Source organism: Aeromonas eucrenophila, from assembly GCF_000819865.1.
GTDB classification, from domain to species: domain Bacteria; phylum Pseudomonadota; class Gammaproteobacteria; order Enterobacterales; family Aeromonadaceae; genus Aeromonas; species Aeromonas eucrenophila.
Genome location: NZ_CDDF01000011.1, coordinates 279,846 through 337,000, shown reverse-complemented (window position 1 = coordinate 337,000; position 57,155 = coordinate 279,846). Strand labels below are relative to the sequence as shown.

Genomic DNA, 57,155 nt, shown 5'->3' with positions numbered 1-57,155 from the left:
CGCGCATCTTCTGGCTTTACCCGGGAGTGACCGCAGATGTGAAGGTCGATCTGGTATTGAGCGTGCTGCCTACGCCGGTGAAAGTTGCCCAGGTTGAGGCCGGCGATCTCCTGCAGGTGGATGACACCTATTTCACCCCCTGCATGGACTGGATCATCTATCGCGCCTATCTGCGTGACTCCGATGAGACGGCCAACTCCGCCCGCGGCCAGCTTCACCTCCAGGCGTTCGCGCAATATCTCGGTATCAAGATCGAGACTGACAGCACGCTGGTTTCCATTCGCGACAAGAAGTTTCAGACCAACCAGGGGTAATCCATGATCCAGATCCACGGTGTGATCACCGACCCTGCTGGCAAGCCAGTCCCAAGGGCTCTTATTGAGCTGCGAGCTCTCAGTACCACTGGTGAGGTGCTGATGGGGTCGGTAATGACCTTCAAATGTGACCAGGCTGGAGGGTACCGATTCCAGCTGGCGGCTGGCACCTATGATGTCTATGCCCAGAACGACCTGTGTGGGGACATGGATTACATGGGGTCCGGGGTGGTGACGGCTCAAAGTACCGATGGCCCCCTGAACAGTATCCTGGTCGATAGCGGTATCAACCTGACGCCCCCTCTGCTTGATCGGGCGGTAGAGGCTATGCAGCGGTCAGAGGCTGCGGCAGAAGCCACTGCCGAAGATCGGCTGCAGACCGGCAGTGATGTGGTGACTGTGGAGCAGGCAAAGCAGGTCGCGGCTGAACAGGCTGCAGCGGCATCCGCATCAGCCACGACGGCAAGCAGCAAAGCGGGTGACGCGGCAACCAGCGCGGGTGCAGCAGCAGGGTCTGCGAACAGTGCCCAGAAGTGGGCGGAGAACCCGGTGGATGTGGCGGTGGTCCCTGGCAAGCATTCCGCTTTGCATCACGCGACCAAGGCGAATGCCTCCGCATCGGAATCTGCGACAAGCGCAACGGCGGCCGCGGCCAGTGCCAGTACCGCATCGGCCAAGGCGAACAACGCCAATACCAGCGCCACCACGGCGACGACCAAGGCCGGTGAGGCGGCCACCAGTGCGAGCACGGCTGCCACCCATGCGAGCGCTGCTAACAGTTCCAAAGTCGCGGCGGCTACCTCCGCCACCAATGCCGGTACCCACGCCACTAATGCCGAGAAGGCGGCCCAGGCGGCAGAGGGGGCGAAGGTGGTGACGCTGGATAACGCGGCCAAAGTCGGCACGCTGGCGGAGCAAGTCACGGCTGATCGAGCCCAAGTACAGGATAAAGCCACCCAGGTTGCGGCAAATGCGGCGACAGTCGCCGGGCAGACCAAGGAAGTCAGCACCAACACCGACACCGTCTCACAGGCCAAAACCGCCATTCAGGGCATGCGGGATGTGGTGGTGGCGAAGACGACCCAGGCACAGGCTGCAGCAGACACGGCGAGCACCAAGGCGAGCCAGGCGGCGCAAGATCAGGCCTCGGCCAATGCCAGCTCCCAGCGCGCCAGTGTGTCAGAGGGCATGGCGGAGGCCTGGGCGCAGAATCCGGAAGGGAGCGACATCAACGGGCGCCCCGGGGAGTTTTCGGCTTTGCATTGGGCGCTGCAGGCTCAGAAGTGGGCGCAGGCGATCACCTCGCAGTTGGTCTGGGCTGGCCCCTGGAATGCCGCCGCGGGGGCGCCAGCTGTGCCGGCGGCGAATCAAGGCGTGCCGTTTTATCGGATCTCTCACCCTGGGGTGATCGCCAGCGTTTCCTATGTGGCGGGTGATTACCTGCACTGGGATCCGGCCACACGTACTTGGTTCAAGATTGATGGTTCGGACGCGGTGATCTCGGTCAATGGCATGACCGGGGCCGTGGTGCTGAGTGCAGCCGATGTGGGGGCCAGGTCAGCCAGTTGGGTACCGGGATGGACTGATATCACGAACAAGCCAGTGACCATGCCGCCTTCTGAGCACAACCACCCTTGGTCGCAGCTATCCAACGTCCCGGTATACGCATCGCGCTGGCCCACGCTTGCAGAGGTGGGGGCCGCCTCAGTGAGCCACACCCATACCTGGTCGCAGCTGACGGGGATCCCTACCTATGCGACTCGCTGGCCAGCTTGGGGAGAAGTAACAGACAAGCCTGACTTGGCCGCCGCATCCCACCGGCACCCCTGGAACCAGATTGATCAGATCCCGGTCACGGCCTCACGGTGGCCAACTTGGAGCGAGGTCACCGGCAAACCCAGTATCGCTGCCGCGGTTCACCGCCATCCCTGGAGTGAGTTGGATGAAGTACCCACCACCGCTAGTCGCTGGCCGAGCTATGACGAGGTAACTGACAAACCCGACTTTGCCCCGGTTGTCCATCGGCATCCGTGGAGCCAACTCGATCAGGTTCCTGTTCAGGCGACCCGCTGGCCAGCTTGGGGTGAGGTTACGGGGAAGCCGGGCACAATGCCGCCATCCGCGCATAACCACCCATGGTCCGAACTGACAGGTGTCCCAACGCAAGCGACCCGCTGGCCGAGTTGGACGGAGGTAACCGACAAACCGGATCTGGTCGCTGCGGATCACACTCACCCTGGCAGCTTACTCAACCCGATCAGCTTGGCGAAGGAGGACCTGGATACCATCAAGACGCCGGGCCACTACGCCCAGCACGCAAACGCAAATACCTCTGCAGCTCAGCATTATCCAGAGAACTCTGCTGGCAGCCTGATTGTGACCTCTGGTGCTGGCCCCCAGCAGCGTTACCACGTCTATAACTCCAGCCGGGTGTGGACCCGAGCGCAATACAGCACTGGCGCCTGGACTGCTTGGGCAAGGGATTACAACACCTTAAACAAGCCCTCTGCCGCTGACGTAGGAGTGGGCACGGTGATCTTTACCGGCCCAGTTCCTTCGTTTCCCGGGGCCACCATACCGAAAGTCGCGGGCTTGTACGCAATGGCTTATCACAACAACTCAACGCCATATCAACGGGACACTGTGATGATCTGGTGGGACGGCGGAGCCTCTGGCGCTGACTGCTGAGGGGCAAGTCGTGTGTCTGCACTTGCTGTCTACATCAGCAAGGACGGACAGGTGAATAACACCGCTAATGGCAGTGGCTTCACACTGCTCTCCATCACGAAAGTGTACTAACTAGCCACACCAACAAGGACATGACATGAGCAATCGAGTTACCCGGTACCTCTTTCGCGTGCTGGTCTCCATTGACCAGCTTGGCAACACCCTCCTGGGTGGCCGGCCTGATGAAACCATCTCTGGCAATGTGGGCTACAACGCCAAGCAGGGAAAGCCATGGGCATTGAAGGCTGAGAAAGCCATCAACTTCATCATGCGCAGCCCGACGCATTGCCGGGATAGCATCGAGTATGACGAGCGCAAGATCCCGCTTCGCAATGCTTGGTGAGCTTGCTCATCGCCCGGTGCAGCGTTAGCATAGCCCCATCATGGCCCTGCTCTAACGAGTGGGGCTTTTTCGTTTCTAGCCTTCGAGAAACCCCATGCCATTGATCGACATCGTGACTATGCGAGGCATGGTGCCGCGCGTGGCAGACCACCTATTGCCGGACGAAGCGGCCACCTTGGCGCAAGATTGTCATTTTGACCGCGGGGTGGTGGCGCCACTGATGACAGATAAGGCGGCTGGCGTCTCCCTGCCGATCACCCCCAAGACGCTGTTCCACTACTACGGCGCGCACTGGTTTGCCTGGAACAAGCAGGTGGAGGTCATGCGATCGCCCATCGCCCAGGATCAGTACAACCGCGTCTACTTCACCGATGGGGAGTTTCCCAAGCTGACTTACGACGCGATCGCCACCGGTGGCAGCAATAAGCCCACGGCCTGGTATCGGCTGGGGGTGCCGGTGCCGGCCACGCCGCCGAACGTGCAATCCGTCACGCCACCCTCTGGCAGTAAGGATGATGACCCGACGGATGATGAGACCCGTTTCTACGTGGAGACCTACGTGACCGGGCTGGGGGAGGAGGGTGCCCCGGGACCGGCCAGCGGCAAGACGACGATCACGATCCCGGGCTCGACGGTGGTTGTGGGCCTGTCTGCCGTCCCGACCAACAACAGCAACATTACCCGGCGGCGTCTCTATCGCTCGGTGTCGGGTGGTGGCCTTGCTGACTATCTGCTGGTCGCCGATCTGCCCATTGCGACGGCCAGCTACAGCGATGCCAAGAAAGATGGAGAGCTGGGACCGGTGCTTGAGACCTATGGCTACAGCATGCCCCCCGACAAGATGCGAGGGATCTGCCAGATGGCCAATGGCATCTGTGCCGGGTTTGTCGGCAATGCAGTCCTGTTTTCCGAGCCCTTCCTGCCCTATGCCTGGCCGGATCAATACAAGCTGACCACTGAGCACGACATTGTGGCGATCGCGGCCATCGACACGGCGCTGGTTGTAGGCACCAAGGGCTATCCCTATATCTTCCAGGGGGCGTCCCCGTCCTCCATCACGGGTCAGAAGCTCACGCCCACCCCACAGGCTTGTGTCAGCGCTCGATCCATGGTGGCACTGGATGGGATGGTCTTGTACGCCGCGCCGGATGGACTGGTCGGTGTCGGGGCCGACGGTGGTGCGCTGGTGACCGAGGGGATCATCACACGGGAGCAGTGGCAGGCTCTGAAACCCGACACATTGCGAGCCTGGTACAGCGAGGGGCGTTATGTGGCCCAGACCGATAGCCATGGCTTTGTGTTTGACCCCAGATCTGGTGATCTGCGCTGGCTCTCTGGGCGCTGGGATGCGGCGGTCGCAGACATGCAGCTCGATGCCCTGATGATTGCTAAAGGTACCCAACTGCATCAATGGCGTGGCGGTACTGCTGCCCTGCCAATGTGCTGGCGGTCCAAGGAGTTTGTGCTGCCCCCCGGTGTGCGCCTCAGCTGTGCGCGGGTGATGAGTGAGGCCGTCGCGCAAGTTGGCTTTGTGCTGATTGTCGATGGGGTCAGGGTGTTCGAGCTGATGGCGGGTCAGGTCCCACCTTCCGGATTCCGGTTGCCGCCACTGCGGGGCCGGCGCTGGCAAGTCGAGGTGAGAGGAGTCGCCGAGGTTGAGCGGATTACCCTGGGCGGCAGTATGGCGGAGGTCTGTCTGCAATGAGCAAGAACACCTTCCGAGCCAGCAGCACCCAGCAGGGGCTGACCGAGAACATGCAGATCCTGACCGGCCAGAAAGGGGACCGGCTGGATAAGGCGCTGACTCTGCGCGAGGCCGCCAGCCTGGGGATGCTGAATCTGCGGCGTACTGCCGGCGGCGCCGTGGTGCCGGAGCTCCCCCCAGCCAACAACATCGATCCGGAGTGGAGTGGCGTTCAGCCGCCCCATGCCCCGGTCAACGTCTCGGTCAGTGGAGCATTTCATACCATCGTGTTGACCTGGGACGCCCCGACATACTGGGGGCATGCCTTTGCCGAGGTGTGGCGCGCCGGGGACGACAACCTGAGTCATGCGGTCAGGGTCGGGACGACACTGGCCAACGTCTATGCCGATGCGGTGGGCAAGGAGTTTTCCGCCTTCTACTGGGTGCGGTTCGTCAACAAGAATGCCATGGAGGGCCCCTATCAAGGCACCGAGGGGCTGCATGCCGTAACCAGTCGGGATGTGCAGGACATCCTGGATGAGCTGCAGGGGAAGATTGAGGCGAGTCACCTGGTTCAGTCATTGCTGGAGCCCATACAGCAGGTGCCGCAGCTTTCCAACAACCTCAACCAGCTCGGAGCCAGCCTGGATGAGGAGGTGCTGGCGCGCACCAATGCACAGGAGGCGCTGACCCAGAAGATCACGCAAGTCACCGCCGGATTCAAAGAAGGGGATACCCAGCTGGCTGGCCAGATCACCACCGAGACGGAGGCCAGGGCTTCAGCCGATGGTGCGTTGGGCAAGCGGATCGACACGGTAACAGCCAAGGCAGGTGAGTTAGGGGCGGCTGTTCAGCAGCAAAGCCAGGCCATCGCAGATCTCGAGGGTGGGGCTCAAGCAATGTGGAGCACTAAGGCGAGCGCCGGCGAGATAACGGCAGGGATCGGCCTCATCGCCAAGTCGGATGGCACCAGCCAGGTGGCCATCTCAGCGTCCCAAGTCTTTGTGTTTGACCCAAACAGCAGCAAGCCGATGGCGCCGCTTTTTGCCATCGACAATGGCCAGGTCGTGATGGCGGAGGCCATTATCCGCAAGGCCACCATCCAGATCCTGAACTCCGAGAAAATCACGGCGGACTATATCAAGGCCGGGGTCAGTATCTCGGCGCCCTCTATCTCGGGCGGTTCCTTCGATATGGGCAATGCCTTTATGTCGGGTGGATCCGCCGGCTTTGGCCTGGGCGGGCCTTATAGCGGGTGGGGGAAAGGCTGGTTCACCATCATCTACAGCGACGGCAACCTCTACACCAACCGGCTGACTGCCCAGGGCGGGCGCATCGACAACATGACGATGCGAAATTGCACCATTGAGCAGGACTGTGTGGTTAAAGGAACGGTTTATGCCGATCGCATTGTGGGAGATGTATATGTTGCCCGGGACTATGCCTGCGTGACACATGCAAAACAGGCCGGTCCGATTGATGTTTGCAGTATTAAAGTCAACCAATCCGTTGGTTTCGCTCGAACACTTACTATCCCTGGGTTGGCGGGACTGGTTGGTTGCTCTGTAACTGCATCGGGTGGTGGTTCTTCACCTATATCGAACTCCAATTCGACGACGATGCAAATTACCGTGTTTATGGATGGCTCTGTGGCGAAAACGCTGACTGCGGTAGCCTCGGCATATGCGACATCTAATCCATCACAAGGACCAGTGACCAGCGTAGATGAAGTCGGCTCTTATATTGGTGACGTTACTATCCCAGCGAATCGTGAACCGCTCATTACCATCAGGATCCAGCGGATCAAAGGGGACGGGTGGGTGCGTAGTGATCCATCTCAAAGTGGGCGTGTTGTGCTATTTAAACAAGGCAGCTCTCTATCATGAAGGCAAGCATTGATCGCATCGCCAGCGATACTAGAAACCCTAATATTTCCGCCGAACTGCAAAGCGCCATCCGTAACCGGGTGGCGTTTTTGTTTGTGCGTGATGCAGATGGGTTTGTCCTGAAACCGGTGGTGGAGAAGAAGGTGACAGGAGTGCTGGTTTGGGCTGGCTGGGGGGACGACGGCGCCCCGGCACGGCACCTGCCGGAGGTTAAGCACTTGGCCAGGATGATTGGTGCTCGCTGGCTGCGGTTCCACTCGACCAGGCGCGGTTGGCTCAAGGTGGCGCCAAAGATGGGATGGGTACGCCAACCGGATGACGACGACGGCATGCTGGTGTTTCAGATCAACCTGTGAGGTGGAGTGATGGGTAAGGGCGGTTCTAACGAGATCAAAGAGACCTCGGCGCAGAAGGCCATGGCGGACATTGCGATGAAGCAATGGGGGATCTACCAGTCGGATCTCAAGCAGTACGAAGACATTTTCATGGACAAGGTGGACAAGTTGAACGGGGAGGAGGCCTTTGACGATGCCGCGGGTACCGCAGCCCTGGGCACGGCCCACAGCTTCGGTGAGGCGCGGGAGGGGCTATCTGATGCAATGGCTGCGTCTGGAGTAGACCCGACGAGCGGCAAATATCAGGACACCATGCACGAGTTGGAAACAGACCAGGCGCTAAGCCAAACCGATACCACCAACCGCACGCAGTCCAGTCAGCAGGACAAGTATGTGGCCGGGCTCAAGGATGTGGTCTCGATGGGACAGGGGCAGAAGGCTGAGGCCCTTGAGGGATATAGCAGCCTGGCCAGCTCCAGCCTCAACAAGGCTGCGAGCGATGCCCAAACGAAGTTCAACAACAAGCAGGCTGTGCTGGGGTTGGTCGGTACTGTTGGCGGTGCTGCAACGGCCTATGGCATGAACAGCGCAGCTGGGGGGACCGCGGCGGGCAAGAAGATCGGCCCGACCGCCAGCGTCCTGCAAAACAAGGGCTACTAAGGGGGGTAACCGATGGGATGGGCTTCGGACCAATTTGCCAGCATCACTCGGCAGCAATACGACGACTGGTTGACTCGCTTCTACCCGAAGCAGAAAGAGCTGATGGAGCAGGCCACGAGTGGACAATTGCTGCGTGACCAACTCGGCCGCGTCGAGCAGAACAACACCAATGCGCTGGTATCCGCACAGCAGGCCACTGCTAATCGCAATGGTCGCATGGGGGTCGCAGCACCGGCTAATCCACAAGACAACAGCCAGGGGCTGCGCATGGCGTTGATGACGGCCGGTACCGAGAATGGCCTGCGCGAGCAGGAGAAAGAACGTCAGATGGGGATCCTCACCGGAGCCGATGCCGGCTTGCGAGAGGCGATTAAAGCAGGCGGGGGGATGTGATGGGATATGGACTGATTGATATTGGCGCGCAGACGCGGCGCCAGGCCATGCAGGGGATGAACGAGTCGGCAAAGTTGGACGAGGCGCGTGAGACTGCCAACAAGAACCTCAAGGCACAGCAGAAGCAGCAGACGATGACCAACGTGGGGACCGGTGCGGCCGTCGGCGCCATGGCGGGGGCCCAGGCAGGCTCTGTGGGTGGGCCGTGGGGCGCTGTGATCGGTGCCGGTGTCGGCCTCTTGGCCAGTTTGTTTTAAGGAGGAGTGATGGGAGTTTCAGGATTGGCCGAGGGGTTCCTCGCCGGGTTTGGCACCATGAACCACTATCAGCGCGGCCAGAAGGCCGACGAGCGTGCGGAGAAAGAGCAGGGGCTGCGGGATGCGATGTGGCAGAACAATCTGGACCGTCAACGGCAGTCTGATGAACGGTATGCCGATGAGACGACCTATGCCCGGCAGCGAGACAACAAGCAAGACGAGCGCGAGGCGCGGCGTGATGATCTCAATGAGGAGCAAGTGCGCTCATCCATTGCCAGCACCAAGGCGGCAAACGCCCGGGCGGCGCGCGCCGATTCTCGGGCAGAGGTCGAATACCAGTGGCTCAAAGACCGACGGGAGAAAGAGGCCTATCAGCAGGAACACCTGCCGGTGATCCAGCAGGGGTGGATGGATATCGAGGCCGGCAAGGATCCGGGGGATGTCTTTCGAAAGGTGGTGAGCGACCCGAAAGCTGCGCAGTACAGCCCGGAGCGCTATATGGAGAGCGAGTTTACTGGCGCCGGCAAGACTTTTGTGAATTACACGAAGGGCCTGATGAGTGATGCCGAAAGCGGCAAACTGGACTGGAATAGTGAGGAAGGCGTAAACCGCATCAATAACTCAGAGTTTCTCAAGGCTGCCGGTACCCTCTACCAGGAGGAGATCAAGACCGGTATTGGCGATGTGGATCCTGCCACCGGCAAGACCATCAAGAACAAAGAGCTGGGCCGCATCATGGTGACACCTGATGGGGCAGGCGTGGTGCTGGGGTTAAAGGTCACCTATGACGACGGCTCTACCGCCGATCGCCCGGTGACGGATAACCGCACAGCCAGGGGCGATGATAAACCCAAGGTGATCCCCATTTCTGATTTCGTCGGCACTGGTTACAAGCGTGCGGCGCTCTCCCATGACTTGGTGGCCAAGGCCAATAACATCCGGACCAGCCTGGGATTGACGCCCGGGGCTGATGTGAAGGGCTACCGCCAGGCTGTTGTGAAGCTGCAGGCCGACACCGATAAGGCTATCGGTCAGATCCGCCGTGACACCATGTTGAGCCAGGAAGAGAGAGAGACAGCTATCGCAGCAGAGCGAGATGCTGCCCAGCAGCAGGCACAGGGACTGCGTGATGTATTCGGTCTGGAGGCCCAGGCCCAGGTACCGGCCACAGCGGCCGGTGCTGGGTCTGAACCTGCCCCCTCAGGGCTGACGCAATGGGTAGGCAATGATGCCCTTCGCCGAGAGTTTGTGCAGGAGGCGGGAGCAAATGGGAAGTCGATTACCGAGCATGCGGACCCGGCCATGCTAGACCAGATTTACAGTCGCTGGGTTCAGCTGCGGCGGGATGGGCAGACGGCCAATGCCATGCGCGGGGAACCCACTCCAGCGGCGGTTGCCCAGCAGGATCCCAGAGCTGCCGAGAAGGCAGCACTCAACGCACTCGCGGATCCCTTTAATACGACCCCACACCTCAACAAGGCCCCCGATGGCCTGGCTGCCTATCAGGCGATGGTCAAATAAGGCCAAGATTACCGATCTTTGCTGATTGGGAGTAAGCGTGAACGAGTGTCATTTACCGCATCGACAAATCTTTCGAACTGCTCCCAATCATTGAAGGTTGCCCTGTGACCTGCCCAAGCATCGCCTTCTGGGCCTATACGAATTTCTGGTATGCCATGGTTATCCAAGACCTCAACTTGGCATGAAGAGCAATCGACACTCTTATTGTTATCTAGTGATACAGTCTCATCGAAAAAGAATAATGCGCCCATATTGAAACCTCAGATACAAAGGGCTCTCATCATCTCCCAGGCATGTTTTAGTTTCTACCCTTGCTTGGATAATTATCCAGCGTTAGCATCTCCCCATCATCGGTCAGTGTGCCTGTTGCCCTGACCGCCATCTCCAAGCCCTGACTGGTTCGCCGGTCGGGGCTTTTCTTTTTCCATTCTCGAGGACGCCATGGATAAGACCGCAACCACGCTGCCGACGGCGCAGCAAAGTGATACCCGCATGGATGAATTCTGGAACAGCCTAGATGCCGGTTTGGCTACCCCCGCCCCGGCGTCGCGCAATCTGGATGTTGGCCTCAGTGACGTTGCGCGTGCTGTCGGTGCTGGCGGACTCGAGCTCGTGGGCGGCATCGGTGAGCTGGCGCGCCAGGCTGGCAACTATGGCCGGCAGAATGGCGACAAGGACCAGGGGGACTACCTGGAGAATGCCCGCGCAAACCTGGCCAAGAAGTTGGCGCCGACGCTGGATGTGGTGGCCGGTGCTGGGGAGCTGGCTCAATCTGGAGCGGACAGCCTCAAAGAGGGGATGAGTGTCGATGCGCGAGAGGCGATGACTCGCAGCCTTGTCAGTGAGTCACCCGCGGGCGCTATCACTCTGGGGGATGGTGCTGGGGATATTGATGTCTGGGCGATGAAAATGGCGCAAGGGGTGGGGTCGCTTCTCCCTACGCTGGCGAGTGGTGGGATCACCGGGCTGGCTGCCAAGGCGACGATCGGTCGGATGGTGACCACCACCATGATCAAGCGGGGGGCCGCGCAAGAGGTGGCGGAAGCTGTTGCGGCCAAGACGGTATCTCGGTTGGCCACTGGCGCAGCGACGACCACGGGGGTCACCGGTTCGGTTGGCGCAGCGGGCGTGAATGCCAGGGATTCTGTGCTGGGTATGAGCTTTGATGAGTTGCGAAACAGCACGACTTTCCGGGATACCTTCTTACGCATCGATGCCGATCAGCAGACCGCACATCTCTCTGATAGCGAGAAGCTGCAACTGGCCCGCGAAGAAACTGCCAATGTTGCGAGCCAGGCCACCATGGGGGATGCCAAGACTTGGGGAGCGGCTGCCGTGGGTACCCTGATGGGCGACACCATGCTGTTCAAGATGCTGGCCGGTAAAGGCGCCGGTGGTGGCGTGCTCAAGGGAATGGGGAAAGGGGCTGCTGGCGAGGGGATCAGTGAAGCGCTCGAAGAGGGGACCCAACAGTACAGCGTGAACGAAGCACTCAATGAGGTCGCAGGAGCCAACATCGACCCCATGAAAGGGGTTGTTTCCTCTGCCATTGAGGGCGGCCTTATCGGCATGGGGGTTGGTGGCGCCACGGGTGGCGCCAGCGGCCTACGCGGCGAGCGTGGCGAAGTGGAGACCGAAGACCACCCGGCTCGAGACGCTGAGCCTACTGCACCGGAGCCCGCGCCAGATGAGCAAGTTGAGCCGCAGGTTACTCCCGAGCCCGAAGTACCTACAGCAACAGACCGATCCCCGCTAGGCCCAAGCGCCGGCCAGTATGACGAGCTGCGCGACGTGCCAGCTTATCTACGCCAGGATGATACGGCCGATCGCTTCAAGGGGCTTGCCCAGGATAGCGAGGTACAGCGCGCTCTGGCCGGCGAGTTTGGCTTTTCGGTGCAGGAGCTGGTGTCAGCCCAAATGCAGGGGGGCAACCTGGGAAAAAGCCTCTATGAGCGAGTTCAAGCTGGGGAACTGGGAAAGGATCCCTTTGCCGGTGGCAAGGGTGCCTTACAGGTGGCAATGGAGGGGCAGCGTCCGGCTCTGCCGCTCAAGGATGTGATTTTTGCTGGTGACGCGAATGCCAAGCCCAAAGGGAAGGAAGTGGCCGCACCGGGGGATCACGATGACCACCAGGCTGGCCCCGGCCCTCAGTTTCGTGGCAGTAAGCGCACCCGGTGGCAAAGCGGGCAGGAGGGGGACTTATTGCCTGCAGATCGTGGTCAGATGCAAAATGCTGATGCGCTGCCCGGCGCTACCATCGAGGGAGAGGGGCGCGAGATTGGCACCGAGCTTCCGTATCGAGATGTGATCTATGGTGGCGATCAGCGTCAGCCGGATGCTGCACCCATGAGGGGTAGTGTGTCGGTTGGTGTGGAGACTGACCCCACCATCGGTCCGCTCAAGAGCCTGCGTGTTACCCGGAAGGGCAAGCCATTCGCCAGTGAGAAGGAAGCCCGGTTAGCTAGTCGCAAGGGGATTGAGACGCCGGTCCAACTCAATGGTGGTGGGTTTGGTGTTGCCGAAATAACCGAGGTTGAACGGGCCAAAGCGGGGCAGTCCAACAACCGTCAGCCCCAGCAACTCACACCTGCAGTCGATACTGGCTATCGCGATGCCATCCCTTCCAGTGAACAACCCGAGGTGACCCATGACCAGCCTGCCCGGATACCTGCAAGTAGCAGTGAAGGACAAGGTGATCAGCCTGGCGCAGGCAATCAAGCTGCAGCTGACGCTAAGCCTTCCACTACCGAGCTCGCCAGCCGAGCTGGAGCAAGAGATCGGGGAGATCGGGGAGATCTCGCTTCTCCTGTACCTGCATCAACTGGACAGCAACAAGATGACAAGACACTGACAACCCCGGCTCCTGCCGGGGTTGTTGTTTCTGAGCCGGTCGCACAGGTGGAGGCCGCCAGGGCAGAGGTAAACACTGAGCCAACCCAGGCCCAGAAGGAGGCAGGTAACTACAAGAAGGGGCACCTCAAGTTACACGGCTTCGACATTGCTCTGGAAAACCCCAAAGGATCCACCCGCTCCGGTACTGCGCCTGATGGCAAAGCTTGGCAATCGACCATGGCCCATGACTACGGCTACATCAAACGTACCGAAGGGGCTGATGGTGATCACGTTGACGTCTATATCGGGGACCAGCCGGAGAGTGAGCAGGTCTATGTGGTGGACCAGGTAGACCCCAAGACGGGCAAGTTTGACGAGCACAAGGTGATGCTGGGGTTTGCTGACGAGGCCGCAGCTCGGGCAGGCTATCTGGCCAATTACGAGCCGGGGTGGAAGGGACTGGGGGCCATCAAGGCTATACCAGTGAAGGCGTTCAAGCGCTGGTTGAAAGAAGGGGATACCACACAGTCGATCAGCCGTGCAAAGCACGCCGCACAAGAATCGATTACTGACTTCGGCGAGAAGATTGGCGGGGCTCGCAAGGATGTCTGGGCCAGTTACCGGGACAGCATCCAGGGCAATACGGTCGATGAGATAAAGGAGCTGCCGCTTTCCAAGGCCTGGCCGACGCCAGATTACCAGAAGCTGCTCGACAGCGGCATCCAGCCGTGGTTCGTGGCCTACGCCCGCGCGGCCCGTGACAGCATCCCGACCAAGCCGCAGACCGGTTGGAAGCAGAATCGTTGGGCCGAAGCCGTCAAGGCGATGCGCGACACCGCGCTGGGGCTACTGGAAGGCGGCAGCGCCAGCGAGCAGCTGCGCCAGCAGATCGCCAAGTCGGGCCTGCATCTGGCGGAAGATATTAGCAACCGCGCCGCCCTGTACGAGGCAGTGGGTCATCAACGCAGTCTGGCCGACCTCAAGCTGCGGGGTGGTGAGTACAGTCTGTATAACGGGGTGAAGTACGACCCGCCCAAGCAGATGTGGACCCTCGAACGCGGGACCAAGTCTAGCACCCTGGGCAACTGGCCACGTATCATCGCCACCGGTGATACCAAGCAGGAGGCCATTGCCGCCTTCAAGGCTCGCTATGAGGAGCTGACCGCTGAGGCAAGTAAGCCCAAGGTGGTGACGTTTGACATCTACAGTCGGGACGATGGCAAGGGCTGGTTTGTTGGCAAGAAGTTGGGGCGTAACTATCTCGATCTCACGCCAGCGTTCAAAGATGTGAAGGAGGCCCGTGCCTACCGGGCCGAGCATCAGGACGAGCTGATCGTCAAGTTGGAGCAGCACAAGGCCATCCCCCGCGAGCGCCGCGACCTCAATCAGCCCCGAGTGGGCGAGGACATGCGCGCCGGGCAGGATGTCACCCCGGAGCAGTTTGCCAGCAGCTTCGGCTTCCGTGGGGTTGAATTCGGCAACTGGGTGGAGCAGGGACGCCGCCAGCGCAACCTCAATGATGCCTTCGACGCACTTATGGACATGGCCGCTATTCTGGGAATCCCGCCCAAGGCGATCTCTCTCAACGGAGAGTTGGGGCTAGCCTTCGGGGCGCGTGGTAGTGGCGGGGTATCGCCCGCTGCCGCCCACTACGAACCGGGCAAGATGGTGATCAACCTCACCAAGATGAACGGCGCCGGCTCACTTGGCCACGAGTGGTGGCACGCGCTGGACAACTACTTCTCCCGACTGCGCGGAAAGGTTGGCGACAACATGACTGAGGCGCTGGACGTGGATCTAGCGGCCCGTGGCAGCAACTTCGCCCACAAGGGAGAGGTACGCAAGGAGATGGTGGTGGCGTTTGGTGCGGTCATGCGTGCCATCAAGCAGACCGCACTCAGGGCGCGATCCAGCAAGCTCGATAGCAAGCGCACCAAGCAATATTGGACCACCAATACCGAGATGAGTGCGCGGGCGTTCGAGAGCTATCTCATCAGCAAGCTGCAGGATCAGGGGGCCAGCAACGACTATCTGGCCAATATCGTCGATGAGGTGACCTGGGAGGTATCCGCCCAGTTGGGTTGGGAACTGGATAACAGCTATCCCTATCCGACCGCCGGTGAGGTGCCGGGTATTCGAGCAGGTTTCGACCACCTCTTCAACACCCTCGAGACAAAGCAGGAGGGCGATCGCGTCATCCTCTTCTCGAAGCAGGCTATGGCCCAGGGTGACAAGCCAGCCAAGCACCTGACCCGGAAAGAAGCCGAGCTGGTCACCAAAATGTGGTTCAAGCAGTACCGGGGGGCGAGCGGTATCAATGTGCAGATCCACGCAACCCAAGCTGAATTGGAACAAGCGCTGGGATTGGATGCCAAAGATGGGTTGATCCGGCGCGCCGCGTTTGACGACGATGCGGGCACCCTGCATGTGGCCGCAGATACCATCGCCAACCCCAAGCGAATGCGCGAGATACTGCGTCATGAGGTGCTGGCCCACTACGGCCTGGCCAATGTGCTGGGCGATGGGGAATATACCAAGCTCATGAGCCGCCTCATCCAGTCCCAGAAAGACTCCAGCATGAAGGCGGTGTGGGACTGGGTGAACACCCATTACGCCGATGAGGACGTTGGTACCCAAGCAGAGGAGGTGGTGGCCCATCTGGCCGAGCTGGAGCAGGGTGCTTGGGGCCGCGGTTGGGATCGAGTGGTTGCGTGGGTTACCCGGGCGCTGCGCGCCGTTGGCTTTGTGCCGGATGGCATTACTGCGGCTGAGACTCGCTCCCTGATCGAGGGGCTGGGTAAGAAGCTGCAGCAAGCAGGTGCAGAGGTTGGAGCCTCAGAAGGGGAGCGCTTGTGGTTCAGCGCCGAGCGCTCTCCCTGGCGTAAGGGGTTCCCAGAGGTGATCTTGCATGGCCGCCTCGCTGATGCAACCAGCCACCCTGATTACGAGGCTGCCAAGGGGGGCGATGATGCTGCCGCTCGGCGACTGGTCCATGACGTGCTTTCTCCCGATGCTATCAAGCAACTCAAAGGACTGATCGGCGATCATTCGGCCATTGCCCTCGGAGTGCATGCCGAGGAAGCTGTGAGCCGCAACGCTATCCCCAGTGCGATGGCAGATACCTTGGGCAAGGTACTGGGCATCGAGGTAGATTTGGATATCATGCAGTCCGCTAAGGTCGGGCGCACGGCGCAGGACGGGTTTGGTCGGTTGGCAAACCAACCCGGCTTTGCTGGCCCAGTTCGAAAAGACAAACCCTATCTCATCATGGATGACACCCTGACTCAGGGAGGCACACTTGCCAATCTAAAGGGATACATAGAGAACCGAGGTGGGGAGGTACTGGCTGCAACAGCGTTGACCGGTAAGCAATATTCCGCCAAAATTGCGATTGATAGCTCAACCCTTGAGCAATTACGAGATCAGTATGACGGCACAGGCCTTGAAGCGTGGTGGCAAAACCGATTCGGCTACGACTTCGACTCCCTCACCGAGTCTGAAGGCCGATACCTCCTTCGTGCCAAGGATGCTGACAAAGTCCGAGATCGAGTCACTGCGGCAGGACCGCAAGCGCCGTCACGAAGTGAACATGAAAGCGCTCGAGACGATGGATCTCTCCCGCCTGATGGTCTGAAATTTAGCCAGACCAATGCAGCTACCGATGAGGCGCTGCAAAAGCTCAATCTGGGCCCTAAGCCCGACATCATCGACAAGACCAAAACCAACCTGAACAAGCTACGCCAGGTAGACCGCGGCGTGGTCAGTTCATGGGTTGATCGCGTCATCAAGAAGGCCAACACTGAGGTGCTAGACGCCCTGGCTCCCATCAAATATGCGGAAGAGGCCGCTGGCATTACCGAGGCGGCCGACTCCGGATATGTGGGCGCACGTATGGCCACTGGCGCAGCCTCCACCATGCAAGCGACGATGCTCTACGGCCTGCCAGAGTGGAAAGACGGTGTGATCCAGCGAAAGGCTGGTACTGGTGAAAAAGATGCCCTGTTGGGCATTTTTTCTGACCTCGGAAAAGACCTGCATAACTGGCTGGGCTGGATGGCCGGGCACCGGGCTGAAATCCTGATGGGGCAGGGGCGCGAGAACTTGCTGAGTGAGCAGGATATTGCTGCGCTTAAGGGGCTTGGCAACGGGAAGGAGGCCAAGTTCATGGAGGCAAAAGAGCGCTGGAACAGGCTCAACACAGCCACCCTGGATCTGGCGCAGGAGGCCGGCTTGTTCACCGCCGAGGCGCGGGCCGAGTTCGAAAGCGAATGGTACATTCCATTCTTCCGTGAGTCGGATGATGGTGACGTGATTGCACCTTTCAAGCCAAAGGGTATCGCCAACCAGAACGCCGGGATTAAGAAGCTCAAGGGCGGGGAGGCCAATACCAACGACCTGCTCGAGAATATCTTCACCTCAACTTCCAAACTGATTGATGCCTCCATGAAGAACATGGCGGCACAAAAGACCATCTGGAACCTGGCCGACACAGGCATCATCGAGGTCATTCCCAAGCCGAACAAGATGGACTATCAGGCGCTTGCTAATGGCAAGGACCGGATAATGCTCAAGCTGGAAGGAGAGGACTATATGATCCGGATTGAGGATCCCGACCTCTATCGCGCCATGACCTTCTTCGATCGCAAGCCTTTCGGCGCCATGGTCACTGTGGCCGCCAAGGCCAAGCGTTTACTGACCGCCGGGGTCACTGCTTCACCTGAGTTTATGCTTCGCAATTTCTTGCGCGATTCCCTCTCCAGCTGGGCGATAAGCAAGGACGGCTTCAAGCCGGTAATTGGCTCAATCAAAGGGGTGAAGAAGACCCTGGCAATGGAAGGCAGCACCATCGACGTGATGTTCAGTGGCGCCAGCTTCCTGGGTGGGTATGTCAACGGCAACGACCCGACGGCCATGGCCGACACTGTGCGCAAGTCACTGCGCCGCAAGGGGATGACGCCGGAACAAATCGCGAATTATGAGAAATCCATCATCCGCAATGCGGCACACGCCAAAGGCGTTATAGCTGACGTGTGGGAGAAATACAGCCGCTTTGGCGAAGCATTTGAGAATGGTAACCGTGAGGCGGTCTATGACGCCGCCATCAAGTCGGGTAAGAGCCATGCACAGGCTGCTTTTGAATCGAAGGATTTGATGGACTTCTCCATGCTGGGGGCCGCCCGAGCTATCCAAGGTGCTGCCATGGTGCTGCCATTCTTCAATGCCAGGATCCAGGGGCTGGGTAAGTTGACCCGTGAGCTGCGCGATAATCCGCGCGAAATTGCCAAACGGGCTGGGATGATCACCGCCATGTCACTCGGGCTGTTGGCCATCAACTGGGACGATGAACGCTATGAGGAACTGCCAGATTGGGACAAGGACAGCAACTGGCATTTCTTCGTTGGTGATCAGCATTGGCGTATCCCCAAGCCGTTCGAGATCGGGGTGATGTTCGGCACCATCCCTGAGCGTATGATGCGTGCCTTGGGCGATAAGGACACTGGCGCCCAGTTTGGCAAGGCCGTAGCCAGGGCGATCGGGGAAACCTTCGCTCTGAACCCGACGCCACAGATCGTCAAGCCTGTGGTGGAGGCTGTTTTTAACTACGACAGCTTCCGTGGCGGCCCCATCGACAGCCCGCAGGATCTGGCCGTGCGTGCTGAGGCTCGCTACAACGAGCAGACTAGCCTGCTGATGCGCGAGCTGGGAGAGCTTTCAGGGTTGTCACCTAAGCAACTGGAACACCTGCTGATCGGGTATACCGGCACTATGGGAAGCTATGTGATGGCTGCAGCTGACGGTCTGATCCGAGCCGCCAGGCCAGGAGAGTCAGCGGCCTGGCGTGCTGACGAAATCCCTCTAGTGAAGGCTGTGTATCGCGGCACCGGGCCGGCCAAGTCCACTCAGCACATGGAAGAGTTTTACCAGATGCTGAGCGAGGTGAATCAACTCAAGCGTACAGTGGACCAGTATCGTAGCGAGGGACTGACAGATAAGGCCAGTGAGTTGCTGGAAGAGCAGGGCGGGATCCTCAAGTCACGTCGCAACCTGAGTCGTACCCAGCAGCAGATTAGGGTGGTGCGCAACAGGATAGAGCTGATCCAGCGTGATAAAACCATGGGGGCTGAGCAAAAGCGCCAGCGCATTGATGAGTTGCTGACCCGTCGTAATGACCTTGTGTACCAGGTAGTCAATACCAACCAGCGAAACTGGGAATAGCGGCCCTGCCATGGCCATATTGATGGGAGTAAACTGAGGCCTTTACCTGTGGGGACTCAACCATGTGGCTGCTGCTTGCGATCGGAAGCATGGTGCTGGCGTTGAAAGCGTCCAGTGTCAGTTTCACATTGGCACTTATACCGTTCGCGATAGGGATCTGGTGTTTCAGTAAGTCTAACCGGGAGAGCCTGGAGACTTTCATGGCCTTCGCTTTCATCATTGTGCTGATTGGTTTTGCTGTGAATGTTCTCATTAGTATCTGGTGAAATTTGGCTCACAGTTTTGAAAGAGACATTGTTCATGAAGGGGCTTAGGCCCCTTTTTTAATATCCAATGCGGTCCAAAAATGATAGATTCATTGCATTACTGTATGCCCATACAGTATTTCACAGCCGAGAGGTTGAGAGAGAACGGGAGACATTGGATGGAATCATCACTGACCGAACTAGAAGAGCTTATCGAGACATTGGATTTGACGCCCCAGGAGGAAGATAGAATCGCGCGCATTCTACAAAAACTACGCGATGAAGCTGCTGCGTCGTAAAGATGTGGAAGGATTCGGATTGGCCCGCTACTGAGCGGGCTTTTCTATGTCTTGGAGGGGAGAAAAGAAAAAAGCCTGCATTTCTGCAGGCTTTCTACATCTTGGATCACCGGTGGATCATTTTGGTTCCTGTTTCAGGCCAGCCTCTGTCGCGATGATTTCGCTAAGTTGCTGTTTTAACTCGTGTTGTCCTGTCGGTGTCCTAGTTAAATTGGTGGAGCTGGGGGGATTTGAACCCCCGTCCAAAATTACTACATCCTCGGTACTACATGCTTAGTCACTCTTTACATTCGCCAACCCGCTGCGGAGAGACACGCCACGAATTGACTAGCTCGATTGGTTTTAATGCTTCCGCCCCGAGCAGGACTTCCACACGATCCTGTGAAGGATGACCTTCCGTTTCCCTAGGACACAGGCAAGCTAGGGGAGAAGGGCTCAGCGCAGGTTATTAAGCTGCGAGTGCGTAGTTTTCGTCGTTTGCGACTATTTTTTTGCGGTTTATTAACGAGGCCTACCGCACCTCGGCATGCACCTTGGGTTTCGTGAATCTTGTCGAATCCAGAATCAGCCCCAAGTTGTCAAAGCCGATTGTACGCAAAAATCCTGTCATGGCAAGGCGTTGATGGCAATCGACCGGCTGGTGCCGGTCGATTGCTGGTTTATTGGGCGCCACTCATCGGCTGGTGGCACGGCATCAACCGCGGTTCTTGTTCTTCATGATGCGGGATTTCTCCCGATCCCATTCGCGGGCCTTGGTGTCTTCCCTCTTGTCGTGTTCTTTCTTGCCCTTCACCAGGCCGATCTCGACCTTGACCCAGCACTCTTTCCAGTAGAGCGCCAGCGGCACTATGGTGTAGCCCTGACGTGCCACCAGGCTCTCGAGCTTGTCGATTTCACGGCGGCTCAGCAGCAGTTTGCGGGTACGAGTCGGGTCGCAGACCACGTGGCTGGAGGCGGCGTTCAGCGGCAGGAAGGTGGAGCCAAACAGGAAGGCTTCACCCTGCATGAAGATGACATAGGCTTCGCTGATGTTGGCTTTGCCCGCCCGCAGGGATTTCACTTCCCACCCTTGCAGGGACAGACCGGCTTCCACGCGCTCTTCGATGAAGTACTCGTGGCGGGCGGCTCTGTTGAGTGCAATGGTGCTGGACCCGGCTTTGTTTTTACTGTTCTTTTTGCTCATGACGGGGGCCTTCGGCAATGTTGATGAAGGCGCATTATACGTGGGTGGCGGCGGCTGTAAAACGCGCAACCGCTCGAGTGGTGGCTTTGTGAGCGATCCTGGGGGGATTTCGGCAGACGAGGTGTGTATGCGTGAACAACGCAGGCGAAAAAGTGAGCGATTGGTCGGGTGATGGCTTTCTGAACCGTTTCGGCGGTGATTTTGGCTGACAAGGTGGTAAAATCGGGCCGATTGGAAGAGGAAAGCCCATGCCCCGTATTACTCGCAGTGCCCTGGTGATGTTCAGCGCCGAACAGATGTTCCGGCTGGTCAACGACGTTCACGCCTATCCCGAATTCTTGCCCGGTTGCGTCGGCAGCCGTGTCCACGAGACGGGAGAAGACTACATGATGGCCTCGGTGGACGTGGCCAAGGCAGGCATCGCCAAGACCTTCACCACCCGCAACCAGCTCGACACCAACCGCACCATCAAGATGGAGCTGGTGGAAGGCCCCTTCAAGACGCTGGCGGGCTGGTGGACCTTCACGCCGCTGGATGTGGATGCCTGCAAGGTGGAGTTTGACCTCGATTTCGAATTTACCTCCAAGCTGATCGAGCTGGCCTTTGGCCAGATCTTCCGCGACCTGGTGGGCTCCATGGTGCTCGCCTTCTCCAACCGCGCCAAGGTGGTATACGGTGTCTGATCTGCTCAATATCGAAGTCGCCTATGCCCTGCCGGAGCGGCAGACCGTGCTGCGCATCCGGGTTGCCCCCGGCACCAGCGTGCTGGCCGCCATCGAGCAGTCCGGCATAGTGCAGAAGCACCCGGAGATCGATCTCGCGGTCAACAAGTTCGGCATCTACAGCCGACCGGTGAAGGGCGCCGAGCCGGTGCAGGAGGGGGATCGCATCGAGATCTACCGGCCGCTGATCGCCGATCCGAAAGAGATGCGCAAGAAGCGGGCCGAGAAGGCCAAGGAAGAGGGGCGCGCCGACGTGGTCACCGGTGGCCGGCCCGATGTGCACCGCAAGCGGGGCGATGCCGAGTCGACCTGACACAGGTTGCGGCGTTGGTATAAACAAGAGGCGCCGTGGCGCCTCTTGTTATTGGATGCTGTTTTTCATCCATGAAATGGGGTGATCCGCTGTCAAATCGAGGGATCACAGCATGAGCAGCCGCTCGTTTTCCACCGTCTCGATGCCTTTATCCTGTTCGGCGAGCACTTTCATGGCGTGGGCTACCTGGCTCGCCTCGATGGCGCGCCAGCGCCTGAATCGTCCCTGCAGCAGCGGCCTGACCAATGGATAGATCGCCTGAGTCAGCCGCTCCGAGGTGCGCGGCGGCTGGCGGTTGCCGAGCAGCATGGCGGGGCGCAGGATGGCGAGTCGCTGCCACTCCTGGGCCAGCAGGGCCTGCTCCACTTCCCCCTTGGTGCGCAGATAGAGGGCAGAGGCGCGGGCATTGGCGCCGAGGCTGGAGATGACCAGCAGGCGACGGCAACCGTGGCGACGGGCGAGGGCGGCGAAGGCCAGCACATAGTCGTGATCCACCCGGCGAAACGCGGCATCGGAGCCGGCGTCCTTGCGGGTGGTGCCGAGGCAACAGAAGGCAAGATCGACGGGGGCGGGCAGGGCGACCTCGTCCAGTTGGTCGAAGTCCACCAGCAGCCAGTGGCGGTTCGGGGCGGGCTCGCCCGGTTTGCGGCAGAGCAGGGTCAGCTCATGGTCGGTACCGAGCTGGCGGACGAGTTCCCGCCCGATCAGGCCGGTGGCGCCGGCTATCAATATCTGGCTCACTGTCATCTCCTCGGGGATGGACTCAGTTATCAGCCTATAAAACAAAACCGGCCTTGGCCGGTTTTGTTGGGTATCAGAGCGGGGTCGTGAAGGCCGCAGGGAGCGGGAAGTCTCCCGTGGCGGTGGCCAGTCGGTCACCCACGAAGTTCAGGGTCAGCTCCTTGCGTTCCTTGTCACCGCGCCCCGGCTGGAATTCATAGAGATAGTACCAGGTGTTGGGATCGAAGCCGTCCCGCAGCATGGGGGAACCCAGCACGAATTCGACCTGCTCGCGGGTCATGCCCTGGCGCAGCTTGTCGACCTGTTTTTGTTCCACATAGTTGCCCTGGGGAATATCGATGCGATAGACCAGGCTGCAACCGGACAGAGTGAGGGCGGTCAGGGCCGCGGCAATCAGGTGTTTCATCCGCATATCGGGTTCAGATCATCCATACAGTCTTTTTAGCTCGGCAAATCATACCCACTCCCCGTGCGGAAGTAAAAAGCCATTGATCCTCCAGCCAATAAAAAGGGCCGCGTGGCGGCCCCTGGCAAACAGGCGAAGGGTTACATGGCGGCGCGGAAGATGGCGACTATCTCGGCGTGGCTCGCCTGCTTGGGGTTGGTGAAGCCGCAGGCATCTTTCAGGGCGTTGCTGGCCAGCAGATCGAAGTCATCGCTCCTGACGCCAAGCTGCTCCAGACCGGCCGGGATCTTCACGTCCAGCGCAAGCTGCTTGATGGCGTCGATCGCGGCGGCGGCACCCTGCTCGTCGCTCATGGCGCTCACATCCACTCCCATGTGATGGGCCACATCCTTGAGACGAGCGGCGCTCACCTGAGCGTTGTAGGCCTGCACGTGGGGCAGCAGCACGGCATTGCAGACGCCGTGGGGCAGGTCGTAGAAGCCGCCGAGCTGGTGCGCCATGGCGTGCACGTAACCGAGGCTGGCGTTGTTGAACGCCATGCCCGCCAGGAACTGGGCATAGGCCATCTGCTCGCGGGCGTGCAGATCATCGCCCTGGTTGACCGCGGTGCGCAGGTGCTTGGCAATCAGCTGAATGGCCATGATGGCGCTGGCGTCGGTGACCGGGGTGGCGGCGATGGAAACATAGGCCTCGATGGCGTGAGTCAGGGCGTCCATGCCGGTGGCCGCGGTGAGGCCGACGGGCTTGGCCAGCATCAGCTCGGGATCGTTGACCGACATCAGGGGGGTGACGTGCTTGTCGACGATGGCCATCTTCACCTGGCGGGCCTCATCGGTGATGATGCAAAAACGCGTCATCTCGGAGGCGGTACCGGCGGTGGTGTTGATGGCGATGAGCGGCAACTGCGGCTTGGCGGAGCGATCCACCCCTTCGTAATCCGCGATGCTGCCGCCGTTGGTGGCCAGCAGGGCGATGCCCTTGGCGCAGTCGTGGGGGGAGCCGCCGCCGAGCGAAATCACGCAATCGCAGCCGTTGGCCTTGAGCATGGTGAGGCCTGCCTCGACGTTGGTCATGGTGGGGTTGGGTTTGGTCTCGTCGAACACTGCGCTCTCGATGCCATGCTCCGCCAGCAGCTTGGCGACCTTGGCCACTACGCCTATTTGATTGAGGACGCGGTCGGTGACGATCAGCGCCTTGCGAAAGCCATGGCCCTTGATATCGGCTGCCGCCTCTTGCAGACAGCCCGCTCCCATCAGGTTGACCGCGGGAATGTAGAATTTGAATGTCGCCATGATGGACTCCGTATGATTAGCCATTAAGTGGTATACGGGCGCCAACATAACAGCAGATGAGGCGATGAGAAGGGGTCAATAGCATCTGATTTACAACTTTGTGGACTCGATCGTGCTCTTGTTCGGGGAGAGCAGAGAGGGCTTGACAAGGGGCGCAAATGTTCGAACGGGTGAAAAACGTTTTTCAAGAAATTCATCAAGTTAGCAAACGTTTTGCGTAGAATTTGTGACTGTCAATGCGTGGAAGTGTGAGGAGCTTCAAGGAATTGGAAAGCGCTTTCGACCATAGTTGGCCCCTCCCCGAATGAGGGGAGAGCAGGCTTGAAAGTACCATAAAGAATCATCTTAATTTGCCCCCTGACCATGCTGGTGGGGAGCAACCAGGAGTCCACTATGTCTGATGTTTTCCACTTGGGTTTGAAGAAAGCTGATCTGCAAGGCGCCACCTTGGCGATCGTCCCCGGTGACCCCGAGCGTGTAAAGCGCATCGCAGAGCTGTTGGATAACCCGGTGCACCTGGCCAGCCATCGTGAATTCACTACCTGGCGCGGCGAGATGGACGGCAAGGCCGTGATCATCTGCTCTACCGGTATCGGTGGCCCGTCCACCTCCATCGCGGTAGAAGAGCTGGCCCAGCTGGGCATCCGCACCTTCCTGCGCATCGGCACCACAGGCGCCATCCAGCCGCACCTGAACGTGGGCGACGTGATCGTCACTACCGGCTCCGTGCGCCTCGACGGTGCCAGCCTGCACTTCGCACCGATGGAATTCCCGGCTGTTGCCGACTTCGACTGCACCACGGCGCTGGTCAACACTGCCAAAGAGATGGGCTCCAAGCTGCACATCGGTGTGACTGCCTCTTCCGATACCTTCTACCCGGGTCAGGAGCGTTACGACACCGTATCTGGCCGCGTAGTGAGCCGTTTCCAGGGTTCCATGAAAGAGTGGCAAGCCATGGGCGTGCTGAACTATGAGATGGAATCTGCCACCCTGCTGACCATGTGCTCCAGCCAGGGCCTGCGTGCCGGTATGGTGGCTGGCGTTATCGTCAACCGTACCCAGCAGGAAATCCCGAACGCCGAAACCATGGCGAGAACCGAATCTGATGCCATCAAGATCGTGCTGGGCGCCGCCCGCAAGCTGATCTGATAGCTACACCGAGTGGGGGGTGGGGGCCGTTGCGAAAGCACGGCCCCTATCTTTATCTGCCGCTTATCAAGATAACCATCGTTCGTCCCGTCTTTAGCTTTCCCGCCATCATTTATTCCACCGTATTAAAGCAAACTGGCATATCTCGCCGTCAGGGGCTCATCGCTCACCGTGTGGGTTAAGTCTGTTTTCAGTTCCCTGCCGTTATTTCTTCTACCCCATTAGCACGGCTTGATGGGGACCGCTGCCACGGGCCGCATTTGCTTTCCCCACTCTTATTTCTGCTAACCCATTAAAACGGACTGGCACATCTTGCCGCCATCGGCTCACCGCTCACCGGGTGGATGAAGTCGAGCTCGCTCGCGTGCAGCATCAGCCTTGGGGTGTGCGCCGTGCCCGGCAGCACCAGGCCGCCATAGAGATCGCAGCCGAGGATGGGGTGCCCCAGCTGCTGGCAGTGGATGCGCAGCTGGTGGGTGCGGCCGGTCTCGGGCACGAGCCGCACCCGGGTCAGTGCCAGCGGCTCATCCTGCTCCTGTTGGCGGGTGAAGCGCTCTTGCACCCGATAGCGGGAGCGGGCGGACTTGCCGCTTTGGGGGCAGATCTTCATCAGCGGAAACAGCGCCGGATCCTTGGCGATGGGGGCATCGATCAGTCCCTCGTCCTCGGACAGATGGCCGCAGAGCAGGGCGCTGTAAGCCTTGGCCACGGCGCGCTGGCTGAACTGGTGGCAGAGCTGGGCGTTGATGGCCTTGTTCCTGGCCACCACCATGAGGCCCGAGGTGCCAAAGTCGAGGCGATGCACCAGGGTGCAACCGGGGAAATCCTGCACCAGCCGATAGTGCACCGAGTCGAGGTTCTGCGGGTTCTTGCCCGAGAGGCTGAGCAGGCCGCTCGGCTTGTCGATGATCAGCAGGTGTTCATCCTCATGGAGGATCCCGATGCTGGCGTGGCAAGGAGGGGCGATAAAGGTGTCGACGATGGCAGACATAGGGCGCACGGGCTGGAAAGGGGGGGGGCGATCATACTCGAACCGGCTGCGCGGGGCGACTCGGCTGTTGGTGCCGTTCGATGGGATAAGCGGGGATAATTCCTTCAACAGATTGATAATTCAGTGATTTAAAAGTGGGAAGGGCGCCGTTTTGTGACCCCTTCCAGAGTTCATCCGGAGCTTGCTTGTTAAGGTGTGGCTCCCTGTCATGTTGTAAGGAGTCTATCCATGGCGTTGCCCGTTATGCTTGATTGTGATCCCGGCCACGATGATGCCATCGCCCTCATACTGGCGCTGGCGAGCCCCGAACTCAAGGTGCTGGCGGTCACCACCAGTGCCGGCAACCAGACGCCGGACAAGACCCTCAACAATGCCCTGCGCATCCTGACCCTGCTTGGCCGTGACGACATTCCGGTGGCGATGGGGGCACCGAAACCCTTGGCCCGCGAGCTTATCATCGCCGACAACGTCCACGGCGAGTCAGGTCTCGATGGCCCCATCTTGCCGGAGCCCGCCTTTGCTCCGCAGACCATGACGGGCCTCGAATTGATGGCCAGATCCCTGCGCGAGAGCCCTGTGCCGGTCACCCTGGTGCCGACCGGCCCGCTCACCAATATCGCCCTGCTGCTGGCGGCGCACCCCGAGCTCAAGGAGAAGATTGCCCGCATCGTGCTGATGGGCGGCGCCGCGGGGGCGGGCAACTGGACCCCGGCGGCGGAATTCAATATTTATGTGGACCCGGAAGCGGCCGATATGGTGTTCAAGTCCGGCATCCCCATCACCATGTGCGGGCTGGATGTGACCCATGAGGCCCAGGTGATGGACGAGGATATCGAGCGGGTACGCGCCATTGCCAATCCGGTGGCCCAGTGCGTGGCTGGCTTGCTCGACTTCTTCATGATCTACCATAGGGATCCCAAGTGGGGATTTGCTGGTGCACCGCTGCATGACCCCTGTACCATTGCCTGGTTGCTGGCTCCAACCCTGTTTCACGGGGTCGAGTGCCGGGTCGATATCGAGACCAGCGGCGCGCATACCACCGGCATGACGGTGGTGGATCGCTATGGCCTGACCGGCAAACCGGCCAATGCCCTGGTGCTGCTGGGGCTGGATCGTGCGGGCTTCATCGACCTGCTGGTCGAGCGACTGCGGGCTTTTGGCTGACCGCCATTGCATTATTGAGAGAAGGGACGGGAAATGTACAAATCGTCGCTGGCACTGCTGGCCTGCGTACAACTGGCGGGGTGTGCCACGCCATTCGAGTCGATGTGGCAGGGGCTGGCGACCTGTGATCTGGACCAGCTCCATCTCGACAGCGAGACCGGTGAGCCGTCCCATCCGCTGCTCAAGACCTTCACCCCCGACAAGGTGACGGACGGCTTCGCCTGGTACAAGACCCACCAGGAGTTGCACGGCCTGCCCATCACCGGATTTCTCATCCCGGCCTCGACCTTCGAGGTGCACGCCCTCTTTGTCGATACCCCCATCGCCAACGCGCGCCGGCTGACCCACAACGCCTATGGCAGCGAGTTCAGCGATGAGCGCAAGCACGATCTGGGGGAAGCCCCCCTGCTGCTGCGGGATCCCAACAACCCCAAACGCACCATCATCGACTGCACCAGGGGGGAGTCGGCGGAGCCGCTGCCGGAGGAGCCGTTCCCGGAGGAATAGACTCTGGGGGCGAGCATCACAACGAGCAGAGAACAGAGAGGGGAGCCATGGCTCCCCTCTCTGTTCTCTGCTCCCCCGGTCGCCGATGCGACGGGGGGCTATTCATCATTCAGGGATAATCCAGAATTTGCTTGATGACGGCCAGGTTGGCGGCAATCCAGACGGGATTGATGGGTCCCCAGTCGCCGATGCGGTAGTGACCCTGCAGGTGGCGCGCTCCCTCGGTCTGCTCGAAGGCGCAGAGGATGTCGAGCTCCGCCAGGGCCGCCAGGGTGTCCTGGGCGGTGCGTCGTGGCATGCCGGTCGCCGCCATGATGGCGGGGATGGTGTCGGTGCCCTGGCTGATCAGGTGGGCCACATAGAGCCGACGATAGAAGCTGGTGCGAGTCTTGCTCGGCTCGCTCATATCTCATCCTCGAGCCGGTCGAAGTAGCGCCAGGTCGCGATGGTGGCCTTGCCCATCACCAGGGCCCAGATGCCGAACCAGAACCAGCGGAAGAAGCTCCAGGTGGAGGCATCGGGCTGGGTGGTCTCTATCTTGGTGACGTTCGGGAACAGGGAGAACATGTTCACGCGCCAGCCGTAGGAGGTGATGATGGCCAGGCGCTTCTCGAACTCCATGGACTTGGCCTTGGCCTGTACGTCGGCGGCGTTGAACTTGAAGTAGAAGGGCCAGCCCCAGAGGGTGTCCTCGTTGCGGAACACCCGGATCTTCTCGCCGGGGCGCTCGGTGTAGATGTAATAGACATCCACTGTGGGGCCGTCGGCCGGGTTCTTCTGGCTGATGGGGCCGTCCTTGTCGGTGCGCTTCACCTCGACCCCGGTGATGGTGGCGATGGTGTGTTCCGGCAGGTAGTAGTCGAGCCAGAGCGCGGAGAGCAGGGCAATGAGCCCCAGACAGATAAAGGCGGGTTTCTTGAACTTGAGGCTCATGGTGTTCTCTAGGTGAGGGGGAATGACGTGCCTCTACCATACCCATATTTAAGCATGGAGCCCAGCCCCTAATGGCACCTTAAAATCAAAAGTGTCGTTTAAAACAGGCTGGGTCCAGGGGGCAGCGAGACTCGGGCCCCTGTGTGGGGCCCAAGCGTCACCATGGAGGGACAGGAGGGACAACTACAGCTGGAACTGGGACAGCTGTTTGCGTTGCTGCTCGGCGAGCTGTGACAGTTCGTGACTGGCGGCGGCACTCTGGCTGATGCCCGCCACGTTCTGGTTCACTATCTCGTGGATGTTGGTGATGTTGCGGCTGATGTCGGCGGTGACGCAGGATTGCTCCTCGGCGGCGGTGGCCACCTGGGCATTGGCGCCGTTGATCTGGTTGACCGCCTCTGTGATGCCGCCGAGCAGCGCCTGCACCTCGGCAGAGAGCTGCTGGTTGTGGCTCAGGATCTCGAGGGTCTCCTGCACGCCGCTGTTGGCCGACAGGGACTGGCTCTGCAACTGCTCTATGATGACCTGGATCTCCTTGGTGGAGTCCTTGGTGCGGGCCGCCAGCAGGCGTACCTCGTCGGCCACCACCGCGAAGCCACGGCCGGTTTCGCCGGCGCGGGCGGCCTCGATGGCGGCGTTCAGAGCCAGCAGGTTGGTCTGCTCCGAGATGCCCTGAATGACCTCGATCACCTTGCCAATCTGTTCGGACTGGGACTTGAGCCGCGCCACCACGGCGGCGGCACTCTCCAGGCTCCCCGCCATCCGGCTGTTGGCCTGGATGCTCTTGGCAAACAGCGCCAGACCCTGCTCGACTCTGTGGTTGGCGTCCCGCGCCAGCTCGTCGGCCAGGGCGGCGTTGTGGTTGACGTTATCGGCGGTGCTGGCCAGCTCGGTGACGGCGGAGGCGACCTGCTCGGTCTCGCTGCGCTGCTGCTGGGCATTGGCCTCGGACTGGGTCATGACGGCGGCGAGTTCGGTGGCGGCGGAGGCCACGTTGCCGCTGATGCCGGTGAGGGTGTGGATGGTGCTGCCGAGCTGGGTCAGGGTCTGGTTGATGTCTTTGGCGAGCTGGCTCAGCTCGTTATTGCCCTCGGCCCTGGCCCGCACGTTGAACCGGCCCTGGGCGACGGCGCGCATCACCTCCTGCAACTGGCCGATGGGGCGCACTATCTGGCCGGACAACCACCAACCGCCGAGCAGCGCCGCGAGCAGGGTGCCCCCCATCAGCAGCAGGGTCCGCAGCAGGGTGGCGTGGTAGTGGGCCTCCTCCTCGGCGATGTCGGCCAGGATCAGCTGATTGACGTGAGCCGACATGTTGTCAATCTCCTTGATCAGCTGCTCCCCCAGATCGCGAAAGCGCAGCCGGGATTGCTCGTAGGCGGCGCTGTCGCCGTTACCCTGATATTGCCGGGCCAGCAGCGGCAGCATGTTGTTGCGGGTGTGGCTGAGGTAGGCCTGCAGGGCGCTCGCCACCTGGCGATTGTCCTGCTCGGCCCCGGTGATCACAAGCCGGGCCAGGATGGCGTCTATCTCCTGCTCGGCGGCATCGAGTGCGCTCGGCAACTGGGCGAAGCGCTGCTGATCGTAGAGGCCATAGATGGCGTTGGTGCGCAGCCGGTAGGTTGCGTGGATCAGGGCGGCGATGTCGTCCTTGTGGCGGGTGACGCTGGCGGTGGTCCGATTCATGTCTCCAATGGCGCCGTCTATCTCCTGCTTGCTGATCCCGGCCATGAGGATCATCAGCAGGCTGGCAAGCAGTAGGGGGATGAGTACTTGAAGACGGATAGACAGGGTATTCAACGACATGGAAGATCCTAACCCAAAAGAGGAGTGAGGCGGCATCTTACACAGGCGCGTCAAGGGCTGTCACAAGGTTTTTATGGTTGAAACCGGGCCAGGCGAAAAGGTTTTTTCTTGTGTTAAAAGAGTGTGATAGGCAAGATCACAGGGTTATTGGCCTGGAGGTGTAGTGTGTCTGACTGGATTGATCCCGCCATTCTGGCGTTATTTGTTCCCACGTTCTTTTTTGTCTCCGTCACTCCCGGCATGTGCATGACCCTGGCGATGACCCTCGGCATGAGCCTGGGGGTGCGCCGCACCCTGCACATGATGTGGGGGGAGCTGATCGGAGTCGGGCTGGTCTCTGTGCTGTCGGTGGTCGGGGTGGCGGCCGTCATGCTGAACTACCCGGCGCTGTTCTCGGCCTTCAAATATGTGGGGGGCGCCTACCTGGTCTGGCTCGGCATCCAGATGTGGCAGGCCAAGGGCAAGATGGCCATTCCGGCGGACTTGTCGGCGGGCCAGGAGACCAAACCGCTCGGGCTGGCGCTGCAGGGCTTCGTCACCGCCATCGCCAACCCCAAGGGCTGGGCCTTCATGGTCTCCCTGCTGCCCCCCTTCATCAACGCGGCCAAGCCGATGGCGCCGCAGATCAGCGCCCTGGTGATGCTCATTCTCGTCATCGAGTTCTCCTGCCTGCTGCTCTACGCCAGCGGCGGCCGCACCCTGCGCCACTTCCTCGCGAAAAGCGGCAACGTCACCCTGATGAACCGCATCGCCGGCTCTCTGATGCTGTTTGTCGGCGTCTGGCTGGCCTTCGGCTGATAGCCCTCGCCATGCAAAAAGGCCACCTGTGAAGAGGTGGCCTTTTTCGTGGGCGGCTGGCGCCTATGACTAGTCGGTCAGACAGTCAGGATCGAACACGTATTCCCCCGCCAGCCAGCGCAGGATCTCGTTCACGCAGATCTGATCCTGGAACGGCAGGTAGCGGGTCTTGAGGTGGATCACCTGCTCCTGGGTGAGCTGGGCCAGGCCGATGTCCTGGAACAGCGGCAAGTCGGCCTGGATCATGGCGGAGATCTGCGGGCCGCAGGTGGCGTTGAGGGAGGCGTGCAGCGCCTTGTCCGGATCGTACTGCCTGCCGAGCTTGTAGCACACCGGCAGGGTGGCGAGCGGCAACACCGAGAGCGCGGCCTGCTTCATGGGGTTGACCGCGTGACCGGCCACCAGATCGGCCAGCTCGGTGCGGTTCTCGAAGGCGCGCAGGTGCAGGAAGCTGCTGGCCTTGCTGCCGTCGTTGACCGGGTAGTTGTCCCACAGGAAGGGCTTGCGGTGCAGCCAGTCGGCGGCCTGCTTGAGGTGCGCCGCCGGGTACTCGCTGGAGCAAACCTTGGGGCCTGTCCAGAAGATGTCGAAGCGCTTGTCCAGACCCTGACCGAGGTCCGTCAGGTAGTGGGGGGGCATGGCGCCGAACACCTTCTCCAGCACGGGATCCGTGGAGTAGTAGCTGGGGCAGAACAGCAGCCGGCTGGCCTGGGTGTGGGCTGCTATGTCGTGGGCCATGGTGAGCTGCCAGTGGGCGAGATCCGGGGTGTCCCCCTTCATGTCGTCAAACAGCACCGCCAGTATATCAGGCTTGAGCTCCTGCTCGATGACGCGCAGCTTCTCCAGCAGGGCCGGGCGCTTGCGATCGTAGTCGTGATGGGCGCCCATGGGGCTCAGACCGATGCCGAAGGCGAGGCCGTTGTCACGGCACTGCTGGGCGAGGCGACGCAGATCGTCGAGCTGCTGGGCGGGCCAGGGCTGGGCCCAGTGCTTGCGCAGATAGCCATCTTCTTTCGGCGCGTAGATATAGAAGCCATAACCGTGGCGGGGCAGCCACTGGGCGTAGCGGGCGCGGGCGTCCCAGCTCCAGCCCTTGCCGAAGAAGCCCTCGATCAGGCCCAGCTTGGGCGAGGGAGGGGTGAGACCTGACAACAGGGTTTGGTAAGGCATAATCGACTCCCTTCTCGCTAAAAACCTGTCCACTGTCTTGCAAAAATCCGTGGATCAGGAAGATGTGCTGCTCTGAACCTTATTATCACCATAAGCCGCGGCGCTGGCGGCCTCATTCAAGCTGGCCGGCCCTAGACGGGGTCTTCTTCCAGGAAGCGTACCCCTATCTTGCGAGGCTCGCCCTCTTCCATCTCCGCCACCGTCCAGAGCAGGCCCTGCCAGGCGAAATGGTCACCAACCACCAGATTATCGCCCAACTGTCCGGCGATAAAGTTGCCCAGCGTCTGATCCGCTACCTCGCTCACATCCAGCCCGTACAGCGGGGCGAGATCCGCCAGTCTGGCGGCCGCCTCCAACAGGAAGTCACCGAAGAAGCGCGGGCCCAGATCCTGCTCGGGGGCCTGGCTGAACAGCTGGCCGAGGGCGGGGAGGTCGCGCTCGTGGCCGATGACGCAGAGGATGTCGTCGGACTGCAGGCGGGTACTGCCCGAGGGGTGCAACAGCTCCTGGCCCCGGAACAGGGCACAGATCCGGGTGCCCTCCGGCATGCGCAGTTCCCGCAGGGGGGAGCCGATGCACCACTTCTCGGCGCTCAGGCGATAGACGAAGGTCTCCCACTGGCTGTCGAGATCGATCTCGAGACCGGATCTGTTGATGGGGGAGGGCGGCGCCGGCACCTCGACCCGCGCCAGCTTTGATGCCAGCGGCAGGGAGCTGCCCTGCAGGATGAGGGAGACCAGCACCACGAAGAAGGCGACGTTGAAGTAGAGCTGGGCGTTTGGCAGCCCCGCCATCATGGGGAAGACCGCCAATATGATGGGCACGGCGCCGCGCAGGCCCACCCAGGAGATGAACCAGCGCTCGCGAGGGGCGAAGTTCTTGAACGGCAGCAGGCCGACCCAGACCGAGATCGGGCGGGCGAACAGTATCATCCACATCGCCAGGGCCAGGGCCGGCAGGGCGATGGGCAGCAGCTCGCTCGGATTGACGAGCAGGCCGAGCACCAGGAACATGCCGATCTGGCTGAGCCAGGTCAGGCCGTCCAGCACCGACAGCGTAGTGCTGCGGCTGCGCAGGGAGAGGTTGCCGAGCAGCAGGCCGGTGAGGTAGATGGCGAGGATGCCGCTGCCCCCCACCGCCGTGGTGAGGGCGAAGATCAGCAGGCCGCCGCTGACGGTGAGCAGGGGATAGAGGCCCGGGGCCAGCTTGGCGCTGTTGATGAGGCGCCACAGCAGCCAGCCACCGCCGAGACCGATACCGGCCCCCATGCCAAATTGCTGCAGCAGGTGCAGCAGCAGGAAGCCGGGATCCAGACTCTGCTGGGCGGTGGCCAGCACCTCGATCAGGGTGACGGTGAGAAACACCGCCATGGGATCGTTGCTGCCGGACTCTATCTCCAGGGTGGCGCTGACCCGCTCGTTCAGGCTGCGCCCGCCGAGCAGGGAGAACACCGCCGCCGCATCGGTGGAGCCGACGATGGCGCCGATCAGCATGCCCTGTATCAGGTTGAGGTCGAACAGCCAGGCGGCGGCGAAACCGGTCAGGGCCGTGGTGATGGCGACCCCGACGGTGGCGAGCGACAGGGCGGGCCAGAGCGCGACCCGAAACGAGGAGACCCGGGTCTTCATGCCGCCATCGAGCAGGATGACCGCGAGCGCCAGGTTGCCTACCAGATAGGCGGTGGAGTAGTTGGCGAAGTGAATGCCGCCGGGACCGTCCTCACCGGCCAGCATGCCGACGGCGAGGAATATGACCAGAATGGGAATGCCGAGCCGGGAGGAGAGCGCGCTTAACAGGACACTGCATCCCACCAACAAGGCACCGATAAAGAAGAAATTGTTGATGGTGGTGGCATCCAATGGCGAACTCCTCGTAGCGCTCCGCAAAAACAGGCACATTATATGCAGTTCGGACCCCTTTGTGTGGCTTAATTGTGCATCAATTTGCAGTTTTTTACGTTTACCGTGCTGTTTTTACGCAGAGAGGGCAATCGGTGCCAAGGGGGTAAAACGCTGACAGGGAGTGACATTTGGTGCCAGGCTTCGGGCAGCAAAACGGCGGATTCCCCCTAGCGGGGAGCGGGTTGGCAAGGGGGCGAGCAGGAGGGGCAAAAAGGTAAGCAGGGGCGCCGGCAGGGCCCCTGCGGGGAGATCAGTCGTCCTCGTCGTCTTTGACTTCCCGGATCTTGTCCCGATATTTGGGCAGCTGTTTTTCGAGCCGCTTCATGTCCTTGATGGCATTGAGAAACAGGCCGAGCAGGAACAACAGCGGCAGGCCTATCCATAACCACAGACTCATGGTTTTCTCCTTTCTGTGCGACCGGCGTTGACGTCATAACGGCTCAGGAGCTCGTCGAGCCGGTCAATATGCCCCATCTTCATAAGTGATGCCTCGTGTCGAGACAGGGGGTGACGTAACGGGCCAGGATCTCGTCCAGATGGGCCAGTATGCACGCCTTGCCTTCAATATCCGCCTGTTGCAGGCAAAGCGCCAGCGCATCGGGATCCAGCCGCTGATCGGCGGACTCCAGGGCGAAGCTGAGGTGCCAGGGCTCGTAGGCGACCCCGCTGCCTGCGCCACTCAGCTGGGCATAGGGCAGGAAGAAGCCGAAGTCGTTCATGTGATCCCCGAGCCAGGCGCTCAGCTCGCCGAACCAGCCTCCCTCCTCGTACTCCCAGGGCTCCAGCGCCAGCTTGGTGCCCGTGGGCAGGCAGTCGGGATCGTAGATGTCGAGATCCGTGCCCCAGTGGTGGCGACTGGTGCCGGGCAGGGCGCTCCAGCGCAGGATGGCGTGCAGCCGCTCGGTTTCTGTCAGCTGCAGCGCATCCAGCGGCTGGTTGTTGGCGTCCAGCAATGGGCGCTCGCCGCGCCACTTGCCATTCCAGATGGCGAGCTGGCGCTCGAAGCCGCGCCAGCTGGAGGCGGCCTGCAGGTTGTGCCCCTCATGGGCGGCGGCTACCTGCATGTCGTTGAAGGCCGCCGCGGTGGCGGCGGTCAGGCGGTGGGGGCCGCGCCCCACCAGGATGAGGTGGCTGTCGTCCAGCCCGAGCAGCTGATCCTGGGTCATGCCAGCAACCGCTCCAGCACCCCTTGGTACATGTCCGCCAGCAGATCGAGGTCCTGGGCCTTCACGCACTCGTTCACCTTGTGAATGGTGGCGTTGACCGGACCCAGCTCGATCACCTCGGCGCCGGTGGGGGCGATGAAGCGCCCATCGGAGGTGCCGCCCGTGGTGAGCAGGGCCGGTTGCTGGCCGTTGACGGATTCGATGGCCCCCACGGCCGCCGCCAGCAGCTCGCCGGTGTCGGTCAGGAAGGGCTGGCCGGAGAGGGTCCACTTGATCTCAAAATCCAGCCCGTGACGGGTCAGCAGGGCCTCGACCTGCTCGCGGATCGCCTGATCGGTGAGCTCGGTGCTGAAGCGGAAGTTGAACTGCACGTGCAACTCGCCGGGGATCACGTTGGAGGCACCGGTGCCGGCCTGGATGTTCGCTATCTGGAAGCTGGTGGGGGGGAAGTAGGCGTTGCCCTGATCCCAGACGGTGCTGGCCAGCTCATCCAGGGCGGGGGCCGCACGGTGGATGGGGTTGTCCGCCAGATGGGGGTAGGCCACGTGGCCCTGCACCCCGCGCACCACCAGATCCCCGGTGATGGAGCCGCGTCGGCCGTTCTTCACCACGTCCCCCACCAGGGCGGTGGAGGAGGGCTCGCCGACGATGCACCAGCGGATCTTCTCGTCTCTCGCCTCCAGCGTCTCTATCACCCGGACGGTACCGTTGATAAAGGGGCCCTCTTCATCCGAGGTGATGAGGAAGGCGATGGAGCCTGAGTGATCCGGGTTGGCAGTCACGAAGCGTTCGGTGGCCACCACCATGGCGGCCAGGGATCCCTTCATGTCGGCGGCGCCACGGCCGTACAGCATGCCGTCCAGGATGGTCGGCTCGAACGGCGGGGTGTGCCACTTGTCCAGCGGCCCGGCCGGCACCACGTCGGTGTGACCGGCGAAGCAGAACAGCGGACCTTGGGTGCCACGACGGGCCCAGAGGTTGGTGGTGTCCTCGAACACCATGGGTTCGATGACGAAGCCCAGACGCTCGAGGCGCGCCGCCATCAGGGTCTGGCACCCCTCGTCCAGGGGGGTAACTGAGGGGCGGCGGATCAGATCCTTGGCCAGTGCGATGACATCCGACATCGGCGTTCCTTAAGCGAAAAGTTTAACGAGAGAAGAGGGATTGATAGTGATCGGCCTTGAAGCCCAGGTGCAGCTCGCCGTCCTTGTCCAGCAGCGGGCGCTTGATCATGGCGGGCTGGGCCAGCAGCAGGGCGCGGGCCTTGCCGTTGTCGAGCCCCTGCTTGTCTTCATCCGGCAGGGCGCGAAAGGTGGTGCCGCGGGTGTTGAGCAGGGCTTCCCAGCCGAGGCGCTCCAGCCACAGATCCAGCTGGGCGGGATCCAGGCCGTCGGCCCTGTGATCGTGAAAACGGTAGTCGACGCCGGTCTCGTCCAGCCACTTGCGGGCCTTCTTGATGGTGTCGCAGTTCTTGATGCCATAGAGGGTGGTGGCCATGGGGATCCTTAATCGCTGGGCCTGGGCCCGAAATGCAAAGGCGCGATATCACGCGAAGGCCCGATTCTGGCATCCCGATCCCGCGATGGCAACGGCGGCGCCCCGTTGCCGGGCTTTTTCTGCCACCAGTCCGACCAGCCAGAGGCCGCCCGGAAACAGAAAACGCGCCAGGTGGCGCGTTTTGTAGGGTTTGTCTCTGAGATCCGGGCTTATGGCGAGAGAGGCCACTGGTAATCGAATACCCGGGCACGCTCCCAGGGGGCGCCCGGCAGGCTGGAGGAGAGGCCGGCGTACTTGCCCACGTCATCCACCACGATGGCGGAGAGGATCTCTTTGGCAAAGCACAAAAGGTCTATAAGAGTTGTAAGCCGATGGTGATGGATAAGCAGCAAGAAATGCTAGACTTGCTTTCGCAAGGTATAACGAAGGTATCGGTGGCTAAACGACGGGTATTAGTCTTTCAAGTGCTCATCGTATTATAGCGACTAGATAGAGTAAAAAGAGAGCATGCTTACGCCCCCCTTCTTAGGGGTTAATGTGGAGTAATGAACAATGAAATCATTCTTCGTTGCTATCGTGCTGTTATTGATGGGGCAAAATTCAACACTAGCTAAATATGATGTAGATAATCATGCCATTTTAACAACAGATCTTGAGAAATGGTGTAGTGGAGAGGCTGATGAGCAGGCCTTCTGTCATGGCTTTTTGACAGGTATTTATGAAAATTCAACCTGTATGAGCCCTCCACGTAAAATCTATAGCTTTCAAGAATTGAAGGAAACATTTTTAGGGTGGACGAAATTTAAGGGGGATAAAGGGTATGCTTTTGCATCCGAAGGAGCTGCCATGGCGTTATATGAAAAATATGGTTGCAAAAACTATTTACAAAAACTTTAGTGGGACTAAAGGATTGATGAAATCAAACATTCATGTAGTCGTTCTTTAATGGTTTATTGAGTATTAAGGATAGGGTTATGATTAGCTTCTACATTCTTCATACATATAGCTGATGGAGTAGCTATGTCAGATGTGAGTGCTATAGTTCTAGCTATCGATATAGTACAGGCTGCCATTACTAACGGTGATGGTCGCAGGGAAAATGAAAAAATAAGTGCGGTCGAGGTTGAAGAATTATTTATAAAATACATATCTCAAGGTTGTAGTACCGTTACTCCTGATTATCTGAAAGGAAGTTTAAGCTATCTGAATCCCAATGCAGAGCAGTTAAAAACCCAAAATTCAGACAGGGATTGGAGGCATGGTGAGCTGATCCCTGATGCCATATCTAGAGTCGTACCTGTAATGCTCGATGCAGGTAATGGCTATGTACCAAATGCAAGAAATTTTTTATTGAATAGTCTCGCGAGTAGACATTCTAGAGGGTGGAAGCGTTTACCTGCGTATCCCCCAATTCCAGATCTCTTTCCTGAAAAATTGAGCTTCAAACCTTGGTTCGCTGTTTTTTCAGACATAATTGGTAATTTTCTTTATTTCTACTACCCTGAAGAGCCGCAAGGAATTATAGAGATTCCTTACTCAGGTATTGACTTGATGGGATTCAAAATTTATTGGCGTCATGGTACACTAGGCCTATCTGACATATTGCAGTGGGTTTATTTAGAATGGGTTATCAGAACATATGTGTGCTGGAAAATGGACCCAAAGAGTAAACGTTGACTGTTCTAATTGGTGGCTATGGCTACTCAGCCTATTATTCATGGTCCTTCCATCATTAACGTCTCGCAGTTCTTGATGCCATAGAGGGTGGTGGCCATGGGGATCTTTAATCGCTGGGCCTGGGCCCGAAATGCAAAGGCGCGATATCACGCGAAGGCCCGATTCTGGCATCCCGATCCCGATCCCGATCCCGCGATGGCAACGGCGGCGCCCCGTTGCCGGGCTTTTTCTGCCACCAGTCCGACCAGCCATAGGCCGCCCGGAAACAGAAAACGCGCCGAGTGGCGCGTTTTGTAGTGTTTTTCCCTGAGATCTGGGCTTATGGCGAGAGAGGCCACTGGTAATCGAATACCCGGGCACGCTCCCAGGGGGCGTTTGGCAGGCTGGAGGAGAGGCCGGCGTACTTGCCCACGTCATCCACGACGATGGCGGAGAGGGTGGGCAGCTCGTGTTCGGTGCAGTACATACGGATGCGTTGCAGCAGGGTGCGCAGCTCGTCCTGGCTGCCCTCCAGCCCGGCCTGCTTGGCCAGCTTGGAGTAACGAATGGTGGTGCGCTCCTTTGCAGACTCGATGAGGATGTCCCACAGCTTGTAGTCGCAGTGGATGCTCTCTGCGGTGGCCTGGTTTGTCATAACTCTCTCCGGTGCGAAATGGTCGCCTTGTGTCGACGGGCATCTTGGCCAGTTCACCCCCAACGGACGTTGATCCAGAGCAAAAAAAGTGGAGGTTGCGGGGCCTGACGCTATGCAACTGGATCTTAATGCGCTGACGTCAAATTTAACGACTGATTTTTGTGATTTAGTTGGTGTTTTATTCTTTAAATGTGCATCCAATCCATCTTTATTGATGGGGATCAAGGGAGAAGACGGGATCGGCCACTAGATTCCGCCCCTCGATATCTTAACAGGAGCGCATTTTGGAACTCTTATTCGTCTCGTTCGTGCTGATGGCCGTGATCTACGGCATCGTCAAGGACTACAACCCGCAGGCCGTGCTGGCGCTGGCGGGGATGAGCCTCTTCACCCTGGCCTACTGGCTGGGTCTGCACCCCATACTGCCCGCCGACAAGAGCACCGGCTTCGCCCTGTTCGACCTGTTCGAGGTGTTCAAGGGGATCTTCTCTTACCGAGCGGCGGGGCTTGGCCTCACCATCATGGCGGTGGCGGGCTTTGCGACTTACATGTCCCACATCGGCGCCTCCCAGGCCCTGGTGCGGGTGGCGGTCAAGCCGGTGGCGGGCATCCAGTCCAGCTACCTGATGCTGGCGATCTGTTACCTGGTGGCGGTGTTCGTCTCCCTGTTCGTCACCTCGGCCACCGGCCTCGGTCTGCTGCTGATGGTCACCATGTACCCTGTGATGCGCAACCTCGGCATCAGCTCGGCCTCCGCCTGTGGCGTCATCGCCACCTCCCAGGCGTTCGAGATTGGCCCGACCCAGACCAACGCCATCTTCTCCGCCGGCCAGTCCGGCCTGGATCCGACCAGCTACTTCGTGGATTACCAGATCTGGCTGGTGGCCCCCATGCTGCTGGTGACCATGGTGCTGCACTTCTTCTGGCAGCGGCACTGCGATCGCCAGGATGGCTGGGATCCCGCCCTGCACCGTGGCGATCACGCGGAGCTCGACGAGCAGGGGACGGACGAGGTGAAGGCGCCGACCTGGTATGCCCTGCTGCCCATCATCCCCTTCGTGCTGATGATGACCTTCTCGAAGCTCTTGGAGGACGACATCAAGATGAGCGTGGAGGTGGCCATGCTGCTGTCGGTGTTCATCGGCATGCTGTGCGAGCTGCTGCGTAGCCGCTCGGTGCGCACCGCCATGGCCGGACTGTCGAGCTTCCTCGACGGCATGGGCAAGGTGTTCGGCCCCGTCGTGGCGCTCATTGTCTGCGCCGAACTGTTTGCGGAATCCCTCAAGGCCATCGGCGCCATCGACACCCTGCTCCACTCCGCCAGCAACGCCGGCATCGGCAGCGGCCTGATGACGCTGGTGATGGTGGGCCTCATCATGGTGGCCGCGGTCATCATGGGCTCCGGCAACGCCGCCTTCCTGAGCTTCTCCACCTTGGCCCCCGCGGTGGCGGCCAAGTTCGGGGTGCCGGCGGTGACCATGTTGCTGCCCATGCAGCTCGCCTCCAGTATCGGCCGCAGCATCTCCCCCATCGCCGCCGTGCTCATCGCCTGCGCCGGCATCGCCAAGGTCTCTCCCTTCGTGGTGGTGAAACGCACCAGCGTGCCCATGGCGGGCGCCCTGGTGACCGCATTGGCACTCAACTACCTGCTGTTTATGTAATCAGCTGGCGGATGGCCCGGGCCGTCCGCTCTTTTCACTCGGCTATTGGATGGGAGGCCTGCCTTCCCACGACATGGAGATGATGATGACAGACTCACTTAACGGCTTTTCCCTCGATACCTACCTGGCGGATCTCGCCCCGCTGATCAACCTCGATTGCGGCACCCGTACCCCGGCCGGGGTGGCCAAAGTGGCCGACATCATGACCGAAAAATATGAGGCCATCGGCTGGCAGGTGGTGCGCCACCAGTTCGCCGATGAGTGCGGCCCCTGCCTCGAGATCACCAATGCCCCCGGCGCCAGCCACTATGACGTCATGCTGGTGGGCCACATGGATACGGTATTCCCGGAGGGGACTGCCGCCAAACGGCCGCTCAAGGTGGAGGGCGATCAGGCCTTCGGCCCCGGCGTCTCGGACATGAAGAGCGGTCTGCTCTCCACCTGGTATGCCCTCAAGGCCCTGGATCCGGCGGTGCTGGCCAAGCTCCGGGTGCTGGTCTGCTGCAACTGCGACGAGGAGATTGGCTCCCCCTGGTCCAAGGAGTGGCTGGTGGAGAAGGCCAAGCAGAGCGGCTGCGTGCTGGTGGCCGAGGCGGCCCGCCCGAGCGGGGATCTCATCAGCGCCCGCAAGGGCAACGCCAAGTACCGCATCCGCTTCCACGGCAAGGCGTCCCACGCGGGCTCGGCCCTGGCCGAGGGGATCTCCGCCATCACAGAACTCGCGAATTGGGTGCTGGCCATCAACGAGCAGGTGAACCTGGAGACGGGTACCACCATGAACGTGGGGGTAGTGCAGGGGGGCACAGGGGTCAATGTGGTGCCGGACTTCGCCGAGGCCATCGTCGATCTGCGCTTCTGGAGCAACGACGAGGCCGCCGCCGTGCACGAGCGGCTCGGCTTCATGGCCAACAACCCCTTCCTACGCGGTTGCCGGGTCGAGGTGGAGCGCCAGACCTTCAAGCCGGCGATGCGCCCCAACGAGGACACTCAGGGGCTGATGAGGCTGGTGGAGGACGCGGCGGCGGAGGAGGGGATCCCCTTCAACTGGCTGGAGGCCGGTGGCGGCTCGGATGCGAACTTCACCGCCGCGGCCGGGGTGCCGTCGCTGGACGGCTTCGGCCCCATGGGGGGTGGCTTCCACTCACAGAGCGAGTTCCTGCTGCTGGACAGCATAGCGCCGCGCATTCGTCTGCTTAAGCGGGTGCTGACCAAGCTGGCACGCTGACATATCGAATAAAAGCAGTGCAAACGGGAGGCCCAGGCCTCCCGTTTTTTATGGAAATTGGATGGTCTGGCGCAGCCCTAACTGATCAGATGGCTAACGCCTCACTGACTAATGCCTAACTGACTAGATGGCTAACGCCTCACTGACTAATGCCTAACTGACTAGATGGCTAGCGCCTAACTGATTAATGCCTAACTGATTAATGTCTAACTGACTAGATGGCTCTCGCCATCTTCCGCCAGATAGGCGAGGTGATCCTGCCGCGCTACCCGCCAGCCGCTGAGGGGGAGGGGCGCCGCAAACCCTGGCCCGTCGGTCACCATGCTGTGGTACTCCCCCTGCTCGCCGCAGGCATCGAAACCCTGCCGCGCCGCCAGCGCCTGCAATTCGGCCAGGGTGGCGGCGTCCAGCGCCCGTCCCACCCAGTCCGGGGTCAGCACCCTGGTATCGACGCAGGAGAGGTGGGCCTTGATGCCGCGGGCCAGCAGATCCGCCAGCAGCGCCACGCGAGTTTGCTGCCAGAGCGGGGTATGGACGGCGAGGCCGAGCGGGCGGCAGCGCTCGCGGATCCAGTTAGGTGCCCCGGCCACGCTGTCGATGTCGCCGGTGACCACCCCCTCGATCTGCCACTCCTGCCGCAAGTCGGCCAGCGCCTGCTCGTAACTCTGCTCGAACGGGGCCTCTATGGTGACCAGCCGGTGGGGCAGGCCCAGGGCCTCCGCCTGGCGCCGCACCAGCGGCAGGGGATGGGCGAGGAAGCTGGGGTTGGGCGGAGCGAAGGTGACCAGAGCCACCACCTGATGGCCCTGATCGCGGGCATGGCAGAGCGCCTGCATGGCATCCTTGCCGCCGCTCCAGAGTGCGATGACGCGAGACATGGTGTGATTCCAGAAGGGAAAGAGGGAGGCATGCTACCCGCCCAAGGGGGCCTTGGCAAAATCCGTAGGGCGGGCGCAGAGGGCAGAAAGACAACAGGCCCCGCAAACGGAGGCCTGTTGAGTGGCATCAGTAATGCCGATGGGTGTGAAAGCGCGTCACAGCAGTATGCTGGTCAGCACATAACCCAGGCTGCAGGAGGTGGCCACCCCGATCAGGCCCGGAATGATGAAGCTGTGGTTGATGATGTACTTGCCGATGCGGGTGGTGCCGGTGCGGTCGAAACCGATACAGGCCAGATCGCTCGGGTAGGTCGGCAGCACGAAGTAACCGTAGCTCGCCGGCAGGAAGGCGATCAGCAGCTTGGGCTCGACCCCCAGCGCCAGCCCCATGGGGGCGATGGCAGTGAGCGCGGCGGCCTGGCTGTTCACCAGCTTGGAGATGAGGAAGAGCACCAGGGCATAGGTCCAGGGCTGGGCCTGCACCACGTGGGCCAGGGTTTCTTTGAGCAGTGGCATGTGGGCCTGGAAGAAGGTCTCGCTCATCCAGGCGACCCCGAACACCGAGAAGATGGCGACCATGCCCGCCTTGAATACGGCTCCGTTGGAGATGTCACCCGGCTTGACCTTGCAGCGCATCAGGATCACGGCGCCGGCGATCAGCATCATCATCTGGATGACCAGGTTCATGGAGAGGGGGCCCGTCTTGCCGCCGATCTCGAACACCGGGCGCAGGGAGGCGTCGGCCCCCAGCACCACCACGGCGGCGATGGCGGCGAAGAAGATCCAGGTCGACCAGTAGGCTTCTTTCGGGAACTTGGTGTTGAGCAGGGTCTCACCGCCGCCGTAGATGAAGGCGCGTTGCTCCGGATCCTTGATCTTGGCCTGGAACTCCTCGTCCTTGTCCAGATCCTTGCCGCGGCGCAGGCTCCACAGGGCCGCGACTATGACGCCGGACAGGGAAGAGGGGATGGCGATCATCAGGATGTCGAGCAGGCTGTAGGCCTGACCTATGCCGTGACCGGCCGCCAGGATGGAGACCATGGAGACCACGGCCACCGACACCGGCGAGGCGCAGATCGCCATCTGGGAGGCGACGGACGCCACCGCCATGGGGCGCTCCGGGCGGATATTCTTCTGCAGCGCAATGTCGGAGATGATGGGGAACATGGTGTAGACCACGTGGCCGGTGCCGCACAGGAAGGTGAGGGTCCAGGTGGTGAGGGGGGCCAGGATGGTGATGTATTGCGGGTGGCGGCGCAGCAGGCGCTCGGCAATCTGCATCATCAGGTTGAGGCCGCCCGCGGTCTGCAGGGTGGCGGCGCAACCGATCACCGCCAGTATGGTGAGCATCACCTGCACCGGTGGCTCACCCGGGGTGAGGCCGAACACGAAGGTCAGCAGGAACAGGCCTATGCCGCTGATGAGACCCAGTCCCATGCCCCCGAAACGGGTACCCAGCAGCAAACAGCCGAGTACCACCATAAATTCCATGAAGATCATTCCATTACCTCGTGTGATTCGGTCCATGAAGGCGCAGCGCCCAGGACGACATTGTTTGTTGTTATTTGCCCCTAAAGGGTTAGTGGTTATTCTGCCTACCCTAAAGGGGTAAAAATTTGAAGTGCTTCAACAACTCATCTTTTTTCGATTTAAGTGCATAAAAACTACGGTCTGAGGCGATAAAAGGAGGGAAATGGCGCGGCAAAGGGGCTTGCCGCGAGCCGGGAGAGGGAAGATCGGAGCAGGCGTTGCCTTAGAGCCCAAGGCGAGATGAAGGGTGGAGCCGGGGGCATGAATGGGGCGCCATATCAGGCGTGGCTATCAATTCGGGGGCGGGGATAGGTCAGGTGTTAGGAGCAAGGCCCAGAAAGGGCGGGACAAGGCCCGCCCTTCATTCGTTATTGATTGTCGTCTGGCGCGGCAGCGGCCGAGGGGAGGCGGGAGAGGATGGCGTCGCCGCAGGTCGCGAGGATCTCATCGGCCAGTGGCGAGTCATCCGGGCAGGCGCGCGACAGCACTATGGCGCCTATCATCTGCGCCATCAGCGCTATGCCCCTGGCCCGGCGGGCCGCCTCGTCATGTTCGCCATCCACCTCGCCGAGTGTCCCTGCGCGGGTCAGCAGGGTCTCGATACCGGTCGCGAAGGCGGCCTTGATCTGCGCTGGCTGACGGGCCGCATCGGCGCACAGGGCGGCCATGATGCAGCCATCCCCCGGGCCGTCGCGGTGCTCCCGGGACAGGTAGTGGCTGACAAACGAGGGGGCGTCCAGGGTGCGGGTCTTCTCGGCGCTCTGCTCGAAGGCGCAGGTGGCGGCCTCCGCCATCAGATCCGCCTTGGCCGGGAAGTGCTTGTAGAAGCCGCCATGGGTAAAGCCGGCGGCGGCCATCAGATCCGCCACCCCCACACCGTCGTAACCCCGCTCCCGAAACAGCCTGGCGGCAGTCTCGACTATGTGTGCCCGGTTCGCCTGTGCCTGTGCCTTGGTGACCCTCATCGCCGGTGATCTCTCTTAATTGGTGCGAGTAATGTGATGCCCAATATACATTGATGTCGGTCATCATCAAAACACTTGACTGCAAAGATGATGATCGTCATCTTTAATGGCGTTCGATCCGGCAGCGGCGAGCGGGCGTGATTGCCCGACCTGCGCCATCATGGATACGCCTGAGCGGTTTTGGCAGGCGCCCGCTTCCACACCAGACCCGGCCTTCAACTGACAGAGGCGAGACATGACAGACAAGACGCTCTTCGAGACCTATCCCCTCGGCCCCATCACCCTCGCCAATCGCATCGTGATGGCCCCGCTCACCCGCAATCGCGCCGGTCCCGGCCTGGTGCCGAGCGAATTTGCCGCCACCTATTACAGCCAGAGAGCCACGGCGGGCCTGCTGATCGCCGAGGCGACCCAGGTCTCCGCCCAGGCCCAGGGCTATCAGGACACCCCCGGCCTCTACACCCAGCCGCAGGTAGCAGGCTGGCGCAAGGTGACCGATGCGGTGCATGCCAAGGGAGGCAAGATCTTCGTGCAGCTCTGGCACGTCGGCCGGGTCTCCCACGTCGATTTGCAGCCGCAGGGCGCCGCCCCCGTGGCCCCCTCGGCGATCCGCGCCGAGACCAAGACCTTCGTCAACAACGGCTTCGTCGAGGTGTCGGCGCCACGGGCACTGACCCTGGAGGAGCTCCCTGCCATCGTCGATGACTTTCGTCAGGCGGCTGCCAACGCCATGGCGGCGGGCTTCGACGGGGTCGAGGTGCACGGCGCCAACGGCTACCTGCTGGAGCAGTTCCTCAAGGATGGGGCCAACCTGCGCACCGATGCCTATGGTGGCTCCATCGAGAATCGCGCGCGTCTGTTGCTGGAGGTCACCGCCGCGGTGGCAGAGGAGATTGGGGCCGATCGCACCGGGGTGCGTCTCTCCCCGGTCTCGCCGGCCAACGGCATCTCCTGCAGCGATCCCCAGCCGCAGTACGACTATCTGGTCGAGCGGCTCAGCGCGCTTGGCATCGTCTATCTGCACGTGATCGAGGGGGCCACCGGCGGTCCCCGGGAGCTGGCCCCCTTCGACTTTGGCTCCCTGCGCCGCCGCTTCAAGCAGACCTATCTGGCCAACAACGGCTATGACCTGGCGCTGGCCAACACCTATCTGAGCCAGGGCAAGGCGGACTTGTTTGCCTTTGGGCGCCCCTTTATCAGCAATCCGGATCTGGTGGCGCGGCTGGCCCTCGGCGCTCCCCTTGCCGCGCTGAAACCCGAGACCCTCTACGGCGGCGGCGCCGAGGGTTACATCGACTATCCGGCCCTGGCGGGAGCCAGCGACTCATGACCCGTCGGCGAGGTCGTGCCAGGGCGGTGCGGCCTCGTCATGCCATCGGCTGCACCCGAGTGGGCAGCCACCGCATCTTCATCGAGAGAACCCCATCATGACTACGAATCCCGCAGTGCTTATTACCGGCGCCTCCAGCGGCATCGGTGCCACCTACGCTGACCGCTTCGCACGGCGCGGCCACGATCTGGTGCTGGTCGCCCGCGATCAGGCCAGGCTGGAGACGCTCGCCACCCGTCTGCGCCAGGAGTGTGGCGTCGCCGTCGATGTACTGCCGGCAGATCTCACCCAATCGCAAGACCTGGAAAGGGTCGAGGCCCGCCTGCGCGATGACGCTAGCATCGGTATCCTGATCAACAACGCCGGGGCCGGGCAGGTGGGGCGCTTCATCGAGCAGAGCGCCGCCAGCATAGATCAGCTGATGGCCCTCAACACCACGGCGCTGGCACGGCTGGCCGCCGCCATCGCCCCGCGGCTGGCGCAAGCCGGCGCGGGCAGCATAGTGAACATCGGCTCCGTGGTCGGGCTGGCCCCGGAATTTGGCATGACGCTCTACGGTGCGACCAAGGCCTTCGTGCTCTACCTGTCTCAGGGCATGAACCAGGAGCTCTCACCCCACGGTGTCTATGTGCAGGCGGTGCTGCCGGCGGCGACCCGCACCGAGATCTGGGCGCGATCCGGCATCGATCCCGACAGCCTGCCGGAGGTGATGGAGGTGGGTGAGCTGGTGGACGCGGCCCTGGTCGGTTTCGATCGCCGCGAGCTGGTCACCATACCGCCGCTGCACGAGGCGAGCCGCTGGGATGACTTCGAAGGCGCGCGCAAGGCCCTGTTCTCCGATATCCGGCAGGCCCATGCCGCCGCACGTTATCGAGTCTGAGGAAGTAGCCGGGGTCCCGGCGCGCGGCCTGCGAACCATAAAAAAAGCCGACCCAGAGGTCGGCTTTTTTGCAATGTGGCACTGCTCGCGGCTTAGAACTCGGCGGTGCGAGGGGTGCGCGGGAAGGGGATGACGTCGCGCACGTTGCCCATGCCGGTCACATAGACCACCAGGCGCTCGAAGCCCAGACCAAAGCCGGAGTGCGGCACTGTGCCGTAGCGGCGCAGGTCGCGGTACCACCAGTAGTCTTCCTTGTTCAGGCCCATCTCGGCCAGGCGCGCATCCAGCACGTCCAGACGCTCCTCACGCTGGGAACCACCGATGATCTCGCCGATCCCCGGGGCCAGCACGTCCATGGCGGCAACGGTCTTGCCGTCGTCGTTGAGGCGCATGTAGAAGGCCTTGATGTCTTTCGGGTAGTTCTTCACTACTACCGGTGACTTGAAGTGTTCCTCGGCCAGATAGCGCTCGTGCTCGGAGGAGAGATCTATACCCCAGGAGACAGGGAACTCGAACTTCTTGCCACAGTTCTTCAACACTTCGATGGCGTCGGTGTAGTCGATCTGGGCGAAGTCGGAGGCGACGAAACGCTCCAGACGGTCGATGGCGTCCTTGTCGATGTGCTGGGCGAAGAACTCCAGATCGTCGCGGCGCTCGGTCAGCACGGCGTTGAAGACGTATTTGAGCATGGCTTCGGCCAGGGCGGCGTTATCTTCCAGATCCGCGAAGGCGATCTCCGGCTCCACCATCCAGAACTCGGCCAAGTGGCGGCTGGTGTTGGAGTTTTCGGCGCGGAAGGTCGGCCCGAAGGTGTAGACCTTGGACAGGGCGCAGGCGTAGGTCTCGACGTTCAACTGGCCGGACACGGTCAGGAAGGTCTCCTTGCCGAAGAAGTCCTTGTCGTAGTCGACCTTGCCGGCCTCGGTGCGCGGCAGGTTTTCCAGATCCAGGGTGGAGACGCGGAACATCTCGCCAGCGCCTTCGGTGTCGGAGGCGGTGATGAGGGGGGCGGCAATCCACAGGTAGCCTTCTTCGTGGAAGAAGCGGTGAATGGCCTGGGCCAGGCAGTTGCGCACCCGGGTCACGGCGCCGACCACGTTGGTGCGGGCACGCAGGTGACCCTGCTCGCGCAGGTATTCGATGCTGTGACGCTTGGCAGACATGGGGTAAGTGTCCGGATCTTCGACCCAGCCCACCACCTTGACCTCGGAGGCTTGCAGCTCGAAGGCCTGGCCGCTGCCCTGGGAAGCCACGATCTCGCCGGTCACTTCCACTGAGCAGGCGGTGGTCAGACGCAGCACTTCATTCTCGTAATTGGCCAGGGTATTGGGGACGACGGCCTGTACCGGATGGAAACAGGAGCCATCGGATATGGCCAAAAATGAGATCCCCGCCTTGGAATCACGGCGGGTCCGGATCCACCCTTTGACTGTCTGGGTGGTGCCAACCGCATACTTACCGGCCAGCACATCTACTACGGATGCGTGCGTCATCGAAATTTTGTCTCCAGCTTGTTCTTGCAGCGCTATTTACAACACTAGGGGTCTGGCCGGGGCATGAAGGGCCCTGGCTGGCAGACTAAGCCGTCAATCTTACCCGCGGGGGTTTGATAAAACCAAGCAAAAATATCGGTCGTTTGCGGGGTTGTCGGCCCAGATCGCCCGCGAGGTGGGCGGTAAAAACGGGGGGCGAGCAGGGCGGCGCACAGGCAGGCGCCTTACGGGGCCTGGCGAGAGCCCGCAGGCGGTGACGTTCTCCCGCTCAGCCTTGGTTTTTCTTGTCTCGCTCCGGGGAGATGGGGCGCTTGCCGAGCTGGCGCTCCACGCTGTCGAGCATCTGGTTGTAGGCCAGCGCGACTCTGCCTATCTCGTCCCCCTCGTCCCCCTCGAGCCGATGGCCGAAGTCATGGCGATCGGTGGCCTCTTCCATGGAGCGGGTCAGCTGGTTGAGGGGGCGGACTATCCAGGTGCGGATGACCCAGAGGGTCAGCAGCAGACCCAGCCCGAAGATGACGGTGAGGCTCAAGGCCGAGGTGAGAATATTCTGCTCGACCCTTGTGAACAGGGTGTCGAGGGAGTAGTCGAATCGCACCGCTCCCAGCACGGTGTTCTCCGCCACCTGATGGCAGCTGGTGCAGTCGGTGCCACGAAAATCTTTCTGGGCCAGCAGTGGACGGGTCACCACCAGCCTGCTGTGCATGCCGTCGTTGACCACCTCCACGCTGGCCTTGCCCGCCAGCGCCAGGGCATCGAATCTGTCCTTGGGCGCCTCGGTCTCGCGACCCGGCCCGTACTGCTTGTTGACCGGTGCGCCGCGCACTATGCGGGCGTCTTCCACGTGGGCGTGCTCGAGGAACTTGCCACGCAGGGTATCGCGGGCCGCCATCTTGTCGGTCAGCATCAGCATGTTGAGGCCGTCGAAGTAGGCCTCGGTCTGCTCGTGGCTCTGCTCCTTGATGAGGGTCAGGATGAGATCGCGCTCGCGCACCGCCTGATAGGCTGCGGAAAACACCAATACCATGGAGAAGATGAACAGCAGGAAAAAATTGATCTTGGCAGTGATGGAGAGGCGCATGGGAAAGGTACATCTGTTGGGTCAAACCCACGCAGTCTACTCTTCCAATCTGCCGGGTTCTGGTGTCTCGCTCACATTCTGATGAAAAAGAGTCAAAAGGCCCTGCACTCCCATGCAGGGCCTGTTCATGCTGGCTCAGTAGTCGCCGCTGGCGATGGCCTGGGTGATGGCGGTGGTCAGCACGGTTAATTCCGACGGGGAGATGACGAAGGGGGGCATCAGATAGACCAGCTTGCCGAAGGGCCGGATCCAGGCCCCCAGCTCGACAAACTTGCGCTGGATGCGCGCCACATCGACCCGCTCCTTCATCTCCACCACCCCGATGGCCCCCAGCACCCGAACATCCGCCACCGCCGGGTTCAGGGTCAGGGCCACCAGCTCGGTTCTGAGCTGATGCTCGATGGCGCGCACCCGCTCCTGCCAGGGAGAAGCCAGCAGCAGCTCGATGGAGGCGTTGGCCACGGCGCAGGCCAGCGGATTGCCCATAAAGGTGGGCCCGTGCATAAAGACCCCCGCCTTGCCGTCACAGATGGTGCGGGCAACCCGCTCCGTGGTGAGGGTGGCAGAGAGCGTCAGGTAGCCGCCGGTGAGCGCCTTGCCAAGGCACATGATGTCCGGGCTGATCCCCGCCCAGTCACAGGCGAACAGCTGGCCGGTGCGGCCGAAACCGGTGGCAATCTCGTCGGCGATGAGCAGCACCCCGAACTCGTCGCACAGGGCGCGCACCCACTGCAGGTAGCGGGGGTGATAGAAGCGCATGCCCCCTGCCCCCTGGACGATGGGCTCGAGCACTATGGCGGCGATCTCCTCGTGGTGATCCGCCATCAGGGTGGCCAGCTCCACCACGCACTCCTCGTTCCAGTCGGCGTGGAAACGGCAGCTCGGCGCCTCCACAAACAGCTGCTCGGGCAAGAAGCCCTTGTAGAGCTCGTGCATGCCGCCGTCGGGGTCGGTGACGCTCATGGCGCCGAAGGTATCTCCGTGATAGCCGCCGCGCAGGGAGAGGAAGCGGGATCTGGGGGTGCCCTTGGCATGCCAGTACTGCTGGGCCATCTTGAGCGCCACCTCCACCGCCACCGAGCCGGAATCGGCGAGGAACACCCGATCCAGCCCGGCCGGGGTAATCTCCACCAGCTTGCGGCACAGCTCGATGGCGGGGGCATGGGTCAGGCCGCCAAACATCACGTGGGACATCTTGCCGAGCTGAGCGCTCGCCGCCGCATCCAGCTCCGGCACCTGATAGCCGTGAATGCAGGCCCACCAGGAGCTCATGCCATCCACCAGGGTACGGCCATCGCTCAGGCTGAGGGTCACGCCCTTGGCGCTGGCCACCTCGTAGCAGGGCAGGGGATGGGTGAGGGAGGTATAGGGGTGCCAGACGTGGTGCAGGTCGAATTCTTGATTGGTCATTATTTGTTCTGTTGTCAATGTGATTAATCTGGTCGGTGTTGACAGTCTACGCGCGCTCTCTACACTAGCCAACAATTTCAGCCACTTGGCTTCGCACACTCAGGATTGCGTGCGGGGCATGGCGGGTTCTGCGGTCGCTCATCCTGGATGGCCGGCGCAGGATCCCACTTATAACAATCGGAAGCCATGTATGAATGCTCTCACCCAGGGTGGTCACGCCCTTCGTCACGACTGGACCCTCGCCGAGGTGCAGTCGCTGTTTGCCCTGCCATTCAACGATCTGCTGTTTCAGGCCCAGACGGTGCACCGCGCCCATTTCGATCCCAACGAGGTGCAGGTGAGCACCCTGCTCTCCATCAAGACGGGGGCCTGCCCGGAGGATTGCAAGTACTGCCCCCAGAGCGCCCGTTATCACACCGGCCTCGAGACCGAGCGGCTGATGGAGGTGGAGAAGGTGCTGGAGCGGGCCCGCGAGGCGAGGGCCAACGGCTCGTCGCGCTTCTGCATGGGTGCCGCCTGGCGTAACCCCAAGGAAAAAGACATGCCCTACATTCTGCGGATGGTCGAGGAGGTGCGGGGGCTCGGCATGGAGACCTGCATGACGCTCGGTATGCTGACCGCGGATCAGGCTTCGCGTCTGGGTGCCGCCGGGCTCGACTACTACAACCACAACCTCGACACCTCGCCGGAGTTCTACGGTGACATCATCACTACTCGCACCTATCAGGACAGGCTGGACACCCTGGAGCACGTGCGCGGCGCCGGCATGAAGGTCTGCTCCGGCGGCATCGTCGGCATGGGGGAGCAGGCCAAGGATCGCGCTGGCCTGCTGATGGCGCTGGCGAACCTGCCGCGCCACCCGGAGAGCGTGCCCATCAACATGCTGGTCAAGGTGAAGGGCACGCCGCTGGAGAACCAGGCGAACCTCGACTCCTTCGAATTTATCCGCACCATCGCCGTGGCCCGCATCATGATGCCGAGCTCCCACGTGCGCCTCTCCGCCGGGCGGGAGAAGATGAACGAGCAGATGCAGGCCATGTGCTTCATGGCGGGTGCCAATTCGATCTTCTACGGCTGCAAGCTGCTGACCACGCCGAACCCGGACGAGAGTACCGACATGCAGCTGTTCAAGCGGCTCGGTATTCGCCCCGCCCAGCGCGCCCAGAAGCCGGATGCGGTGCAAGAAAAGGAGCTGCTGGCCCAGGTGACAAGGGAAACCCTTGGCGACGAGCTGTTCTATGACGCGACCCGTCATAGTGGGACGGATAGAGTAGCAGTGCAATCTGCTGCAAAATCGATATGAAACCTGTGTATCTGACTGCCGAACCAGGCCCCTTTGCGCTGCGGGAGGCACTGGTCGCCCGCGAGCAGGAGGCCCTGCTGCGCCGGCGCATCCCGACCGAGGGGGCCAGCGGTGCCCGGCTACGGGTGGGAGGGTGCGACTACCTCAACTTCTCCGCCAACGACTACCTGGGGCTGGGGAGCCATGAGGCTATCAAGACCGCCTTCAAGGCCGGGGTCGATCGTTATGGCGCGGGATCCGGCGCCTCCCCCCTGGTGACCGGCTACAGCCGCGCCCATCAAGCACTGGAGGAGCAGATCGCCGACTGGCTTGGATTGGAGGCGGTGCTGCTGTTCAACTGCGGCTTCTCCGCCAACCAGGCGGTGCTCAAAGCCTTGCTCGGCAAGGATCACCTGCTGTGGCAGGACAGGCTAAACCACGCCTCCCTGCAGGAGATGGGCAGCCAGCTGCCCTGCAAGATGAGGCGCTTCGCCCACAACGACATGGCGGCGCTCGAGCGGCAGCTGGAGCCAAACCGGGGCCTCATCGTCTCCGAGGGGGTGTTCAGCATGGACGGGGATCAGGGGCCTTGGCGCGAGCTCGCAGCCCTGGCCGCCCAGAGCGGCAACTGGCTGATGATCGACGATGCCCACGGTATCGGGGTGCTCGGGCCAGAGGGGCGCGGCACCCTGGCGGCGCAAGGTGTTGACCCGGCTTGCGTCCACATCCAGATGGGCACCTTCGGCAAGGCGCTCGGGGTGGCCGGGGCCTTCGTCGGCGGCAGCCGCACCCTGGTGGACTATCTGGTCAACTTCGCCCGTCCCTACGTCTACAGCACCCATATGCCCGCCGCCCAGGCCTGCGCGGTGAGTGCGAGCATTGTGTTGGTGCGGGAAGCCGATGAGGCTCGCGCCCATCTTGGCTCGCTCATCGCCCGCTTCCGGCAGGGGGCCAGCCAGCTTGGTTGGACGCTGGGTGCGAGCGAGACTCCGATCCAGCCGCTGCTGGTGGGGGAGAGCGTACCCGCGCTGGCCCTGAGCGGGCGGCTGCGAGAGCGCGGCCTCTGGGTCGGTGCCATTCGCCCGCCGACGGTGCCGGCGGGCACGGCGCGGCTGCGCATCACCCTCTGCGCTGCCCACAGCGCGCAGGATGTCGATCGCCTGCTCGATGGCTTGGGCCCTTGCCAAGGTGCAGCCCTCTGCCCGGCCCCTGCCGGGGAGTCGCACCATGCATGAGCCTCAATCTCGGGACGCCTTTCAGCGGGTCGACAAGGTGCAGCTGGCGCGCCGCTTCGGCGCCGCCGCCCGTCACTACGACGCCCATGCCAAGTTCCAACAGGAGGTAGGGCAGGCCCTGCTGGCCATGATGTCGGCGGGCTCACCTCTGACTGGTGCCTTGCCGGAAGTGGGTCTGGATCTTGGCTGCGGCACCGGCTTCTTCCTGCCTGCCCTTGCTGATCGCTGCCAGCGGCTGCACGGGCTGGATCTCGCCCCCGGCATGCTGGCGCAGGCGGCCCAACGGGGCAGCGGCGCCCTGCTGCTGTGCGGCGATGCGGAGCAGTTGCCCTTCGCCGACCAGAGCCTGGACTGGGTCTTCTCCAGCCTGGCCCTGCAGTGGTGCGAGCGGCCGGCCCAGGCCTTCGCCGAGTTGTATCGGGTGCTCAAGCCCGGCGGCCAGCTGCTGTTCTCGACCCTGCTCTCGGACTCCCTGTGGCAGTTGCGTGAGGCCTGGCGCACAGTTGACGAGCGTCCCCATGTCAATCGCTTCCTCAGCCTGCCACAATTGCGCCGCGCCCTCAGCGACGGGGGTTTCCCCGCCCCGGAACTGGCGTGCCAGACCTGGTCCCTCGCCTACCCGGAGCTGACCGGCCTGCTGCGGGACCTCAAGGGCATAGGCGCCAGCCAGCTCAACGACGGACGCCAGCCTGGTCTTGGCAATCGTCAGCGCCTGCTGCGCCTGGAGGAGGCCTATGAGCAATTCCGTCAGCCGGATGGCCTGCTGGCCGCCAGCTACCAGGTCTGCCTTGGACGACTCGTTCGTCAATAGAGGGCCGACTCGTTCGTCAATAGAGGGCCGACTCGTTCGTCAGAAGGCCGGCTGATCCGCCCATAAGCGATTCCGCCCGCTCATAAGCGGAGCGGGCTCGCCACCGAACATCATAGAAACGCGGGTGAGTGGCTCAGGTTCTCACCCTGTATTGCGTTGAGGAGTCATCATGGTCAAATCCTTCTTCATCACCGGCACCGACACCGACGTGGGCAAGACGCTGGTCGCCCGCACCCTGCTGCGGGAACTCGCCGCCCAGGGCATCTCATGCGCCGGTTACAAACCCATTTCGGCGGGCTGCGCCCGCACCGCCGAGGGGCTGCGCAACCAGGATGCCCTGCTGCTGCAGGCTGCCGCCAGCCTGCCGCTGCCCTACGATCTGGTCAATCCCTTTGCCTATGAGCCCCCGATCGCGCCCCATATTGCGGCTCGCGAGGTGGGTGAATCCATCCCCCTGAGCGGCTTGTCCGCGGGGCTGCGTGCCATCGAGCAGGCCGGCGCCGAACTGGTGATCGTCGAGGGGGCGGGGGGCTGGTTTTTACCGCTGGACAGAACCTATCTGCTGTCGGACTGGGTCAGGCAGGAGAATCTGCCGGTGATAGTGGTGGTGGGGGCCAAGCTCGGCTGCCTCAACCATGCGCTGCTCACCTTCGCCGCCATCCGCAACATGGACCTGCCGATCGCGGGCTGGGTGATCAACCGGCTGGATGATCGCATGAGCCACTACCAGGAGAATCTGGATACCCTGAGGGGCTTGCTACCGGCGCCATTTTTGGGTGAAATGCCCTTTGTAAACAATCCACTCGAGGCTGACTTGCGCGGGTGTCTCGATATTTCTCCTCTGCTCTGAACCCGACATTCAGCAAACATTCATCGGATCTATCTATTATCTGGAGCTGGTGTGGTAGCAGGCCGGCAGCGAATCGGCCCGGACCACGCATCTATATCTCACAAGGAGTCAATATGAAGCGAATTATGCTATTCCTGGTGACCAACCTGGCCGTCATGCTGGTGCTGGGGGTGGTACTCAATATCCTGTTCTCGGTTCTGGGGATCAACAAGTCCAGCATTTCCGGTCTGTTGGTGTTCTGCGCCGTGTTCGGTTTTGGGGGTTCCTTTATCTCCTTGCTGATGTCCAAGTGGATGGCCAAGCGCAGCTATGGTGTCCAGGTCATCGAGCAACCCCGTAACGAGACCGAGCACTGGCTGGTGAGCACAGTGGCTCGTCAGGCGCGCGAGGCAGGCATCAAGATGCCGGAGGTGGGGATCTACGACTCCCCCGAGATGAACGCCTTCGCCACCGGTGCCCGTCGCGACGACTCGCTGGTGGCCGTCTCCTCCGGCCTGCTCTACAGCATGAGCCGTGACGAGGCGGAAGCCGTGCTGGCCCACGAGGTGAGCCACGTGGCCAATGGTGACATGGTGACCCTGACCCTGATCCAGGGGGTGGTGAACACCTTCGTGATGTTCTTCGCCCGCATCGTGGCCGGCGTCATCAGCAACTTTTTCAGCTCAAGCAACAGCGAAGAGAGCAGCAGCTCCGGTGGCTTCGCCTACATGATCACCGTCTTCGTGCTGGAGATGATCTTCGGTGTGCTGGCCTCCATGATCG

General features: G+C 61.3%; 51 protein-coding genes and 1 other RNA gene (2 of these 52 cut by a window edge). 29 read left to right on the top strand and 23 right to left on the bottom strand.

What is annotated here, in order from left to right; genetic code table 11:
- From BN1124_RS11850 to BN1124_RS11795, 12 genes are all read left to right on the top strand, one after another.
- A protein-coding gene (locus tag BN1124_RS11850) for a phage adaptor protein (RefSeq protein ID WP_042642121.1) crosses the window boundary here: on the top strand, positions 1–314 show its final stretch. The gene continues 346 nt to the left of window position 1, outside the view; 314 of the gene's 660 nt are visible here — the last part of the coding sequence; the start codon falls outside the window, past its left edge; the stop codon is at positions 312–314.
- Positions 315–317: 3 nt separating this feature from the next.
- Positions 318–3,002, top strand: coding sequence for a prophage tail fiber N-terminal domain-containing protein (locus BN1124_RS11845; protein ID WP_042642120.1), 2,685 nt, complete (start codon positions 318–320; stop codon positions 3,000–3,002).
- 136 nt (positions 3,003–3,138) lie between these two features.
- Complete coding sequence (locus BN1124_RS11840) at positions 3,139–3,384, top strand: hypothetical protein (RefSeq protein ID WP_042642118.1); 246 nt, start codon at positions 3,139–3,141, stop codon at positions 3,382–3,384.
- A 139-nt stretch (positions 3,385–3,523) separates the two neighbouring features.
- The gene (locus BN1124_RS11835; RefSeq protein ID WP_231553636.1) at positions 3,524–5,089 is read left to right on the top strand and encodes a hypothetical protein; all 1,566 of its coding nucleotides are present in this window, start codon (positions 3,524–3,526) and stop codon (positions 5,087–5,089) included.
- On the top strand, positions 5,086–6,954 hold the full coding sequence (locus BN1124_RS11830; protein WP_048822954.1) for a phage tail tip fiber protein: 1,869 nt from the start codon (positions 5,086–5,088) through the stop codon (positions 6,952–6,954). Before BN1124_RS11835 ends, BN1124_RS11830 begins: the two co-directional genes overlap by 4 nt.
- Positions 6,951–7,310, top strand: a complete 360-nt coding sequence (locus tag BN1124_RS11825) for a hypothetical protein (protein ID WP_042642115.1) — start codon at positions 6,951–6,953, stop codon at positions 7,308–7,310. Before BN1124_RS11830 ends, BN1124_RS11825 begins: the two co-directional genes overlap by 4 nt.
- 9 nt (positions 7,311–7,319) lie before the next feature.
- Positions 7,320–7,949, top strand: a complete 630-nt coding sequence (locus BN1124_RS11820; RefSeq protein ID WP_042642113.1) for a hypothetical protein — start codon at positions 7,320–7,322, stop codon at positions 7,947–7,949.
- Positions 7,950–7,961: 12 nt separating this feature from the next.
- Entirely contained in the window at positions 7,962–8,342 is a 381-nt protein-coding gene (locus BN1124_RS11815) for a hypothetical protein (RefSeq protein ID WP_042642112.1), read from the top strand.
- A complete protein-coding gene (locus tag BN1124_RS11810; protein WP_042642110.1) occupies positions 8,342–8,599 on the top strand; it encodes a hypothetical protein in 258 nt (85 codons plus the stop codon). The genes BN1124_RS11815 and BN1124_RS11810 overlap by 1 nt, the downstream gene beginning before the upstream one ends.
- Before the next feature lie 9 nt (positions 8,600–8,608).
- Positions 8,609–10,120 carry a hypothetical protein gene (locus tag BN1124_RS11805; RefSeq protein WP_048822953.1) on the top strand — a complete coding sequence of 504 codons (1,512 nt, stop codon included), beginning with the start codon at positions 8,609–8,611 and terminating at the stop codon, positions 10,118–10,120.
- A 441-nt stretch (positions 10,121–10,561) separates the two neighbouring features.
- The gene (locus BN1124_RS21690) at positions 10,562–19,168 is read left to right on the top strand and encodes an LPD38 domain-containing protein (RefSeq protein WP_052445586.1); all 8,607 of its coding nucleotides are present in this window, start codon (positions 10,562–10,564) and stop codon (positions 19,166–19,168) included.
- 62 nt (positions 19,169–19,230) lie between these two features.
- The gene (locus tag BN1124_RS11795; RefSeq protein WP_042642108.1) at positions 19,231–19,434 is read left to right on the top strand and encodes a hypothetical protein; all 204 of its coding nucleotides are present in this window, start codon (positions 19,231–19,233) and stop codon (positions 19,432–19,434) included.
- 490 nt (positions 19,435–19,924) lie between these two features.
- Here BN1124_RS11795 and ssrA read toward each other — a convergent pair.
- Together ssrA and smpB are read right to left on the bottom strand one after the other, a co-directional pair.
- Positions 19,925–20,284, bottom strand: a transfer-messenger RNA (tmRNA) gene (gene ssrA / locus BN1124_RS20910).
- 122 nt (positions 20,285–20,406) lie between these two features.
- Complete coding sequence (smpB, locus tag BN1124_RS11790; RefSeq protein WP_042642107.1) at positions 20,407–20,895, bottom strand: SsrA-binding protein SmpB; 489 nt, start codon at positions 20,893–20,895, stop codon at positions 20,407–20,409.
- A gap of 248 nt (positions 20,896–21,143) precedes the next feature.
- Between smpB and BN1124_RS11785 the strand changes: the two genes are divergently transcribed.
- Both BN1124_RS11785 and BN1124_RS11780 read left to right on the top strand, forming a co-directional pair.
- Positions 21,144–21,578 carry an SRPBCC family protein gene (locus BN1124_RS11785; RefSeq protein WP_042642105.1) on the top strand — a complete coding sequence of 145 codons (435 nt, stop codon included), beginning with the start codon at positions 21,144–21,146 and terminating at the stop codon, positions 21,576–21,578.
- The gene (locus BN1124_RS11780) at positions 21,571–21,930 is read left to right on the top strand and encodes an RnfH family protein (protein WP_042642103.1); all 360 of its coding nucleotides are present in this window, start codon (positions 21,571–21,573) and stop codon (positions 21,928–21,930) included. The genes BN1124_RS11785 and BN1124_RS11780 overlap by 8 nt, the downstream gene beginning before the upstream one ends.
- 105 nt (positions 21,931–22,035) lie before the next feature.
- Here the strand turns inward: BN1124_RS11780 and BN1124_RS11775 are convergent, their stop codons facing one another.
- The 3 genes from BN1124_RS11775 to yiaY all read right to left on the bottom strand — a co-directional run bounded on the left by BN1124_RS11775 (position 22,036) and on the right by yiaY (position 24,369).
- Positions 22,036–22,671: an NAD(P)H-binding protein gene (locus tag BN1124_RS11775; protein WP_042642102.1), complete on the bottom strand. Its 636-nt coding sequence runs from the start codon at positions 22,669–22,671 to the stop codon at positions 22,036–22,038.
- 73 nt (positions 22,672–22,744) lie between these two features.
- Entirely contained in the window at positions 22,745–23,083 is a 339-nt protein-coding gene (locus tag BN1124_RS11770; RefSeq protein ID WP_005325779.1) for an outer membrane protein assembly factor BamE, read from the bottom strand.
- Positions 23,084–23,217: 134 nt separating this feature from the next.
- Complete coding sequence (gene yiaY / locus BN1124_RS11765; RefSeq protein WP_042642097.1) at positions 23,218–24,369, bottom strand: L-threonine dehydrogenase; 1,152 nt, start codon at positions 24,367–24,369, stop codon at positions 23,218–23,220.
- A gap of 393 nt (positions 24,370–24,762) precedes the next feature.
- On the opposite strand from yiaY, the gene udp reads away from it, so the two are divergent.
- Positions 24,763–25,518 carry a uridine phosphorylase gene (gene udp, locus BN1124_RS11760; RefSeq protein ID WP_042642095.1) on the top strand — a complete coding sequence of 252 codons (756 nt, stop codon included), beginning with the start codon at positions 24,763–24,765 and terminating at the stop codon, positions 25,516–25,518.
- A 292-nt stretch (positions 25,519–25,810) separates the two neighbouring features.
- Here udp and BN1124_RS11755 read toward each other — a convergent pair whose 3' ends face one another.
- Entirely contained in the window at positions 25,811–26,509 is a 699-nt protein-coding gene (locus tag BN1124_RS11755; RefSeq protein WP_042642094.1) for an RluA family pseudouridine synthase, read from the bottom strand.
- A 228-nt stretch (positions 26,510–26,737) separates the two neighbouring features.
- Between BN1124_RS11755 and rihA the strand changes: the two genes are divergently transcribed.
- Both rihA and BN1124_RS11745 read left to right on the top strand, forming a co-directional pair.
- Positions 26,738–27,673: a pyrimidine-specific ribonucleoside hydrolase RihA gene (gene rihA, locus BN1124_RS11750; RefSeq protein ID WP_042642092.1), complete on the top strand. Its 936-nt coding sequence runs from the start codon at positions 26,738–26,740 to the stop codon at positions 27,671–27,673.
- Between the two features lie 33 nt (positions 27,674–27,706).
- On the top strand, positions 27,707–28,180 hold the full coding sequence (locus BN1124_RS11745; RefSeq protein WP_042642091.1) for a hypothetical protein: 474 nt from the start codon (positions 27,707–27,709) through the stop codon (positions 28,178–28,180).
- A 109-nt stretch (positions 28,181–28,289) separates the two neighbouring features.
- On the opposite strand, the gene BN1124_RS11740 is transcribed toward BN1124_RS11745, so the two are convergent.
- The 3 genes from BN1124_RS11740 to BN1124_RS11730 all read right to left on the bottom strand — a co-directional run bounded on the left by BN1124_RS11740 (position 28,290) and on the right by BN1124_RS11730 (position 30,919).
- Positions 28,290–28,586 carry a winged helix-turn-helix domain-containing protein gene (locus tag BN1124_RS11740; RefSeq protein ID WP_042642089.1) on the bottom strand — a complete coding sequence of 99 codons (297 nt, stop codon included), beginning with the start codon at positions 28,584–28,586 and terminating at the stop codon, positions 28,290–28,292.
- Positions 28,583–29,113 (bottom strand): DUF1523 family protein, encoded by a 531-nt coding sequence (locus BN1124_RS11735; protein WP_042642087.1) that lies wholly within the window; start codon positions 29,111–29,113, stop codon positions 28,583–28,585. The genes BN1124_RS11740 and BN1124_RS11735 overlap by 4 nt, the downstream gene beginning before the upstream one ends.
- Positions 29,114–29,296: 183 nt before the next feature.
- Positions 29,297–30,919 carry a methyl-accepting chemotaxis protein gene (locus BN1124_RS11730; protein WP_042642085.1) on the bottom strand — a complete coding sequence of 541 codons (1,623 nt, stop codon included), beginning with the start codon at positions 30,917–30,919 and terminating at the stop codon, positions 29,297–29,299.
- 165 nt (positions 30,920–31,084) lie between these two features.
- Here BN1124_RS11730 and BN1124_RS11725 point away from each other — a divergent pair, with 165 nt between their 5' ends.
- Positions 31,085–31,717, top strand: coding sequence for a LysE family translocator (locus BN1124_RS11725; RefSeq protein WP_042642083.1), 633 nt, complete (start codon positions 31,085–31,087; stop codon positions 31,715–31,717).
- 69 nt (positions 31,718–31,786) lie between these two features.
- Here the strand turns inward: BN1124_RS11725 and BN1124_RS11720 are convergent, their stop codons facing one another.
- From BN1124_RS11720 to BN1124_RS21300, 7 genes are all read right to left on the bottom strand, one after another.
- Positions 31,787–32,887: a beta-N-acetylglucosaminidase domain-containing protein gene (locus BN1124_RS11720; RefSeq protein WP_042642081.1), complete on the bottom strand. Its 1,101-nt coding sequence runs from the start codon at positions 32,885–32,887 to the stop codon at positions 31,787–31,789.
- Between the two features lie 131 nt (positions 32,888–33,018).
- Positions 33,019–34,746, bottom strand: a complete 1,728-nt coding sequence (locus tag BN1124_RS11715; RefSeq protein WP_042642079.1) for a potassium/proton antiporter — start codon at positions 34,744–34,746, stop codon at positions 33,019–33,021.
- Between the two features lie 292 nt (positions 34,747–35,038).
- Complete coding sequence (locus tag BN1124_RS21305; protein WP_156128293.1) at positions 35,039–35,185, bottom strand: hypothetical protein; 147 nt, start codon at positions 35,183–35,185, stop codon at positions 35,039–35,041.
- Between the two features lie 79 nt (positions 35,186–35,264).
- Positions 35,265–35,954 (bottom strand): M15 family metallopeptidase, encoded by a 690-nt coding sequence (locus BN1124_RS11710; RefSeq protein WP_042642077.1) that lies wholly within the window; start codon positions 35,952–35,954, stop codon positions 35,265–35,267.
- A complete protein-coding gene (gene dapE, locus BN1124_RS11705; RefSeq protein WP_042642075.1) occupies positions 35,951–37,078 on the bottom strand; it encodes a succinyl-diaminopimelate desuccinylase in 1,128 nt (375 codons plus the stop codon). Before dapE ends, BN1124_RS11710 begins: the two co-directional genes overlap by 4 nt.
- A 22-nt stretch (positions 37,079–37,100) precedes the next feature.
- Positions 37,101–37,451: an ArsC family reductase gene (locus BN1124_RS11700; protein ID WP_042642073.1), complete on the bottom strand. Its 351-nt coding sequence runs from the start codon at positions 37,449–37,451 to the stop codon at positions 37,101–37,103.
- Positions 37,452–37,660: 209 nt separating this feature from the next.
- On the bottom strand, positions 37,661–37,798 hold the full coding sequence (locus tag BN1124_RS21300; RefSeq protein ID WP_156128291.1) for a hypothetical protein: 138 nt from the start codon (positions 37,796–37,798) through the stop codon (positions 37,661–37,663).
- A 205-nt stretch (positions 37,799–38,003) separates the two neighbouring features.
- On the opposite strand from BN1124_RS21300, the gene BN1124_RS21295 reads away from it, so the two are divergent.
- A complete protein-coding gene (locus BN1124_RS21295) occupies positions 38,004–38,348 on the top strand; it encodes a Rap1a family protein (protein WP_156128289.1) in 345 nt (114 codons plus the stop codon).
- Between the two features lie 123 nt (positions 38,349–38,471).
- Positions 38,472–39,128, top strand: coding sequence for a hypothetical protein (locus BN1124_RS21290; RefSeq protein WP_156128287.1), 657 nt, complete (start codon positions 38,472–38,474; stop codon positions 39,126–39,128).
- 319 nt (positions 39,129–39,447) lie between these two features.
- On the opposite strand, the gene BN1124_RS11695 is transcribed toward BN1124_RS21290, so the two are convergent.
- On the bottom strand, positions 39,448–39,762 hold the full coding sequence (locus BN1124_RS11695) for a hypothetical protein (RefSeq protein WP_042642071.1): 315 nt from the start codon (positions 39,760–39,762) through the stop codon (positions 39,448–39,450).
- Positions 39,763–40,046: 284 nt separating this feature from the next.
- Here BN1124_RS11695 and dcuC point away from each other — a divergent pair, with 284 nt between their 5' ends.
- Both dcuC and BN1124_RS11685 read left to right on the top strand, forming a co-directional pair.
- On the top strand, positions 40,047–41,423 hold the full coding sequence (gene dcuC / locus BN1124_RS11690; protein ID WP_042642069.1) for a C4-dicarboxylate transporter DcuC: 1,377 nt from the start codon (positions 40,047–40,049) through the stop codon (positions 41,421–41,423).
- An 85-nt stretch (positions 41,424–41,508) separates the two neighbouring features.
- On the top strand, positions 41,509–42,648 hold the full coding sequence (locus tag BN1124_RS11685; RefSeq protein WP_042642067.1) for a M20 family metallopeptidase: 1,140 nt from the start codon (positions 41,509–41,511) through the stop codon (positions 42,646–42,648).
- Positions 42,649–42,854: 206 nt separating this feature from the next.
- On the opposite strand, the gene BN1124_RS11680 is transcribed toward BN1124_RS11685, so the two are convergent.
- The 3 genes from BN1124_RS11680 to BN1124_RS11670 form a co-directional block, all read right to left on the bottom strand.
- Complete coding sequence (locus tag BN1124_RS11680; RefSeq protein WP_042642065.1) at positions 42,855–43,526, bottom strand: Dph6-related ATP pyrophosphatase; 672 nt, start codon at positions 43,524–43,526, stop codon at positions 42,855–42,857.
- A 156-nt stretch (positions 43,527–43,682) separates the two neighbouring features.
- Entirely contained in the window at positions 43,683–45,026 is a 1,344-nt protein-coding gene (locus BN1124_RS11675; protein ID WP_042642064.1) for an anaerobic C4-dicarboxylate transporter, read from the bottom strand.
- 398 nt (positions 45,027–45,424) lie between these two features.
- A complete protein-coding gene (locus tag BN1124_RS11670; RefSeq protein WP_042642062.1) occupies positions 45,425–46,021 on the bottom strand; it encodes a TetR/AcrR family transcriptional regulator in 597 nt (198 codons plus the stop codon).
- 235 nt (positions 46,022–46,256) lie between these two features.
- Between BN1124_RS11670 and BN1124_RS11665 the strand changes: the two genes are divergently transcribed.
- Both BN1124_RS11665 and BN1124_RS11660 read left to right on the top strand, forming a co-directional pair.
- Positions 46,257–47,351 carry an alkene reductase gene (locus tag BN1124_RS11665; protein ID WP_042642060.1) on the top strand — a complete coding sequence of 365 codons (1,095 nt, stop codon included), beginning with the start codon at positions 46,257–46,259 and terminating at the stop codon, positions 47,349–47,351.
- A 97-nt stretch (positions 47,352–47,448) separates the two neighbouring features.
- Positions 47,449–48,231 (top strand): SDR family NAD(P)-dependent oxidoreductase, encoded by a 783-nt coding sequence (locus BN1124_RS11660; protein WP_042642058.1) that lies wholly within the window; start codon positions 47,449–47,451, stop codon positions 48,229–48,231.
- Positions 48,232–48,323: 92 nt separating this feature from the next.
- Here the strand turns inward: BN1124_RS11660 and asnS are convergent, their stop codons facing one another.
- The 3 genes from asnS to bioA all read right to left on the bottom strand — a co-directional run bounded on the left by asnS (position 48,324) and on the right by bioA (position 52,215).
- Entirely contained in the window at positions 48,324–49,724 is a 1,401-nt protein-coding gene (asnS, locus tag BN1124_RS11655; RefSeq protein WP_042642056.1) for an asparagine--tRNA ligase, read from the bottom strand.
- Between the two features lie 268 nt (positions 49,725–49,992).
- Entirely contained in the window at positions 49,993–50,805 is an 813-nt protein-coding gene (locus BN1124_RS11650) for a HAMP domain-containing protein (protein WP_042642054.1), read from the bottom strand.
- A 135-nt stretch (positions 50,806–50,940) separates the two neighbouring features.
- The gene (gene bioA, locus BN1124_RS11645) at positions 50,941–52,215 is read right to left on the bottom strand and encodes an adenosylmethionine--8-amino-7-oxononanoate transaminase (protein WP_042642052.1); all 1,275 of its coding nucleotides are present in this window, start codon (positions 52,213–52,215) and stop codon (positions 50,941–50,943) included.
- A 190-nt stretch (positions 52,216–52,405) separates the two neighbouring features.
- On the opposite strand from bioA, the gene bioB reads away from it, so the two are divergent.
- The 5 genes from bioB to htpX form a co-directional block, all read left to right on the top strand.
- On the top strand, positions 52,406–53,518 hold the full coding sequence (bioB, locus tag BN1124_RS11640) for a biotin synthase BioB (RefSeq protein ID WP_042642051.1): 1,113 nt from the start codon (positions 52,406–52,408) through the stop codon (positions 53,516–53,518).
- Complete coding sequence (bioF, locus tag BN1124_RS11635; protein ID WP_042642049.1) at positions 53,515–54,732, top strand: 8-amino-7-oxononanoate synthase; 1,218 nt, start codon at positions 53,515–53,517, stop codon at positions 54,730–54,732. Before bioB ends, bioF begins: the two co-directional genes overlap by 4 nt.
- Complete coding sequence (gene bioC, locus BN1124_RS11630; protein WP_042642359.1) at positions 54,725–55,543, top strand: malonyl-ACP O-methyltransferase BioC; 819 nt, start codon at positions 54,725–54,727, stop codon at positions 55,541–55,543. Before bioF ends, bioC begins: the two co-directional genes overlap by 8 nt.
- 169 nt (positions 55,544–55,712) lie before the next feature.
- Positions 55,713–56,393 carry a dethiobiotin synthase gene (gene bioD / locus BN1124_RS11625; RefSeq protein ID WP_042642047.1) on the top strand — a complete coding sequence of 227 codons (681 nt, stop codon included), beginning with the start codon at positions 55,713–55,715 and terminating at the stop codon, positions 56,391–56,393.
- A gap of 113 nt (positions 56,394–56,506) precedes the next feature.
- Positions 56,507–57,155, top strand: partial view of a protease HtpX gene (htpX, locus tag BN1124_RS11620; protein ID WP_042642045.1) — the 5' portion only. It continues 224 nt past the right edge of the window; the window shows 649 of its 873 coding nt (coding positions 1–649); its start codon is at positions 56,507–56,509; its stop codon lies off the right edge, out of view.

Excerpts from the sequence above, each read along its gene's own strand:
- BN1124_RS11670 (WP_042642062.1), bottom strand. The coding sequence starts at position 46,021 with ATGAGGGTCACCAAGGCACAGGCACAGGCGAACCGGGCACACATAGTC.
- udp (WP_042642095.1), top strand. The coding sequence starts at position 24,763 with ATGTCTGATGTTTTCCACTTGGGTTTGAAGAAAGCTGATCTGCAAGGC.
- BN1124_RS11810 (WP_042642110.1), top strand. The coding sequence starts at position 8,342 with ATGGGATATGGACTGATTGATATTGGCGCGCAGACGCGGCGCCAGGCC.
- BN1124_RS11755 (WP_042642094.1), bottom strand. The coding sequence starts at position 26,509 with ATGTCTGCCATCGTCGACACCTTTATCGCCCCTCCTTGCCACGCCAGC.
- BN1124_RS11675 (WP_042642064.1), bottom strand. The coding sequence starts at position 45,026 with ATGATCTTCATGGAATTTATGGTGGTACTCGGCTGTTTGCTGCTGGGT.
- BN1124_RS11815 (WP_042642112.1), top strand. The coding sequence starts at position 7,962 with ATGGGATGGGCTTCGGACCAATTTGCCAGCATCACTCGGCAGCAATAC.
- rihA (WP_042642092.1), top strand. The coding sequence starts at position 26,738 with ATGGCGTTGCCCGTTATGCTTGATTGTGATCCCGGCCACGATGATGCC.
- bioC (WP_042642359.1), top strand. The coding sequence starts at position 54,725 with ATGCATGAGCCTCAATCTCGGGACGCCTTTCAGCGGGTCGACAAGGTG.
- BN1124_RS11650 (WP_042642054.1), bottom strand. The coding sequence starts at position 50,805 with ATGCGCCTCTCCATCACTGCCAAGATCAATTTTTTCCTGCTGTTCATC.
- BN1124_RS11710 (WP_042642077.1), bottom strand. The coding sequence starts at position 35,954 with ATGACCCAGGATCAGCTGCTCGGGCTGGACGACAGCCACCTCATCCTG.
- BN1124_RS11830 (WP_048822954.1), top strand. The coding sequence starts at position 5,086 with ATGAGCAAGAACACCTTCCGAGCCAGCAGCACCCAGCAGGGGCTGACC.
- BN1124_RS11695 (WP_042642071.1), bottom strand. The coding sequence starts at position 39,762 with ATGACAAACCAGGCCACCGCAGAGAGCATCCACTGCGACTACAAGCTG.
- BN1124_RS11720 (WP_042642081.1), bottom strand. The coding sequence starts at position 32,887 with ATGCCTTACCAAACCCTGTTGTCAGGTCTCACCCCTCCCTCGCCCAAG.
- bioA (WP_042642052.1), bottom strand. The coding sequence starts at position 52,215 with ATGACCAATCAAGAATTCGACCTGCACCACGTCTGGCACCCCTATACC.
- BN1124_RS11665 (WP_042642060.1), top strand. The coding sequence starts at position 46,257 with ATGACAGACAAGACGCTCTTCGAGACCTATCCCCTCGGCCCCATCACC.
- BN1124_RS21295 (WP_156128289.1), top strand. The coding sequence starts at position 38,004 with ATGAAATCATTCTTCGTTGCTATCGTGCTGTTATTGATGGGGCAAAAT.
- BN1124_RS11685 (WP_042642067.1), top strand. The coding sequence starts at position 41,509 with ATGACAGACTCACTTAACGGCTTTTCCCTCGATACCTACCTGGCGGAT.
- BN1124_RS11825 (WP_042642115.1), top strand. The coding sequence starts at position 6,951 with ATGAAGGCAAGCATTGATCGCATCGCCAGCGATACTAGAAACCCTAAT.
- BN1124_RS11845 (WP_042642120.1), top strand. The coding sequence starts at position 318 with ATGATCCAGATCCACGGTGTGATCACCGACCCTGCTGGCAAGCCAGTC.
- bioB (WP_042642051.1), top strand. The coding sequence starts at position 52,406 with ATGAATGCTCTCACCCAGGGTGGTCACGCCCTTCGTCACGACTGGACC.
- BN1124_RS11735 (WP_042642087.1), bottom strand. The coding sequence starts at position 29,113 with ATGAGCCTCAAGTTCAAGAAACCCGCCTTTATCTGTCTGGGGCTCATT.
- BN1124_RS11840 (WP_042642118.1), top strand. The coding sequence starts at position 3,139 with ATGAGCAATCGAGTTACCCGGTACCTCTTTCGCGTGCTGGTCTCCATT.
- BN1124_RS21305 (WP_156128293.1), bottom strand. The coding sequence starts at position 35,185 with ATGAGTCTGTGGTTATGGATAGGCCTGCCGCTGTTGTTCCTGCTCGGC.
- yiaY (WP_042642097.1), bottom strand. The coding sequence starts at position 24,369 with ATGGCGACATTCAAATTCTACATTCCCGCGGTCAACCTGATGGGAGCG.
- BN1124_RS11805 (WP_048822953.1), top strand. The coding sequence starts at position 8,609 with ATGGGAGTTTCAGGATTGGCCGAGGGGTTCCTCGCCGGGTTTGGCACC.
- BN1124_RS21290 (WP_156128287.1), top strand. The coding sequence starts at position 38,472 with ATGTCAGATGTGAGTGCTATAGTTCTAGCTATCGATATAGTACAGGCT.
- BN1124_RS11795 (WP_042642108.1), top strand. The coding sequence starts at position 19,231 with ATGTGGCTGCTGCTTGCGATCGGAAGCATGGTGCTGGCGTTGAAAGCG.
- BN1124_RS11785 (WP_042642105.1), top strand. The coding sequence starts at position 21,144 with ATGCCCCGTATTACTCGCAGTGCCCTGGTGATGTTCAGCGCCGAACAG.
- asnS (WP_042642056.1), bottom strand. The coding sequence starts at position 49,724 with ATGACGCACGCATCCGTAGTAGATGTGCTGGCCGGTAAGTATGCGGTT.
- smpB (WP_042642107.1), bottom strand. The coding sequence starts at position 20,895 with ATGAGCAAAAAGAACAGTAAAAACAAAGCCGGGTCCAGCACCATTGCA.
- BN1124_RS11680 (WP_042642065.1), bottom strand. The coding sequence starts at position 43,526 with ATGTCTCGCGTCATCGCACTCTGGAGCGGCGGCAAGGATGCCATGCAG.
- BN1124_RS11730 (WP_042642085.1), bottom strand. The coding sequence starts at position 30,919 with ATGTCGTTGAATACCCTGTCTATCCGTCTTCAAGTACTCATCCCCCTA.
- BN1124_RS11660 (WP_042642058.1), top strand. The coding sequence starts at position 47,449 with ATGACTACGAATCCCGCAGTGCTTATTACCGGCGCCTCCAGCGGCATC.
- bioF (WP_042642049.1), top strand. The coding sequence starts at position 53,515 with ATGAAACCTGTGTATCTGACTGCCGAACCAGGCCCCTTTGCGCTGCGG.
- BN1124_RS21690 (WP_052445586.1), top strand. The coding sequence starts at position 10,562 with ATGGATAAGACCGCAACCACGCTGCCGACGGCGCAGCAAAGTGATACC.
- bioD (WP_042642047.1), top strand. The coding sequence starts at position 55,713 with ATGGTCAAATCCTTCTTCATCACCGGCACCGACACCGACGTGGGCAAG.
- BN1124_RS11770 (WP_005325779.1), bottom strand. The coding sequence starts at position 23,083 with ATGCGGATGAAACACCTGATTGCCGCGGCCCTGACCGCCCTCACTCTG.
- BN1124_RS11700 (WP_042642073.1), bottom strand. The coding sequence starts at position 37,451 with ATGGCCACCACCCTCTATGGCATCAAGAACTGCGACACCATCAAGAAG.
- dapE (WP_042642075.1), bottom strand. The coding sequence starts at position 37,078 with ATGTCGGATGTCATCGCACTGGCCAAGGATCTGATCCGCCGCCCCTCA.
- BN1124_RS11740 (WP_042642089.1), bottom strand. The coding sequence starts at position 28,586 with ATGAGCGAGCCGAGCAAGACTCGCACCAGCTTCTATCGTCGGCTCTAT.
- BN1124_RS11820 (WP_042642113.1), top strand. The coding sequence starts at position 7,320 with ATGGGTAAGGGCGGTTCTAACGAGATCAAAGAGACCTCGGCGCAGAAG.
- BN1124_RS11745 (WP_042642091.1), top strand. The coding sequence starts at position 27,707 with ATGTACAAATCGTCGCTGGCACTGCTGGCCTGCGTACAACTGGCGGGG.